This is a genomic window from Pseudomonas sp. MPB03, from assembly GCF_046605385.1.
Taxonomy (GTDB): Bacteria; Pseudomonadota; Gammaproteobacteria; order Pseudomonadales; family Pseudomonadaceae; genus Aquipseudomonas; species Aquipseudomonas zanjanensis.
Genome location: NZ_CP176770.1, coordinates 3,257,470 through 3,315,140, shown reverse-complemented (window position 1 = coordinate 3,315,140; position 57,671 = coordinate 3,257,470). Strand labels below are relative to the sequence as shown.

Sequence of the window (57,671 nt, the reverse complement as noted above, 5' to 3'; positions counted from 1 at the left end):
CCCACCACCGTGGCAATCTGGGCGTAGGTCACCTGGTTCTGTTCCAGCATGCGCTGGTGGGTGGACTGGGCCGAGCGCTCATCGCTGATATCACGCACCGCACCGATGACCCGCACCAGTTGGCCATGGGGGTCACGTACTGCCCGACCGCGCTCGCGGCACCAGATGTAATCCCGGCTCTTGTGACGCATGCGGTATTCGAAGACGTATTCGCCGCTGCCCTGGGAACCGAGAATCTCGCGGTCGAAAATGGCCATGATCTTCGGCAGGTCGTCCGGGTGGGTGATGCCGACCTGGGCATCCCAGCCGTCGGGCAGGTCGCCAGGACCGTACCCCAGCAGCGCACGGAACTGACTGGAAAAACGCATGCCACTGGCCGGGTGCTGGAGATCGCCATCGACCACGGTAATGTCCCAGCAGCCTTCCGTCAGGGTCGACTGCAGCAGTTCCCAGATCTGCGTGTCCTGCCGATGCTGATGCAACCGCTGGCAGTGTTCGTCCAGGCGAACTTCAAGCACCTGCTCCCGCTCGCGGGCTTGCTCCAGTTGCTGGCGAGCCAGGTTCAACTCATGCTCGCTTTGCTGCCAGCGCAAGGTTTGCGCTTGCACTTGTGCCTCGGCCTGGTGCAACTGCGCGGCAACGCTCGCCATTTGCCCCGCATACTGTTCAAGGACCATCCGCAGTGGCGGATACGCGTCGAGCATCGGCGTGGCCTCCGTTTCGCCGGCCAGCACACGCTGCACCTGTTCGATCAGCGCCAATTTCTGTTTGTTGGTCTGGAGAAACATCGCCCACCCCTTTGCCCATCAATTCGAAACCGAATCTGATCGCAAACCGGCCAGGCTGGCTTGTCCCTGGCTGCACAGGGCCTTGCTCCTGGCTGCCAATCGCTCGGGCTGGCAGCCACAGACATACCGCGCGGCAGGCACAGTCAAGCCGGGCGGTGGCGCCGGGATTACCCTCGGGCTTTCCCTTGTTCGCGATCAGGAAACCCTCATGAGCGATATTGCCCTGCTGCCTCAGGTCGAAGCCTTCCTCGCTAGACATCACGCCCTGTTCATCGACGGTGGCTACGTCGAAAGCCAGAGCCGCCAGACGTTGGACGTCGTCAACCCCGCCACCGGCCAAGTCATCGCCCAGGTCAGCGACGCCGCCCCCGGCGACATCGATGGGGCGGTGGAATCGTCCCGTCGCGGCTTCAAGCAGTGGTCGCAAACCGCGCCAGCGGTCCGCGGCCATGTGCTGCTCAAGTTGGCGGACCTGTTGGAGCGCAACCGTGAGGAACTGGCGCAGATCGAAACCTGCCAGTCGGGGAAGATCATCCACATCTCCCGGGCCTTCGAAGTCGACCAGGCCGCGCACTTCCTGCGTTACTACGCCGGCTGGGCGACCAAGATCGGTGGCGAGACGATCACCCCCTCGTTGCCGTCCTTCGCCGGCGAACGCTACACCGCGTTCACCTTGCGTGAACCGGTCGGGGTGGTGGTCGGTATCGTGCCGTGGAATTTTTCCACCATGATCGCCATCTGGAAACTGGCCTCGGCCCTGGTCACCGGCTGCAGCATCATTATCAAGCCCAGCGAGTTCACCCCACTGACCATCCTGCGCATCGCTGAACTGGCCATGGAAGCCGGGCTGCCGGCCGGTGCCCTGAACGTGTTGACCGGTGGCGGCCAGGTGGGCAAAGGACTGATCGAACATCCTGGGACCAATAAGGTGTCATTCACCGGTTCCGTGCCCACCGGCCTGGCGGTGGGCCAGGCGGCCATGGGCGCCGGGTTGACCCGTGCGACCTTGGAACTGGGCGGGAAGAATGCCGCGGGGTTCCTGCGTGATATCGACCCCGAGGTGGCGGTCAACGGCATCATCGAGGCGGGCTTCCTGCATTCGGGACAAATCTGCGCGGCGGCGGAACGGTTCTTTGTCCATCGCTCGCAGATCGAGTCGATCATGGACAAACTGGCCCAGCGCTTGAGTAAGCTCACCATTGGCTCGCCCCTGGACGAACGCACCGAATTCGGCCCGGTGACCAACCGCCAGCACCAGCACAAACTCGGGGATTTCTTCGCCAAGGCCCGCGCGCAGAACAACACCATCGTCCACGGCGGCAAGCTGATCGAGGGGCCGGGTTGCTACGTCGAGCCGACCATCATCCTCGCCAACCGCCGCGACGACAGCCTGCTCAACGAAGAAACCTTCGGCCCGATCGCCACGTTTTTCCCTTACGACACAGAGGAAGAACTGCTGGAACTGATGAACGACACGCCCTACGGCCTCAGCGCCAGCCTCTGGACCAATGACCTGGGCAAGGCCCTGCGCATGGTTCCCGCCATCGAAGCCGGCACCGTATGGGTAAACATGCACACCCTGCTCGACCCGGCCGTGCCCTTTGGCGGCAGCAAATCTTCCGGGATGGGCCGTGAATTTGGCAGTGCATTCATCGATGACTACACCGAACTGAAATCGGTGATGATCCGCTACTGAGCAACAAAAGGGCTCTGGAGCAACATCCCAGAGCCCAACCCACCCAAAGCCCCTTAGCGGACTGTGTACTGCTACTTACTTAAGAAAAATGATGGGCCCGTGGCGAGGGAGCTTGCTCCCGCTTGAGTGCGAAGCGCTCACAAAGGGGCCGCTGCGCAGCCCTGCGGGAGCAAGCTCCCTCGCCACAGGTTTGTCGGCGGCCTTAAACAAACAGTCCCCCTGTGGGAGCAAGCTCGGCTCCCACAGGGTAATGGGCTGCACAAATTCCGGGGTTCGCCACAAATCCCCCCTGTGGGAGCAAGCTTGCTCGCGATGGCGGAGGGTCAGTCAATGATGAGCCCTCTGCCCCAACGCCTTCGCAAGCAAGCCCACTCCCACCGTTTCACCGCCGGCAGGCGTTGACCGGCGGTACTCGGCCGCGCCAGGGTTGGGCGCGTTCCAGTTGGGCGGCCAGGGCCAGCAAGGTGTTTTCTTCACCAAAGCGCCCGGCGAAATGCGCGCCCATCGGCAAGCCATTGGCGTTCCAGGACAATGGCACCGACATCGCCGGCTGGCCGCTGGCATTGAACAGTGCAGTGAATGGCGAATAGCTGTGGTAGCGCTCGATCAGTTGGTCCAGGCTCATGCACACATCCTGCAGGTCCAGCTCGCCAATCCGCACCGGCTCGCGGGTCAGCACCGGGCTCAGGATCACGTCGTAATCCTGCATGAATACCGCCAACTGCCGACCGAGGGCATGAATCCATCCCACCGCCGCGGCATATTGGGCGCCGCTGACGTTGCCCTTGTCCCGCAAGATGATCCGGGTACGCACCTCCAGCTCTTCCGCCTGCACGGCAAACCCGCGCATCTGGCCCAACAGGTCGACATAGTGCCGAGAGCTGGCGCCAATGATGGTGAACACATAGTCGAAAAACTCCAGCAACCCCACCGGCAGGCTCACCGGTTCGACACGATGCCCCAACGCCTCGCACAACCGTGCCGCCTCGCCCACCGCCTGGAGGCTTTGCGGCGCGGTAGGCCAAGGGCCGAGCTGTTCGACCAGGGCAATGCGCAGCGGCTTGGGATCCGCCTGCACCGCCATCACATACGGCAACGCCTGGACCGGCGCGGCATAGGGCGCGCCCAGGTCCATCCCGGCGGTAGCATCCAGCAGTGCCGCACTGTCGCGTACTGACAGCGTGATCGCATGCGGCGTGCCCATCCCCGCCCAGCCCTCGCCCATTACCGGTCCCGACGGCATCAGCCCACGGCTGGGCTTGAACCCGAACACGCCACAACAGGACGCCGGCACGCGCAATGAACCGCCGCCGTCGTTGCCATGGGCGAACGGCACCACGCGGGCCGCCACCAACGCGGCGGCACCGCCGCTGGAGCCACCGGCACTGTGTGCAAGGCTCCAGGGGTTGCGGGTGGCACCGAAGCGCGCGGACTCGGTGGAATACGACGTGCCGAACTCAGGCGAGGTGCTGGTGCCCATCACCTGGCATCCGGCACGGCGCAGACGCGTCACGACTTCCGATTCGAAATCCGCCCGACAGTCGCCCAGCGCGCGCGAGCCGTTGGTCATCGCCGCGCCAAGCACCGGCGAGAACAGATCCTTGATCAAGGTCGGCACACCGGCCAGCAGGCCTTGGCCAACCTGTGGCGTGCGCGCCGCCTGCCGGGCCGAATCGTACAAGCGCTCGGCCACCGCATTGAGCTGTGGCTCGACCCGTTCCAGGCGCTCGATGGCGGTTTCCAGCAGTTCGCCGGGCTGGACTTCGCCACGCCTGACCCACTCGGCCAGCGCCGTGGCATCTTCACTGTCCATCAGTTGGTGAATGTCTTGCATACCCATGTTTCAGGTTCCTTATGTCACGACGATTGATGTGAGCCGACGGTGCTTGCTTGTCCCTGAGCCCTTCTCCGCAGGCCGACAACGACCCAGAGCAGCGCCAAGGCAAAACTGCTCAGGGCCAGCCACTGGATGGCGTGACGCAGGTCGCCGGCGAAGACAATGACCAAGGCCACCACCAGCGGACTGACGAATTGGCCGATGTACAGGCACGAGGTAAACCCGCCCATGCCCCGGCCGCGGGTGCTGGCGGTCAAGGCATTCATCACCGGCGCCATCACGTTGGGCACCAGCAACCCCGCCCCCAGGCCTTGGACGAACACCGCCACCAGCACGTCGTTGTAACTTTGCCCGCGCATCAGCAGCCACAGCCCCAGGCCCATCAGGCCGAGCAGCAGTGCGTTGCAACCGGCGATGCCGAAGCGGCGGCGCAGCAACGGCCACATCATCGAACCGCCCAAAGTCGCCAGCAGGCTCAGCCCGGCGGCCAGGCCGATCATGGTGCTAGAGGTGATGCCCAGGCTGACCAACAGCGTCGGCGCCTGGATCGGCATGACGAACGTCAGGACCATGCCGCCCAGGATCATCAGGTAGCCGGCCAGCAGTGGCAGCACGGCGACCTTGGCCGGCCCCGACTCGTCGACGCGTGGCTCGGTCAGGTGTGGCTTCGCCACCGGCGGTTCCCAGAGCACTTTCAGCATCGCCGGCACCAGCAGCAACGGCAGCAGATACAGCAGGAACGGCGCACGCCATGAATGCTCGCCGAGCACACCGCCCACCACGAAGAACAGCGCGCCCACCAGGCCGATAGTCACCACCTGGCGATTGACGTAGCGCAGCCGCTCCTCGCCCTGCCAATAGTCGGCGATCAGCGTCGCGCAGCAGGTCATCACCGCCGCCTCCGTGCAGCCGAATAACAGCCGCGCCCCCACAATCGAAGGCAGGCTATCGAGCAGTGCCGGCAACGCGCCGAGCAAGGCGTAGAGCACCGTGGCAATTACCAGCAAGGCCTTGCGTCCAACCTTGTCGGCCAACCAGCCCGCCAAAGGCGCGCACACGGCAATCGCCAGGGCCGGGCCGGTGATCGCCAACGGCACCAGCAGATCGGCCCGAGGTTCCAAGGGGCCGAATTCGGCGCCCAGCCTGGGCAGGATGGGCGTGACCATCACCGCGCCCATGATCGTCAGGCTGCTGCCCAACATCAGCACCCCGCCTTCGCGCCAACCGGCCTGGCGCGACGGGGTGGCCGCCGGTGAAACGGAATTTGATTGGTTCATGGCGAGCCTCTTTTAGAAACTGTGAGAAATACGCAGCGCCGTGGTGTAGCCCTCGGCGCGGTTTCGCGCATCGAGCTCCTTGTAGACATGCAGCCACACCGGGGGTATGCCGGGCTTGAAGTAGCTCACCGCCGGCCCGACCGCCAACACCCGGGCGCGATTGCCCGCTTCCAGGCCCGGCGCATCGTCGTCAGTGAATTGCCGGTAGTAAAAACCGCCCACGCCGACGGTCCATGGGCCGACGTGTTGGCCCACGGCGAATTCGTGACGGTACTCGACGCCATTCTTGTAGTCGGTGGCGTGGTTGCGCGTATTGATGTCGGCTTCGAAGCTCGAAGACACCTCGAAACCGCTGTCGGAGATGTACGTGGCGTTGAGGATCGGTGAGAAGGTCCAGTGGTTGAGACCCGGTGAGATCAAGCGATCCTTGTCGTAGTCGCCCGTGGGGGCCTGGATCTGGAACTGGGCGTTGACGAACAGGTTCGGCGACAAGGTCCACTGCAGGATCACCGGCAGCACCTGTATATCGGCCATGCGGAACAGATCGGCGTCCAGGTCCAGCGGCCCGACAGGGGTCTGCACCCGTACCGAGGCGTCCATCTGGAAGAACGGCACGACGGCGCCGAAGCCATACTTGGCGCCCAGCACGGTGTGATCGGTCATGTGCATGTAGGCGACGCCGAGGGACAAGATATCCAGGGACAAATTGTTGTCCACGGACTTGCCGTGACGATCCTTCTGCACGTTGGCCGAGTAGAACGCGGTGCGCAGGCCGACGGTGCCAAAGGGCGTGGCCGGCGGCATCATCCCCGCGCCGAAGTCGTAGACCCCGAACGCCGTGGTCGGCGCACCGTTTTCGGTGCCATGGGCAGCGCCACACGCACCGATCAGCCCCAAACTCAACCCAATACAGCGCCAGGCGTTTGCTTTTTTATTTTGATTCATCGAATGCCCCTCCAACCCTGTGGTGTTGGGGCCATCCTAGGGAGCCGGCCAGATCAGCCGTTATCCGTTTTCAGCACAGTTGGGTACGGCGCAGGGTTTGCGAAGGTGTCTCGCCGAACAGCACCCGATAATCGCTGGAAAACCGGCTCAAGTGCCAGAACCCCCAGCGTGCCGCCACCTCCTGCACACCTTGGGCATGGCCGCCGCTGCGCAGCTCACGGCGCACGGCATTGAGGCGCAACGCCCGCAGATAGGCCACGGGGTTGATACCCAGGGTCTCCTGGAAGCAATACTGCAGTTTGCGCCGGCTGGCACCAATGTGGTTGCACAGGTCGAGGATCGACAGCGGCTCATCGACATGGGCCAAGGCGTACTCCCGGGCGCGGTCGACCATGCGTTTGCGCGCCGTGGGGTTGAGCGGCGGCGCCTCGTCCGGCGCCACCAGTTCCAACAGGTGCAACATCACCGTGTCGCGCAGGCCACGGCGGATCGACTCGTAGCCGAGCAATGAGTCACGCCCCTGCTCGCCCCCTTCAAGCTCATCGAACAACGCCGCAAGCTCGGCGGGCAGCGTCGAGTCGCCGAGACGGTAACACTTGGGAAGATCGGTAATTCGAAAGCGACTGCCTTGGCGCTCCAGCACATGCTCCAACGCCTGCTCGTCGACGGCGACACCGAGCAGGTCCAGATGTTGGGGCGTGCGCAACTCAGGCAGGTTATGGCCACGAGCAACCAACAGGCTCGACTCGACAATCGGGTGTCCGGAGCAAAAGACCGGCCCGTCCGCACTCAGCGGCACGCTGAAAGTGATGGAGCCCTCCCAGGCCATGCCTTGCTTGGTCAGGGCCTGGTTAGAGCGGTCGCGCACCAGCTGCATCCACTCCGAGCGGAACTCGATCAATTCGCCGTCGAAGCGCCCGGGGGTCAACTGGTCATAGCAAACCTGCCAACCGCCCATGTTCCGGGCGTGCTCGTCGATGTCCGTGGTGCGAAACCGATTGATCGGCAGCATCGGAAACCCATCCGACGAGACCACGGGCTGCACCATGTTGTCATTGTTCATTGACCCGACCTTTGATGATTCCAGGGCATACGGGTCAAAGCTCAGGCAAGTTCCATTCCGCCCCGTGGGCCGGTGGTGCAATTGTGCCGAAAACGGATAAGCGGCCCGGGTTCAGCTGCCAGCGTCGGCATGGGCCTCTTCGAAGAAATAGTCCTTCCAGCTGTCGGCCTTGTTTTTCAGCACGCCCAGTTCATGCAGTTTCTCGGCATAGATGTAGGTGCGTTGCGGAACGACGGTGAAGTCGATTTCAGGGTCAGTGACGATTTTTTCCACCAGCGCCAGCGGCAACTTGGACTGCTCTACACGGATATAGGTCTGGGCCGCGGCCGGCTTGTCGGCCTTGATGATGCGTTGCGCCTCCACCAGGGCGTCGTAGAACGCCTTGTAGGTCTTGGGATTTTCGTCGTGGAATTTTTCCGTGGTGTAGAGCACGTTGAACGTCGCCGGCCCGCCCAGCACGTCATAAGAGCTGAGCACCTTGTGCACGTTGGGGCTTTGCAGTGCCTGGTACTGGAACGGTGGGCTGGAGAAGTGCGAATTGATTTCCGACTGACCGGCGATCAGCGCCGCCGTTGCATCGGGGTGCGGAAGGCTGACCGAGATATCATCGAACTTCTTGAAGTGATCGTTCCCGAACACCTTGGCGGTTTCGATCTGCAACGTGCGCGACTGGAACCCGACGCCCGCCGCCGGGACGGCGATCCGGTCCTTGTCGGTGAAGTCCTTGAGGCTCTTCACGTTCGGGTTGTTGGTCAACAGATAGTTGGGCATCGACCCCAGCGAGGCGATGGCCTTGACGTTCTGCTTGCCGCGGCTCCGATCCCAGATCGTCAGCATCGGCGGAACGCCCGCCGACACCACATCCAGGGCGCCGGTCAGCAAGGCTTCGTTCATCGCCGTCGCGCCGGAAATGCTGTTCCAGTCCACTTTGATATCCAGGCCTTGAGCCTTGCCGTGCTTCTCGATGAGCTGCTGGTCGCGGACCACATCGAGGATCAGGTAGCCGATACCGAATTGCTGGGCGATGCTGATCTTGCCTTCGGCGTGGGCCAAGGGGTTGAGCAGCGCCGTCGCCGCCAGGGAAACCAACAAGGTGAGCGCAGAACGCTTGAAAGCCATGGTCTGGTGAACCTCACAGTAAATAGACAAGACGATCACGACTTTAAAGCTATAAGAATATTAATTTAAATACCTAAATAGCATATCAATAGCACCTGAATGTTCGACATGCGGCCCCATGAATTCGCACTCACGAGCGCGATCCCTTGATAACCTTGCAGACCTCCCTGACGAACACCCGGCGCGAAGCGATCATGAACGAGATGAGCCTGGACATCGGCATCGCCGCCGAGTCCATTACCCAACCGCGCACCGTGGTATTCCTCGCTTACCCGCAGATGGGCCTGCTGGACCTGACCGGCGCCCAGACCGTGTTCTGGGCCGCCACCAAAGCCATGACCGAACGCGGCCTGCCCGGCTACGCCATGCACACCGCCAGCCTGGCAGGCGGGTTGATGCAAAGCGCCGAGGGCCTGGTCGTGGACACCCGTGCCCTGCATGAACTCGATGGGACGCTCATCGACACCCTGATCGTCCCCGGTGCACCGGACATACAGCAAGCGATGATCGACTGTGTCGACCTGGTGCAATGGCTGCACGATGCTTCGGCCCACGCCAGGCGCACCGCATCGGTGTGCAGCGGCACCTTCCTCATGGCCCAGGCCGGGTTGCTGGACGGACGCCGGGCCGCCACCCATTGGGCCATGTGCGAGATGCTCAAGAGTGGGTTCCCGTTGATCGAGGTGGACCTCGATGCGATCTTCATCCAGCAGGGCAACGTGTGGACCTCGGCCGGGGTCAGCGCCGGCATCGACATGGCCCTGGCATTGGTCGAAGCCGACTGCGGTCGCGACGTGGCCTTGCAGGTAGCCCGTGAGTTGGTGGTGTTTCTCAAGCGCCCCGGCGGGCAGGCGCAGTTCAGCCAGTTGTTGCAATCCCAGACGCAGGACAGTGCCGGGTTCGACGAGTTGCACGCCTGGATGACCGAACACCTGGACGACAATGACCTCACCGTCGAACGGTTGGCCCGCCAAGCCAGGATGAGCCCACGCAATTTTGCCCGAGTCTACAAACGCCATACCGGACGAACCCCGGCCAAAGCCGTGGAAATGTTCCGCCTTGAAGCCGCGCGTCGAATGCTCGAAGACTCCCAGCGCAACATCGACCAGATTGCCCGCGCCTGTGGCTTCGGGGACGAGGAACGAATGCGCCACACGTTCCAGCGCCACCTGTCGATTTCCCCCCGGGAGTATCGCAACCGGTTTTCCCGCTGAGCGCGAGCCCTGCGGCGTCGTCCTGTCAGGCCACTCGCCTGGATCCCTCCTGCGACTCGCCCTGCTCGGCCAGGAGCGCGCTGCAACGGGAACGCAACCAACGCTCCCCCGGGTCATTGTGCGAGGCACCGCGCCAGACCATGGAAAGCGCGTGCTGGGGCAAGCAGATCGGGGCCGCTTGCGCGCGCATGCCGGTCGTCACCGCCATGGCCTGGGCAACGTAATCCGGCACAATGGCGATCATATCGCTCTCGGCCAACAGCATGGGCAAGGCGCTGAACTGCGGCACGGTCAAGACCACCCGGCGCTGGCGGCCCATCAGGCATAACGCGCGGTCCGAATCATCGATGACATTGCCCATGGACGACACCACGGCATGGGGCCGACGGCAGAATTCGTCCAAGGTCAGTTCGCCGGGCTGCGAGTCGGCGCGCAACAGCACCGGCCGAATTGGCCGCAGTGTCTTGCGCCGGGCATTGGCCGGCAGTTCCAGGGTCGGGCTGATGCCCAGGGAAATCTCGCCGCTGGCCAACAGTTGGGATACCTGCCATTGATCGGCCCGACGCACCACCAAGGTGGTGCCAGGTGCCTCGACCCGCAGGCGGCGCAACAGCTCCGGCAGCAGCGCGTACTCGACGTCGTCGCAAAGGCCGACATGGAAGGTCGCCTCGCTGGTGGCCGGCTCGAATGCCTGGCAACGGCTCAAGGCAGCGGCGATGCCGTCCAGGGCCGGTGACAGATTGGAGAAGATTTCCCGCGCCCGGGAGGTCGGCTCCATCAACCGTCCGGAACGGATGAACAAGGGGTCATCGAACATCAACCGCAGCCGCGCCAGGGCGCTGCTGATCGTTGGCTGACCGAGAAACAGCTTTTCGCTGACGCGGGTCACGTTTCGCTCGTGCATCATGGTTTCGAAGACCACCAGCAGGTTGATGTCAGCACGACGCAGGTCATTTCTGTTCATCATAGTCGTCGCCCCAGGCACCAGGCCATTGAGTCAGGAGTGGACACGTTCATCGCCTGCGTCCTCCATCAAGGCCTACGGCGACGAGGTGTTGAAAGCGTAATCCCCGCGGCGCACCCGGTCTGTTGTACGTGGGGACACTCGCCTCACCCTTTGGGCCATGCCATCAATACTTCGGTATACACCCAGGCCCGGACAAACCCTGCCTTTGTGGCGAGGGAGCTTGCTCCCGCTGGGCTGCGCAGCGGCCCCAACACTGTCAACGCGGTGTGCCAGGTTGATCCAGTCCGTTTGGATTGGGGGTGCTTCGCACCCCAGCGGGAGCAAGCTCCCTCGCCACAGGTTTGTGTTTTGTTGGCCGATGGCGTGGATTGTTCAAATCCCATTATTTGCGCCCCCAACCTGTGGCGAACCCTGCCTTTGTGGCGAGGGAGCTTGCTCCCGCTGGGCCGCGCAGCGGCCCCCTCTTTGTCACGGCCTGGCGGAATTTCAGGGTTTTATGTCCTACCTCAAGCAAAGCGGCGCTTCGTAAGATACGAACCGATGCTCTGCCCCCGACATCCCAGAGCGAGACCACGTAATAACAGAAGGTCTGCCAGCGTGCCCCTACCCTCCGCGATGCTCAAGCATGTCTATGACAGCCTGCGATACACGCCAAGCCAGGGCGGGTCTCGGCCGTCGATGGGCATCAGCACCCACCCACTGCTCAACGCCCTGGGCTGGGCGGTGGGCCTGGTGGTGGCCTGCGGGATTGTCATCATCAATTCCGAAACCCATTCCGACCTGGCCCCGACCCTGCTGTACATCACCTTGTTGTTGATGGCGGCCAACCTGTTTTCCATCAACCTGGTGATCACCGTCGCGCTGATGTGCATGGGCTTGCTCACCGCGATGTTCTTGTACAACGGCGGCTATCATCGCTGGGAATCGACCACCGGTTTCTTCCGCTGCCTGACTGCATTGTCGGCCATCGCCTTCCTGGCGCTGCGCAGCAAGCGGGCTTGCGACAATCTACGGCACAACGAGGCCTACCTGATCGGCGCACAGCGCCTGAGCCAGACCGGCAGCGTGGGTTTTCACGGCGATCGGCAAGCGATGTCCTGGTCGGCAGAGTCGGCGCGGATCTTCGAATACCCACCCAGCAGAATCCCCACGGTGTCGATGCTGCTAGAGCGCACCCATCCCGAAGACCTGGAGCTGGCGCGCGGGGTTTTCCAACAGGCCGCCGCTGGCGAACCGCAGATCGAGGTCAAGCTACGGCTGCTGATGCCTGATGGACGCATCAAGCACATCCACATGATCGCCAGCCCGCTGCTGGTCCAGCATGGCCGTTGCCAGTACCTCGGCGCACTCATGGACATCACCGCCAGCAAACAGGCCGAAGAAGCCTTGTTCCGCACCCAGAGCCAACTGGCCCATGTCACTCGCTTGACCTCCCTGGGGGAAATGGCCGCATCCATCGCCCACGAGGTCAACCAGCCGCTGACGGCCATCACCAGCAGCGGCGAGGCCTGCCGCCGGTGGCTCGAACGTCCCGAGCCGGACCTTGGAGAAGCCTTGGATTGCCTCGATCGGATCGTCGCCAACGGCTGTCGCGCCAGCGAGGTCATCAGCGGTATCAGGGCGCTGTCGCGCAAGTGCGACCCGCTGCGCCAGCCCGAGCGACTGGACGACATCGTCCGCGAGACCCTGAACCTGGTCCAGCAGCAACTGGCGCATCATAAAGTCCGGGCGAAGGTGGACCTGGCAGCGACCGACGGCGAAGTCAGCGCAGACCGGGTGCAACTGCAGCAAGTGATCATCAACCTGATCATCAATGCCTGCCACGCCATGGACGGGGTCAAGGTCCACGAACGAACCCTGCTCATACGCACCTGGACGGAGAATGACGAAGTGCTCCTGGAGGTGACCGACCACGGAACCGGCATTGCGCCCGAGGTCTTGCCATCGTTGTTCAATGCGTTTTTCACTACCAAGGAAAACGGCCTGGGCATGGGCCTTTCCATCTGCCGGTCCATCATCGATTTCCATGACGGCAGGATCTGGGCGACCAGCGAGGCCGGCCAGGGCACCTCGTTCAGGTTCGCGTTGCCGCAACTCACTGGCAGCGCCCTGTCGGGGAGCGGGCAATGAGCGTCACACACGCCACAGACCCGGTCAGCGACAACGACCCCATCGTCTATATCGTTGACGACGACGAACCGCTGCGCCAATCCCTCGGCAGCCTGCTGCGCTCCATCGGCTTGCAGGTGCATCTGTTCGGTTCGGTCGCGCAGTTCATGAACCATCCCAGGCCCGAGCAGCCCAGTTGCCTGGTCCTGGATGTGCGGCTGCAAGGCGCCAGCGGCCTGGATTGCCAACGGGAGCTGGCCGCGACCAACGTCCAACTGCCGATCGTGTTCATGACCGGTCACGGTGACATCGCCATGACCGTGCGGGCGATGAAAGCCGGTGCCGTGGACTTCCTCGCCAAACCGTTCCGCGAACAAGACCTGATCGACGCCGTGACCGCCGCCCATCACCAGGACCGCCAGCGGCGCGAGTCCGAACGCAGCCATCAGCAAGTGCTTGACCGCCACGCCACCTTGACGTCCCGGGAACAGCAGGTCATGGCGCTGGCGGTGTCGGGCCTGATGAACAAGCAGATCGCCGGGGAACTGGGCTTGAGTGAAATTACCGTAAAAATTCACCGCGGCCAGGCCATGCGCAAGATGTGCGCGCGCTCGTTCGCCGATCTGGTGCGCATGGCCCAGGTGTTGGAACTGCGCGGCGAGCATTAGAAAGTTCATACCCACGTATACTTGGCGGAACCATCGGACGGCGTATCTTGCAGTGACACGGGCGCCTTTATGGCTACCTGATATCACCTCCAGGTATCGACATGTCCAACACGGCAATTATTTCAATCATTGATGACGATGAGTCAGTTCGAATTGCATTGGATGGCTTGTTACGCTCCCACGGTTACCAAGTTAAAACATACGCCAGCGCCTTGGATTTTCTATCGTTCGGTGAACTTGAAAGCACGGCGTGCCTGATATCGGATATTCAAATGCCTGGCATGACCGGTATTCAAATGTACGATCGATTGGCGACCCTGGGCATTCTTATCCCGATCATCTTCATCACTGGATATCCCGGCGTCCCCCCTCGTGTCAGCGTTGCCGCACCCAAGCCAGTCGCATTTTTGCCGAAACCCTTCGACTGCGCTGAGTTGATCGCCTGCATCGAATCGGTATTTGCCCGGTCTGCTTGACCACTGCGCCCCCTCATACCTTTGTATAGATCACCCCTACCCAGGCATAGCCCCGATGACCTTATGTAGAAGTGTTAAACACAGGTCCTGCCAATAAGCTTTCCCACAGCGAACCGAAACTGAATGTGCTCGATATCAATTCATTGAAGCCAGGCGTTTTTGGAGTACTTCGCGACACGGTCACGCTGAAACAGTTAAACAAATCAACGTATCGATTTTGTCTTCGGGAGCTCATCATGAAACACCATATTCTGGTTGTTGGCGCAGGTTTCGGCGGGGTCTGGAGCGCATTGAGCGCCGCCCGGCTGCTGGACCAACACGATCGCAATGACGTGCAGATCAGCGTCCTGGCCCCCCAGGCTGAACTGCGCATCCGACCTCGCTTCTACGAGCCAGACGTCCATACCATGGCCGCACCGTTGGGTGACCTGTTCGACGCGGTGGGCGTGAAATTCGTCCAAGGCTCGGCGAGCAGTATCGATGTCGACAATAAGCGGGTTGGCTACGTGGATGCGTTCGGCACCCAGGGCACCCTGGGCTACGACCGCCTGGTGCTCGCGGCGGGCAGCCAACTGGTTCGCCCTGACCTCGAAGGCATGATCGAGCATGCGTTCGACGTTGATGAAATCGAACAGGCGGCCCGTCTCGAGGCCCACCTCAAATCCCTGAAAAATCTACCAGACAGCCCGGCCCGCAACACGGTGGTGGTGGCCGGCGGCGGCTTTACCGGGATCGAAACCGCCACCGAAATGCCCGCACGCCTGCGCGCAGTCCTCGGCGAGGACACCGACATCCGCGTCATCGTGGTGGATCGCGGGCCGCAGATCGGCGCAGCGTTGGGCGACGGTATTCGTCCATCCATCGTCGAGGCGTCGGAGCACCTGGGTATCGAATGGGTCCTCAACGCCTCGGTCGAGTCGGTGGATGCCGGTGGCGTTACCCTGTCGAGCGGCCAGCGTATCGAGTCCCAGACCGTGATCTGGACCGTGGGGTTCCGCGCCAGTCCGCTGACCCAGCAGGTACCCGGCACCCGTGATCGCCAGGGTCGCCTGCACGTCGATGCCAACCTGAAAGTCTTGGGCCAGAACGACATATTTGCCAGCGGTGACGTGGCCTACGCCGCCACCGACACCCTGGGCAACTACGCGGCGATGTCCTGCCAACACGCCATCGCCCTGGGCCGCTATGCCGGCAATAACGTCGCGGCCGACTTGCTGGGCGTCGCGCCGATGGCCTACAGCCAACCCAAGTACGTGACCTGCCTGGACCTCGGTGCCTGGGGCGCGGTGTATACCGAAGGCTGGGATCGCCAACTCAAATTGGTCGGGCAAGAAGCCAAGGAGCTCAAGACCCAGATCAACACCGTGTGGATCTATCCGCCGGCGGCTGATCGCGCGACCGCCCTGGCCGCGGCCGATCCATCGATTCCGGTGGCCTGAGCCCCGTATCCGACCCCGGCCAGTCCCTCCTTTCTGCGCCGGTCTTTCCCGAACGCCTGCCAACGATGCTTGGGCAGGCGTTTTTTTTTGGCGCTCGTTCCCAAACCAGGTTGAATATCGTCACTGCCCAGCAAAATCCGTATCAATGCCCGCCCCTTACGCCTTGTGCACAAGGTAAGGTAGGCAGAAATCATTCGGATCGAGGTGTGCCGTGGCGTCCTATTCCTTGCGTCAGCTGAAGTACTTCGTCACCACCGTCGAATGTGGCAGCGTCGCTGAAGCGTCCCGCAAGCTGTACATCGCCCAACCGTCGATCGCCACCGCCATCAAGGGCTTGGAAGACAGTTTCGGCGTGCAACTGCTCATTCGTCATCACGCCCAGGGCGTATCGTTGACGCCTGGTGGCGCGCGTTTCTACCGCAAGGCCCAGGAGCTGTTGCGCATGGCCCGGGAGTTCGAGCAGAACGCGCTGGCCGACAACGACGTGATCAGCGGGCAGATCGACATCGGTTGCTTCGAAACCGTCGCCCCGCTCTACCTGCCACGGCTGATCGCCGGTTTCCGCGAGCGCTTTCCCGGGGTGGAGATTCGCGTACAGGATGGCGAGCAACAAGAGTTGGTACAGGGCCTGACGGGGGGGCGTTTCGACCTGGCGATTTTCTATGAACACGACCTCGACAGCACCATCGAGACCGAAGCGCTGACGGCACCGCAACGCCCCTATGCGCTGTTGCCGGCGGGCCATCGTTTTGCCGATCAGGCCCAGGTGTCGCTGCGCGACCTGGCCCTCGAACCGATGATCCTGCTGGACGTGCAGCCCAGTCGCACCTACTTCGTGAGCATCTTCGAAGAGCTGGGCCTGACGCCCAACATTGTGTTCAGCTCACCGTCCATCGAGATGGTGCGTGGCATGGTCGGCCAGTCCTTCGGCTTCGCCGTACTGGTGACCCGCCCGCACTCCACCAGCACCTACGACGGGCAGCACCTGGTGTGCGTCGACATCGCCGAAGACGTGACCGGTTCGGCGCTGGTGGCCGGCTGGCTCAAGCGCGCCCACCTGACCAAACCCGCCCAATTGTTTGTCGATTACTGCAAAGAACAGTTCAAGCAATGGCTGGCCTGACGCCCCGTCAAACACCAGCCCCTGTGGCGAGGGAGCTTGCTCCCGCTGGGGTGCGAAGCGCCCCCATAAACAGGTTGCCCCAATCAACCTGGCACACCGCAGTGAACGCGTTGGGGCTGCTGCGCAACCCAGCGGGAGCAAGCTCCCTCGCCACAAAAAAACGGGGCTCGCCACAGGTTGGTGGTCGCCAAGAATGGATTTGAATAATCCCCACCACCGCCCAGTCAAACACCAGACCCTGTGGCGAGGGAGCTTGCTCCCGCTGGGGTGAGAAGCGCTCCCAAAACAAGCTGACCCAATCAACCTGGCACACCGCAGTGAACGCGTTGGGGCTGCTGCGCAGCCCAGCGGGAGCAAGCTCCCTCGCCACAAAAAACCGATGATCGCCACAGGTTCGGTCTTTGCAAGTGAATGGGGCTTAATGCCCCACCCACTCTCCAGCCATACAAAAAGCGGTGTTCATCACGAGCGCGGTTCACTGTCTAGCGAGCCGCCCAGGCGTTGAACCGTTGTTCCAGTTCCTCGCCATGGTCGACCCAGAACTCCGCGTCCACGGCTTGGGCTTCAGCCAGGTTGGTCTCGGCGGTGGGCAATTGTTCCTGTACCGCCGTCGGCAACAACGCCAGTGTCTTGCGGTGCACCGGCCCATAAGGGATGTTTTCCGAAAACACCTTCTGGGTCTGCGGCTGGCTGGCAAAGGCAATGAACTGCTCGGCGAGAGCCTTGTTTGGCGTGCCCTTGACCACGGCCCAGTATTCCGGGTCGTACAGGCTCTGGGGCCAGACAATGCTCAACTTCATGCCTTCCTTCTGCGCCGACGCGATACGCCCGTTGTAGGCCGCACTCATCGCCACGTCCCCCGCCACCAGCCATTGCGCCGGTTGGGCGCCGGCCTCCCACCATTGGATGTTCGGCTTGATCTGGTCCAGTTTGGCGAAGGCCCGGGATACGCCTTGGGGAGTGTTCAACACCTTGTACAAGTCCTGCGCCTTGACCCCATCGGCCAGCAAGGCGATCTCCAGGGTGTACTTGGCCCCCTTGCGCAGGCCGCGCTTGCCCGGGTACTCGGCGACGTTCCAGAAATCCGCCCAGGACCTGGGTGCCTTGGCGAGCTTGGTCTGGTCATAGGCCAGGACCATCGACCACACGTAGGTAGCGACACCACACTCGTTGAGCGCACCCGGCACATAGTTCGCCGGGTCGCCAAGGCCTGTCAGGTCGAGCTTTTCGAACAAGCCTTCCTCACAGCCCCGCAGCAGCTCCGGGCTTTCCACTTCGACCACGTCCCAACTGGTGTGACCGGCCGCTACCATCGCCTTGATCTTCGACAGCTCACCGTTGTATTCGCCGGCCACGATGCTTCCTGCACCGCTGGCGTTGAAGGGTTGGAAGTAGGCCTTGTCCTGGGCCTGCTTGGTGGCACCGCCAAAGGAAATCACGGTCAAGCTCTGGGGCGCGGCCATGACGCTGGAACTCAACAACGCCAATGCACACGCAATATTGCAACGCAAGGATCTGGACATGGAGCGGTTCCTCGAAAATGCCGGCTCGCCCGCACGAGCCGGCGACGGGACTCAAGGGTGGCCGTAAGCGCGGGCGGTGTGGTCTACAGCAATAAGGCTCTGGTCGGCCCATTCGTTGATGGCGGCATGACGGGCCGCCGGCATTTTCCTGCAAAGGAAATCGTTCACTTTTGGCACCTCCTGCTCACGGACCATTGGGTTCACTGAGATAGCTCGCCAACCGATCCATCAAGCGATCGCAGGCCGCCATTTGTTCAACGCTCACGTACTCGTCGGGCTTGTGCCCCTGGTCCATGCTGCCGGGGCCACAGACCACCGTCGGCACGCCGGCCTGGTGAAACAGGCCGCCTTCGGTGCCAAAGGCGACGGTGCTGAAAGCGTCGCTGCCGCACAATCGCGCAACCAGTTGGGCGGCCGTGCTTTCAGGCGAAGTGGCCAGGCCCGGGTAGGCCGACAGCGGCTCGAAACGGATCGCCGTATCCCCCGCCACCGCCTGCATCGCCGGCAGCAGGGTCTGTTGCGCATAACCTTGCAACTGCTCGACCACCACGTGCGGATTGAAATCCGGCAAGGCGCGCACTTCGAAGTCGAAACGGCAATCGGCCGGGACAATGTTCAATGCCGTACCGCCCTGGATCATCCCGACCTGCACCGTGGAAAACGCCGGGTCGAAGCGCGGGTCGTGCCGTGACGGCTCGGCCAGCTCCGCGCCGATCTCGCCCAGTCGACCCATCAGGCGCGCGGCCTGCTCGATGGCGTTGACACCGTAAGGGGCATAGGCCGAATGGCAGGCCGCGCCTCGAACATGGCAACGCATCGCCAACTTGCCTTTGTGCCCCAACACCGGTTGGAGTTGGGTGGGTTCGCCGATCAGGCACAAGGCTGGTTGAGGGATGCGTTGTGGCAACACCTCCAACAGGCTGCGCACGCCCAGGCAACCGATCTCTTCGTCATAGGAAAACGCCAGGTGCACCGGCCGGCTCAGCGGGCTGGACAGAAACATCGGCACCGCCGCCAGCACCGAAGCCAGATACCCCTTCATGTCCGCCGTACCGCGCCCGAACCATTTGCCGTCTATCTCGGTCAGTCGGAACGGATCGACCGTCCAGGCCTGCCCATCCACCGGCACCACATCGGTGTGCCCGGACAACACCACGCCACCGGGCACCGACGGACCAATGCTCGCCAGCAAGTTGGCCTTGGTTCCCTCGGCGTTGTAGATCAGCTCGCTAACCACGCCCAGCCCTTGCAAGTAGTCGCGCACAAACTCGATCAAGGCCAGGTTCGAATCGCGGCTGACCGTGGCAAAGCCCACCAACCGTTCGAGCAACGCCCGGCTGCGCAGCTCACTCATCACCCGGCACTCCATAACTCGGCGCCAAGGTCGGGTTGAGCGCACGGGTCAGGTAATCCTGCAGTTGCGGCTGATAGGCGAGCCAGAGCTTTTCCAGCTCGCCTATGGGGTTTTCCTCGGCCCAGTCCACCCGCAAATCGACGATGGGCCACGTCAGGTCATCGACCACCGACAGCGCTGCCGAATGCACCGCCCCGGCCTCCCCGCCCGCCGCCTGCCCGGCCTGCAACGCGCTCATCAAGCGTGATGCAAGGCAGCCACCGCCCTGCTCGAAGGCGGTGACCATGGCCTCGATCACCGCAGCGTTGGCCAATAGATTGCCGGCGGCCACGCATTGCTCACCGGCCACGGCGTTGTGAGTGCCCAAGGTATGTTCGCCGCTGAACATCGCCGTGCGGCCCTCGGCATCGATTACCGCCACCTGGCGGTATTGGCTGTAGCCGTTGCGCCCCAGGGTCCGCTCCAGCGCCGCTTGCGCCACCTGGCCGCCGGCCAGTTCATCGAGCACCTGCGGCCCCAGGGCCGGCAGGGTAATGTTCTGGCTCGACACCGCGCCGACACCCGCCCGCAACCAGGGGCACCGGGCGCCGACGGCAATGCTCGAGGAACTGATGGCGATGCCCAACTGGCCGGTTTCGGCACAGCGTCCAACGATGGAAAAGGTCATGCTCCGCTCCTTATTCAGGGATTACCGCGATCACGTCGATTTCCATCAGCCACTGCGGCTGGCCCAAGGCGCTGACCACCAACCCGGTGGAAATCGGAAACACGCCCTTGAGCCACTTGCCGACCTCCTGGTACACCGGCTCGCGATAACGTGGGTCGATCAGGTACGTCGTGGTCTTGACGATGTGGCTCAGGTCGCTGCCGGCCTCTTCCAGCAATTGCTTGACGTTGCGCATGGCCTGCTCGGCCTGGGCGCGAGGATCGCCAAGGCCCACCAGTTGACCGTTGAAGTCGGTGCCAACCTGGCCGCGCACGTAGACGGTGTTGCCGGCGCGCACGGCCTGGCACAGGTCGTTGTCCAACGTCTGGTTCGGGTAGGTGTCCTTGGTGTTGAACATGCGAATACGTGTATGAGTAGGCATCAGCGGACTCCCGAGAGACTGGTTTTCGAACGGTGCGAATCGCTGTTCAGGGCCGGGGCCTGGCGCTGGGCGGCATCTTGGTAGGCGAGGTAAATGCGTTGCTTCACGATGTGGTCGGCAATGTGCCGGGCGTCATGCCAGACACCCCAGATGAACGCCGAGCCTCGACGTGACAGCCAGGGCAAGCCGACGAAATACAGGCCCGGCTCGCTGGAAACGCCGCGCTGATGGCGAGGCTTGCCATTGGCGCCGAGGGCGTCAACCTTCAGCCAGCTGTAATCCACCGAGTAGCCGGTGGCCCAGATGACGCTGGTCACGCCGGCGGCCACCAGGTCCAGTTCCAGGATCGGCTGGGTCATGCATTGCGGGTCGGGCAGCAAGTGACGGGCCTCAGGTTCGAGGGGCAGGTCCAGGCCGTTGCGGGCAATGTAGGCGTCGGCGGCATCCAACAGCGCCAGGTAGTTTTCGTCGCCACGGGCGATGTTTTCAGCGAGATTCGGTTCGAAGGTCACCACGCTGCCGTTGAACGATTGGGTCAGCCCCACCAGGGTGATGCCCTCGTGGGCCAACCGGCGAAAATCCACGGTATGGCCGCCACGGGCACCGCTCACCGCAATGGTGACGTGCTCCTTGCCCGGCTTGACCGCCTCCGCATCCCACTCGCCCAACACGCCCAGCCACCAGCAGAAATCGCGGTTGCGATAGGCCCGGGGCGGACGGTCATGGGCTCCCACCGAGAGATAGACTTGCTTGCCGGCGCGCTGCAGCTCATCGGCGATCTGCACACCGGACGACCCGGCACCCACCACCAACACGGCCCCTTCGGGCAATTGCCGAGGGTTGCGATACTGGGCCGAGTGAAGCTGGGTGACCGAGGTCAGATCCGGCGCAATCGGTGGAATCACCGGCCGTTGGAAAGGCCCGGTGGCGACCACCACATGGATCGCTTCGATCTGGCCTTCGGAGGTTTCGACAGTGAAGCCCGGCCGGCCGATATTGCGCTCGACGCCCCTGACCTCCACGCCGGTACGGATCGGTGCGTTGAACTTACGGGCATAGGCTTCGAAGTAATCGGCCACCTGGTCCTTGGTCGCGAACGCATCCGGGTCGAGCCCTTCGAATTCCAACCCTGGGAAGCGGTCATGCCAGGCCGGCCCGTTGGCCACCAGGGAATCCCAACGCGCCGTGCGCCAGGCCTCGGCAATGCGGCTTCGCTCCACGACGAGATGAGGCACGCCTTGACGGCTCAAGTGCTCACTCATGGCCACGCCGGCCTGGCCGGCGCCTATCACAAGCGTATCGATACGTAGGGTTTCATCGGGCATGTCTGTGCACTTCCGGCAGTAGGTTTGGTTCAGGCGGGCATGGCGCCGCCTCGGGTTTGGTTTTCTTGTTGTTCTGCGGTTGCGGTGATCGAGATGAGGTGTCGAGGCGATTGTGTTGGCAAGCGGGGATTTGCGAAACGAGGGTTTTTGTCGTTGCTGGGAAGGAAAAAAATGGGCTACTGCGCGGGAGCGATGGTCACGGCAACAAGGCGCGTCTCATTTGGACTTGATACCGGGCACCTGTGGCGAGGGAGCTTGCTCCCGCTGGGCTGCGCAGCGGCCCCAAACCCGTCACCGCGGCCAGTCAGACAGATAGCGTTCAGCTTTTTTAGGCTGCTGCGCAGCCAGCGGGAGCAAGCTCCCTCGCCACGGTATTCCGGTGCGGCAGACAATGGTTTATCCCGCCACGACGCCGGCCTGAGGGACTCACTCACTGCATCCGCGCCGGAAACGCCTTGAGCTCAAGCTTCTCCATCACCAACCCAATGAATGCCGAAACCGCCAGCGGCAACTGCCGCCGGCTCGGATAGAGCACATTCAGGCCGAAGCCGATGCGTTGGTATTGCGGCAGCACACGCACCAGCCTTCCGGCTTCCAGGTCGAGGCGGCTCAGCGCCCCTGGCAACACGGCGATGCCCAGGCCGGCGACGGTCGCCCGGCGCAACGCTTGGGCGGTGTTGGCGTGGAATCGGCTGGCGATCTGCACGTGCTGCTCGATGCCGCCCGGACCGACGAATCGCCAGTCGGTCAAGCCGCTGGGCTGGGCGAAGCTCACGCCGTCGTGGTGAGCCAGGTCCTGCAGCGAACGCGGTGCGCCACGTGCGGCAATGTAGGCGGGACTGGCAACCATGCCGTCGCCGTCATTGCTGAGCAGTTGGCGACCGACATACCCCGAGTCCTGCAACGGACCGCCGCGAAAGGCCACGTCGATGCGGTCGGCAATCAGGTCGACCCGGGCATCGCTGAGCACGAAATCAAGTTGCACTCGCGGATGCGCGGCTAAAAAGTCGGCCACCCACTCCATTGGGAAAAAGTCGAAGAAATCCGCCATCGCCGCAATGCGCACCAGGCCACCAGGCGCTTCGCCGCCCATCATCAGTTCCTGCCCTGCGTCCATCAAGCCGTCCACAGCGTCCACGCAACGCTCATAGAACGCCTGGCCCGCATGGGTCAACGTGAGCTTGCGGGTCGAGCGCTGCAGCAGGCGTGACGCCAACTGCGCCTCCAACTGCTGGACCCGTCGGCTGACCGTGTTCGAAGGCATGCCCAGCCGTCTGGCCGCTTCAGCGAAGCTGCCGCTGCGGACCACCTGGACGAACAGCGCAACATCGTTTAGATCGAGCATGGCGCCGACATTCCTTCGATTTATGGATGAGTTCAATCCGATTGTATCGACTAATCAAACCATTGGCAGGCCCTTATTCTTCGCCCATCGAGGCCCAACGCCCATGATTCGGAGGCAAGACCCATGAACAGCATCGTCGCAGCGCCACCCCGCGCCATCGTCCATCGCACTGCTGGCAGCAGTCATGGGCCAATCAACCGGCTCATGAGCCCCGGCGACCTGGGCCAACTCTGCAAGCCATTCGTGTTTCTCGATCACTTCGCCTTCAACGCCGATGCCCTGCAAAGAGGTTTCGGCATGCACCCGCATTCCGGGATCGCCACGCTGACCTACCTGATCGAAGGCCAAGTGATCTACGAAGACACCACCGGCCAGTCCGGCACCCTGCCCAGCGGCGGCATGGAGTGGATGCAAGCCGGCAACGGCGTATGGCACACCGCTCGACCGGTTGCGGGTTCGCCGATCCAAGGTTTCCAGCTCTGGGTTGCGCTGCCGGCGGCAGAAGAAAATGCCCCATCCCGCAGCGTCTACCTGGCCCCCTCCGAGATCCCCCGTGAAGGTCCGGCGCTGGTGTTGCTTGGCGAATACGGCGCAGCCCGCAGCAGCGTCGCCTCCCCGGCGGGCATGAATTACCTCGCCGTGCAGTTGCAGGACAACGAGCACTGGCGCTACACGCCGCCGGCCGGGCACACCGTCGCCTGGCTGGCGGTCAACAGTGGCAGCCTCAGCGCCAACGGCAACGTCAATGCCGGGGAAATGCTGGTGTTCGAAGAATCCGGCACGGCCATCGACATCGTTGCCCGGGGCGCGACCTCCTTCGTGCTCGGTTCGGCGGTCAAGCATCCCCATGACCTGGTGATGGGCTACTACTCGGTGCACACCAGCGAGGCCGCCCTGGAAAAAGGCGAGAAAGAAATCCAGCGCATCGGCGCCCTTTTGCAACAAGAGGGTCGGTTGGCCTGACCGACCCTCGACTCAATCCCTCATTCATACCCGATCCCTTAGAGGTGAATCATGACTGACACCGGTCTCGATCTTCTGTTGTCCCGTACTCAAGTCGGCAAGCTGTCCCTGAAAAACCGCATGGTCATGGCGCCGATGACCCGCAGCCGCGCAGGCGCGGGCGATGCCGCCACACCCTTGATGGCCGAGTACTACAGCCAACGGGCCAGCGCCGGCCTGATCATCAGCGAAGGCTCCCAGGTGTCGGCCCAGGGCAAGGGTTACCTGAGAACGCCGGGGATTTTTACTCCTGAGCAAGTCACCGGCTGGAAACAGGTGACCGATGCGGTCCATGGCGAGGGTGGGCAGATTTTTTTGCAGCTCTGGCATGTGGGTCGTCTTTCCCATCCTTTGGTGCAAGTCAACGGCGCCCAACCCGTCGCCCCTTCGGCGATCAAGGCCGATGGCGAGATCTATACCCCCGAAGGTCTCAAGCCCTACGAACTGCCACGGGCGCTGGCACTCGATGAAATCCCCGGCGTGGTCGCCGACTTCCGCCAGGCGGCCGTCAACGCGAAGGTCGCCGGTTTCGACGGCGTGGAGATCCACGGCGCCAATGGCTATTTGATCGATCAGTTCCTGCGTGACGGCACCAACCAACGCACTGATGCCTACGGTGGTTCGATCGAGCATCGCGCCCGTTTCCTCAAGGAAGTGGTCGAGTCGGTGATCGAGGTCTTCGGCGCCAGCCGTGTCGGCGTGCGCCTGTCGCCGATCTTCAGCTACTTCTCGATGAGCGACAGCAACCCGCAAGCAACATTTGACTACACGGCCAGGATGCTCAGCCGCTATGGCCTGGCTTACCTGCACATCGTGGAACTGGGCGAAGGCCCGTTCGACTTCCTGGAACTCAAGCGTCGCTTCGGCGGGACGTACATTGCCAATGGCGGCTACAGCGCCGAACGCGCCGCCACGGCCATCAGCCGTGGCGAAGCGGACCTGGTGGCGTTCGGCACGCCGTTCCTGGCGAACCCGGACCTGGTGGAACGGTTCAAACAGGGCCAGGCGCTGAACACCCCTGACGCCTCGACGTTCTATCAGGGCGACGAGCGTGGGTATACGGACTATCCGACTTTGGCCGGGGCTCAAGCAAGCCAAGAGGCGTAATGCCCGAGACCTATGGGAGCTTGCTCGCGAAAGCGGGATGTCAGTCAACGATGATGTTGAATTTGGAATTGCCTTCGCGAGCAGGCTCGCTCCCACAAGATCTCCGGTTGACCGCTATATCTGCATTCACCACCAATCCCCTGTGGGAGCGAGCCTGCTCGCGATAGCGGATTGTCAGTCGAGGATGATGTTGAATCTGATATTGCCTTCGCGAGCAGGCTCGCTCCCACAAGATCTCCGGTTGACCGCAAGACCTGCATTCACCACCAATCCCCTGTGGGAGCGAGCTTGCTCGCGAAAGCGGATTGTCAGTCAAGGATGATGTTGAATCTGATATTGCCTTCGCGAGCAAGCTCGCTCCCACAAGAGCTCCGGTTGACCGCAGAATTTACATTCACCACCAATCCCCTGTGGGAGCGAGCCTGCTCGCGAAAGCGGAATGTCAGTCAACGATGATGTTGAGATAGCGGTGGCTCAGAATGCAGCGGGCGCTCAAGTACTTTCCGACACATCAATCTGAAGCGGCACCACCCGTCTCGGCGCCGAGCCTGGTGGCGTGGCTGTCGCCGCCTCGACCAGTGCTTCGACCGCCTGTTCGGCCATTGCCCCGACGGGATGAGACAACACCGCCTGAACCAACCCCGTCTTCAACGCCTCGCGTGTCAACGGCGTCAGGTCGTGGCACACCACCACCGGCAGGCGAAGCTGCTGCTCCTGGAGACTGCGCAAGGCCCGCAACACCCCGGCGATGCCGCCACCAGCCACATACAGCCCGGCCAGGTCGGGCTCGGCCGTGAGCAAGTCCAGCGTATTGCCATACGCGAACTCATCGTCCTCCAGGGTCAGGCGCGAAGCGAGCAACTCCCATTCGTTGGAGTGCTCGGCCAGGTAACTGCGAAAGCTCAGTTCACAGAGTTCCTGGCACTGGAAACGCTGACTGCTGAGCATGACAGCCGCAGCGCCAGGTCGATCCGCCAGGCGGCTGATGAACCAGCCTGCCGTGCGACCGGTGAGTCGATTGTCCAACCCGACGTACCCCGTGCCGCTGGCGCTGGACAGCTCCGACAGCAACGCCACCACCGAAACGCCCGTCTCGCGCAATTGCGCAACCGCCTCCCGAACCCGTGGATGGTCCACTGCCACCACGCCCAGGCCATCCACCTGATCGCGCAGGGCCAGGATGCGTTGCGCGACGATGACCGGGTCGAGATCGTCCAGATAACCAATGACCACGCGGATCCGTGCTCGCGTGCAGGTCGCGGCGGCATTCGATAGCGCATGGGCGAGCCCCTGGTAAAAAGGCACGCCACTTTTCTGCAACAAGAAGCCAAGCCGCAAGGTCGGGCGGTCGTTGAGCACCCGTTGTTCGATCACGCCCTTGGCATGGAACCCCAACCGCGCAGCAGCCGCGGCGATGCGTTGGGCGGTATCGGCACGCACATCGGCGCGAAGGTTCAGCACCCGGTCGACGGTGGACAGGCTGACCCCCGCCTCCCGGGCGACATCGGCCATGGTGGGGCGCAGTTTACGGCGGCGTTCTTCTGACATGTTTTGACACCTCCATTCGGTATCATGAGGGGTTTTGACAGATTAAGCCATCGCCCCATGGCCCCCTTTCCGCCAACTCAATAGCATCAGGCCAAGCACATAAAAACAAACACAGCCGGAGTGCCCCATGACGATCCATATCTGCACCGCGCCCTGCTGCTGGGGCGTCGACGACGTCAAGAACCCTTTCCTGCCTCCGTGGCGGCGGGTGCTTGGGGAAGCGGCCGAGGCCGGCTATCGCGGGATCGAGCTGGGGCCGTACGGTTACCTGCCGCTAGACCCCGATACCATCAGTCCGGCCCTGTCCGAACAGGGTCTGCAGGTGGTCGCCGGGACGATCTTCGACGACCTCGTCAGCCCCGCCAACCTGCCCGAACTGCTGCGCCAGACCCATGAAATCTGCACGCTGCTCAAACAGCTGCCGCCCATGGAACAGCAAGCCGGCCAGCGCCATGCCGGGCCCTATCTGGTGATCATCGACTGGGGCCACGAAGTGCGCGACTACGCAGCCGGTCATTCGGACCGCGCCCCGCGCCTGGACGATGCACGCTGGAACGCAATGATGGCGCACATCCGCGCCATCGCCGACATCGCCTGGCATCAATACGGCATTCGCGCCGTCATCCACCCCCACGCGGGTGGATACATCGAGTTCGCCGACGAGTTGGCGCGCCTGGTGGAAGATATTCCCCATGAAGTCGCCGGGCTGTGCCTGGACACCGGGCATCTGTACTACGCCGGCATGGACCCGGTTGCGTCGCTGCGCACCTACGCCCATCGCCTGGATTACCTGCATTTCAAGGACATCGATCCGGTGGTGTTCGATCAGGTGCTGAATGAACACCTCCATTTTTTCGCGGCCTGCGCCCGGAGCGTGATGTGCCCTATCGGGCGCGGTGTCATCGACTACCCGGCGCTGTACGACCTCGTGCATGAACTCGGCTACGTCGGCTGCATCACCGTCGAACAGGAGCGCGACCCACGCAATGCGGGGAGCAGCCTCGACGACGTGGCCGCCAGTCGCGCCTACCTGGCCGGCATTGGTTTCTGATCACACAAGGACAACGACATGATCAACGGCAGCAAAACCCTCACGCGCCCCATCCGCTGGGCCATGGTCGGTGGCGGCGAACACAGCCAGATCGGCTACATCCATCGCTCGGCCGCCCTGCGCGACCGGAACTTCGAATTGGTCGCCGCGGCGTTGGATATCGACCCCACCCGGGGCCAAGTCTTTGGCCAACAACTGGGCATCGACCCCGAGCGCTGCTATCCGGATTACCTGAGTCTGTTCGAGCTGGAGGCGCAACGTCCCGATGGGATTGAAGCGGTGTCGATCGCCACGCCCAACGGCACCCACTACGCCATTACCCGCGCCGCCCTGGAAGCCGGGCTGCATGTGGTCTGCGAGAAACCGCTGTGCTTTACCCTCGAACAGGCCGAGACCCTGCGCAGCCTGGCGCACGTCAAGGGGCGCATCGTTGGCTTGACCTACGGCTACGCGGGGCACCAGTTGATCGAACAGGCCCGGGCGATGATCGCGGCCCAGGAACTGGGCGAGATCCGCATGGTGCACATGCAGTTCGCCCATGGTTTTCACAGCGCGCCGGTGGAGGCCCGGAACCAGGCGACCCAGTGGCGCGTCGACCCGCGCCAGGCCGGGCCCAGCTACGTATTGGGAGACGTCGGCACGCACCCGTTGTATTTGTCCAAGGTGATGCTGCCTGATCTGAAGATCAAACGCTTGATGTGCAGCCGGCAAAGCTTCGTCGCCAGCCGCGCGCCGTTGGAAGACAACGCCTACACCTTGATGGAATACGAAGGCGGCGCCATGGGCATGGTCTGGTCCAGCGCGGTGAATGCCGGTTCGATGCACGGGCAGAAGATCCGCGTGATCGGCGCCCGTGCCAGCCTGGAATGGTGGGACGAGCGGCCCAACCAACTGAGCGTCGAGATCCAGGGCCAACCCGCGCAGATCCTGGAGCGCGGCATGGGCTACCTGCACGCCGACGCGCTGCAAGACGACCGCATCGGTGGCGGCCATCCTGAAGGGCTGTTCGAAGCCTGGTCCAACCTCTATCGCCGCTTCGCCCTGGCCATGGATGCAGCCGACCGTGGCGACAGCCAAACGCTGGCCGCCCTGCGCTACCCCGACATCGATGCGGGTGTGGAAGGTGTGCGCTGGGTCGAGCGCTGCGTGGAGTCCGCTGACAACGATGCCGCCTGGGTCGCGTATTGATCCCGGTAATTCAGTCAACGCAATACCCCTGTGGCGAGGGAGCTTGCTCCCGCTGGACTGCGCAGCAGTCCCAAAAGGGGGCCGCTTCGCGCCCCAGCGGGAGCAAGCTCCCTCGCCACGGGCAATGAGTATTCCTCAATGGAGAACAACCATGAAAATCGCCCTCGACCCCTACATGCATCGCCACCTGAGCCTGCCGGACCTGTGCCGCAAGACCGCCGAGCTCGGCTTCGAGTACCTGGAGCTGTCGCCACGGGAGGACTTCCTGCCCTGGTGGGTACGCCCCCGCGCCCATAAGGAGCGCATCGCCGAGTTCAAGAAAGCCCTGCGCGACCACGACCTGCAACTGGCCTCGCTGCTGCCGATGTACCGCTGGGCCAGCCCCCATGAAGACGAACGCCGGGCAGCGGTGAACTACTGGAAGGAGGCGATCCAGGTCGCCGTGGACATGGGCTGCACGACGATGAACTCGGAGTTTGGCCGTGGGCCTTCGCCTGATCGTGGGCATACCGTCAGTTGCTGCGGTGGCGTGCACAGCCACGAGTCGAGCGAAGCGGCGTGGTGGCGCTCGATGGAGGAACTGGTGCCGATCCTGGAAAGCGAGGGGGTCACGCTGAACGTCGAGCCTCACCCGGAGGATTGGTGCGAGACCCTGCACCCGGCCCTCGACATGCTCAAGACTATCGGCTCGGATAACGTCAAGTTCCTGTACTGCACGCCGCACACCTTCTACTTCGGCGACGACATGCAGGCCATGATCGCCGAGGCCGGGTCGATGATCGCCCATGTCCACATCGCCGACACCTACAACCACAAGGCCTCGTCCGGCCTGCGCTACATCGTCAATCCCCCGGGCGCCAAGGTCACCGTCCACCAACACATGGACATGCACCAGGGCGAGATCGACTGGGACCTGTTCTTCAGCGAACTGGCCAAGACTGGCTTCGACGGCATCGTCACCGCATGCGTGTTCGGCTGGGAAGAACGGGCGGACGACTCCGGGCGTTTCATGCGCAAGGAAATCCAGGCCTACGTGGACAAGTATTTCAGGTAGATCGTCACGGGAGCAATGGCACGATCCGCGGCTCGATCGCCTGCTCGCTCACCTCCAGCAGCGCCAGCGTCACCGGCAACTTGAACCGTCGCCGGCCGGCGCTGCCTGGGTTGAGATAGAGCCGCTCGCCACGCCACTCGATCAGCGGCTTATGGGAGTGGCCGGTGATCACCAGCCGCACGCCTGGGTCGAGTGGCGCCGGCACGTCCGCGATGTCATGGACCAATAGGGCCTGCCATCCCATCAGGTCGAATTGCAGGCAATCGGCAAGGTACCCTGCCCATTCGGCGTCCAGATCGTTGTTCCCACGCACCACCTGCAGCTCGCCAATGGAAGCCAAGGCATCAAGGATTTCCGGGCTGCCGATATCACCCGCATGAATGATCCGCTCACAGCCTTGCAGCGCCGCAAGCGCTTCAGGGCGCAGCAGGCCGTGGGTATCCGAAATCACACCAATTTTCACGAAACCTTTCTCCTCAATCGTGTGTCGCCGGTTATACCTGCCTCGTCGCAGTTAGCTAACGTGCTGAAATCGAATAGGATAGGCTACGCCTGGAAAGGCGCAGACCCGTCGTGGAAAGGATATGTGAATGCTCGGACGCAAGCAGCCAGAGCCCAAGATCGAAAGCCCGGATGAAGCCTTCTCCCAGCAGGCTGTGCGGGCCGGAGCTGCATTTCGGCTGACCGTGAGTTTCATGCTGGTGGTGGTCATCGCCTTCCTGGCCGTCGAAGGCTGGCGAACCTGGCGCGATTACCGTGCCGCGTTTGCGTCTGCCCGGGACTCGGTGACGAACCTGGCACGGGCGACGGCCCAGCACGCCGAAGACACCATTCGACAAGTGGATGTGGTTACCGCCGCCCTCGCCGAACGGGTGGAGGGCGATGGCCTGCAGAACATGGACGTCCCGCGCATCCATAAGCTCTTGGTGCAACAGGCCGCGATCATGCCGCAGTTGCACGGGCTATTCATATACGGCCCGGACGGCCAATGGCTGGTGACGGACAAGGAAGTCATTCCGGAAATGGCGAACAACGCCGACCGCGACTACTTCCAATACCACCGCACCCATGAAGATCGAGGCGTGCGCATCGGTGACGTGGTCCAGAGCCGTTCCACCCACGACCTGATCATTCCCATTTCCCGCCGCCTGAACAACCCCGATGGCTCGTTTGCCGGCGTAATGCTGGGGACCGTGAAGGTCAGCTATTTCGTCGACTACTACGGCGACTTCAAAATCGATGGCAAAGGCGCGCTGGTCCTGGCCAAGCGCAGCGGAACGATCCTGGTCCGACGTCCCTTCGTCGCCTCGGTGATTGGCAAGAGCCTCGTCAACAGCGTGATCTTCAGGGAGCATTTACCCACCTCCAACCAAGGGGTTGCCGAAGCCAGGGCCGTCGTCGACGATACCGAGCGCCTGTATGGCTACCGGGCCTTGACCACGTATCCGCTGGTGGTGGAAACCGGCTTGTCCCGCGAGTCGATCATCGCGCCCTGGCGCCGGGACCTGCTCAAGACCGGCCTGGTGTTGATTTTCCTGATCGCGATACTGGTGGGCTTCGGGCTCATCGTGTTGAGCCAACTGCGCTACCGCATGACCATGGAAAAGCAGATTCGCAGCGCCCACCAGGCCATGCGCGACATGGCGCTGACCGACAGCCTGACCGGGCTGGGCAACCGCCGGCGGCTGGACATCACCCTGGCCGATGAGCTGCGCCTGGCCAGGCGCCAGGGCTCATCCCTGGCCCTGATCATGCTCGATGTGGATTACTTCAAGCGTTTCAACGACCGGTACGGCCATGCCGCCGGTGACGATTGCCTGCGGGCGATTGCGGGCGCGATCGGGCAGACCATCAAGCGGCCGGGCGACCTCGCGGTGCGCTACGGCGGTGAGGAGTTCACCGTGTTGTTGCCCAACACCGACAGTGCCGGGGCGGCCAGGGTCGCGCAGCAAATCCTCGAAGCCGTCAGGGCCTTGAACATTGAACATGGCGATCATCCCCTGGGCATCGTGACCATCAGCGCCGGCATCACCACCAGCCAGCCGAGCGACGAGGATGCAACCCCGGCGGTGCTGATCAAGGCCGCGGACGCCTTCTTGTACCTGGCGAAAAACACCGGGCGAAACCGTTGGTGCAGCGCTGGCGCAACGTCGGGGTGAACGCCGCGAGCGCGCCGCGCATCGGTCAGAATCGTGCAAACCCAAGTCCACAGGTGCCGGCGAGGCGCCTGGCGGCTACAATGCGCGCTTCGACCGTGACCAGCCTGACTAAAAACAAATGTCCTTGCCCAAACATCATCTGGAATTGCTCAGCCCCGCCCGCGACGTGACCATCGCCCGCGAGGCCATCCTGCATGGCGCCGACGCCGTGTACATCGGTGGCCCGAGTTTCGGCGCGCGTCACAACGCCTGCAACGAGGTGGGCGATATCGCCCGGCTGGTGGAATTCGCCCACCGCTACCACGCCCGTGTGTTCACGACCATCAACACCATCCTGCACGACAACGAGCTGGAGCCGGCCCGCCAGCTGATCCACCAGTTGTACGATGCCGGCGTAGACGCGTTGATCGTCCAGGACCTGGGGGTGATGGAGCTGGATATCCCGCCCATCGAGCTGCACGCCAGCACCCAGACCGACATCCGCACCCTGGCCCGGGCCAAGTTCCTCGACCAGGCCGGTTTCTCGCAACTGGTCCTGGCCCGTGAGCTGAACCTGCAGGAAATCCGCGCCATCGCCGACGAGACCGATGCGGCCATCGAGTTCTTCATCCACGGCGCGCTGTGCGTGGCCTTTTCCGGCCAGTGCAACATCTCCCACGCCCAGAACGGCCGCAGCGCCAACCGTGGCGACTGCTCCCAGGCCTGTCGCCTGCCCTACACCTTGAAGGACGACCAGGGCCGGGTGGTCGCCTATGAAAAACACCTGCTGTCGATGAAAGACAACAACCAGAGCGCCAACATCCGCGCCCTGGTGGAAGCCGGCGTGCGTTCGTTCAAGATCGAAGGGCGCTACAAGGACATGGGCTATGTGAAGAACATCACCGCCTATTACCGCCAGCGCCTGGACGATGTCCTTGAAGACCGCCCGGACCTGGCCCGCGCGTCCAGCGGCCGCACCGCACACTTCTTCGTTCCCGACCCGGACAAGACCTTCCACCGTGGCAGCACCGACTATTTCGTCAGCGAGCGCAAGATCGACATTGGCGCCTTCGACTCGCCAACCTTTACCGGCGTGCCGGTGGGCGTGGTGGAGAAAGTCGGCAAGCGCGACCTGCAAGTGGTGACCTTCGATCCGCTGTCCAACGGCGACGGCCTCAACGTGCTGGTCAAGCGCGAAGTCGTCGGTTTCCGCGCCAACATCGCCGAGCCCAAGGGTGAGTTCGAAGAGGACGGCCAGAAACGTTACCGCTACCGCGTCGAGCCTAACGAGATGCCGGCCGGTATGTACCAGTTGCGCCCCAACCACCCGTTGAGCCGCAACCTGGACCACAATTGGCAGCAAGCATTGCTCAAGACCTCTTCCGAGCGTCGGGTCGGCCTGGCCTGGGTGGCATGCCTGCGTGAAGAACGCCTGGAACTGACCGCCACCAGCGAAGAAGGCATCAGCGCCAGTGTTTCCCTGGATGGGCCGTTCGGCCTGGCGAACAAGCCGGAACAGGCCCTGGAGCAACTGCACGACCTGCTCGGCCAACTGGGCACCACCGAATACCACGCCACCGCTATCGAGCTGGATGCGCCCCAGGCGTTCTTCATCCCCAACTCGCAGCTCAAGGCGTTGCGCCGCGAAGCCATCGAAGCCCTGACCGCCGCCCGCATCAAGGCCCACCCACGCGGTGGCCGCAAGGCCGAGACCAGCCCGCCTCCGGTGTACCCGGAATCGCACCTGTCGTTCCTGGCCAACGTCTACAACCAGAAGGCCCGGGACTTCTACCATCGCCACGGGGTCAAGCTGATCGACGCGGCCTTCGAAGCCCACGAGGAAACCGGTGAAGTGCCGGTGATGATCACCAAGCACTGCCTGCGCTTCTCGTTCAACCTCTGCCCCAAGCAGGCCAAGGGCGTCACCGGCGTGCGCACCAAGGTCGCGCCGATGCAGCTGATCCACGGCGATGAAGTGCTGACGCTGAAGTTCGACTGCAAACCTTGCGAGATGCACGTGGTTGGCAAGATCAAGGGCCACATCCTCGACCTGCCATTGCCCGGCAGCACGGCGCAGCCCGTGGTAGGCCATATCAGCCCGGAAGACCTGCTCAAGACGATCCCGCGCGCACCGCATTAAGCAATAGCAAGCCCACATTGGGTTTCGGGCGTTCACAAAACATGCATCCACCACAGGTCCCTGTGGGAGCGGGCTTGCTCGCGAAGGCGGCATAACAGTCAACGATGATGTTGAATGTGCTGGCCTCTTCGCGAGCAAGCCCGCTCCCACACAGAGTATCGGGTGCTTGGAATGGATGTTTCATTTCTGCGTCGTTTTTGCTTTTCCGGGCGACAAATCCTGTTCGAGGGCTCCCCCGCCGCGCGCTCATGGTGTTAGGTTGTAAGTGATTGTTTCATCAAACGACACTTCTCCCCTGCAAAGGAATGCCTGCCACCATGAACTTCCCGTTCAAGCGTCTTGCCATTGCCACCCTCATACTGTCCAGCCTGTCGTCATTCGCGATGTCGGCCAGCGCCAACATCACCGCCCAACAGGGCTCAGCCATTGTCAAGACCTTCGCCGGAACATCGGTCAAGGATTTCAGGCAGTTCCTGGGAGAGGTCGCCAAGAGCGACCTGGCCAAAACCGCCAACCTCGGCCCGGCCATCAGCGCCTTCCAAGACAACAAGACGCTGTCCGCTGAACAACAGAACGAAATCCACCGTTTGCTGGGCCTTTACGCCCGGGTGAAATACGGCGAAGCCGCCACCGAGACGCTGAAGGAATTGGTCGCTATCCCGACCTATCGCAAGGACGGCGTTGCCCAGCACGAGAACCCGGAATTCCTCAAGATCGCCGACGAGATCAAGCGCCTCGCCGAATCCTTCAACCTGGACTTCCGCAACATCGACAACCGCGTCTATGAGATTTCCCTCGAAGGCAGCGGCGATGAAGTCGTTGGCATCCACGCCCATGCCGACGTGGTCCCGGTCACGCCGGAGAACTGGGTGTTGAAAGACGGTACACGCCTCGATCCGTTCAAGGTCACCCTGGTGGGCGACCGCATGTATGGCCGCGGTACCGAGGACGACAAGAACGGTATCGTCGTGACGCTCTACGCCATGAAAATCATCAAGGAAGAAAAACTGCCGCTGGCGCGCAACTTCAAGCTGCTGGTCGACACCACCGAAGAAACCACCGGCGACGCCATCCCCTATTATTTCGAACGCAACCCGACGCCCAACTACAACCTGGCGCTGGATGGTGGCTACCCCGTGGTGATCGCCGAGAAAGGCTACGGCACGGTCATGGCCAACTTCCCTCGCCGCGCGGCCCAGGGCAAGGGCGCCGAAATCATTGCGTTGACGGGGGGCATGGCGACCAACCAGATCCCGTCGACCTCGGTGGCGACCTTCGTGACCGACAAGCCCACAGATCTGGCAGCGAACCTGCTCAAGGCCGGCACCGAATTCGCCAAGGCCAATGGCGGCGACTTTGAGGTAAAAAGCGCAGTGGCCGACAACGCGGTCAAGCTGACCTTCACTGGCGTTTCGGCCCACTCCTCCGAGCCCGAGTCAGGCGTCAACCCGGTCGCCAGGATGCTGGTGTTCATCAACGGTCTCGACGGCAAGGTCGCCCTCAAGCACAACCACATCACCGACGCCGCCCGCTACGCCGCCGACAACTGGGGCCTGGACTACCTGGGCAACAAGCTGGGGATTGGCTTTTCCGATGCGTTCATGGGGCCGCTGACCGCGTCCCTGACCTACGTCGGCATGGATGAGCAAACCTTCAAGCTGGCGGTCAACCTGCGGGTGCCGGTGGGCAAGCCAACCGAAACGCTGAAGACTGAAATCAACGATAAGCTCTCCGCCTGGGCCAAGACGTCCCAGGTCGCCGTGGCCTTCGACAACACCATCGACGCACCGATGTACCGAAACCCCGAAGGTGAATGGGTCAAGGCGCTACTGGCCGTCGCCACGGAGAACCTGGGCATGGCACACACATTCGGCACTTCCGCCGGCGCCACCTCGGTCCATGACCTGCCCAACGGCGTGCAATTCGGCCTGGCGATGCCCAACGTCAAGTACACCGGGCACAACGACAACGAGTTCAAGACGGTGGAGCAGTTCCTGTTGGACTTGCAGATCGTGACCGAGATGATGGGGCGGATCGGGCAATTGCCGAAGCTCTGATCGGCCCTGCACGGGACAGTTCTTAAGGCTGTTGGTGTTCATTGTGGCGAGGGAGCTTGCTCCCGCTCGGTTGCGCAGCGACCGCAAGTTTTTTGGGACTGCTGCGCAGTCCAGCGGGAGCAAGCTCCCTCGCCACAGGTTTACCCTTATTCCTTCACCTTATTCCTTCAGGTGAGTGGCGCTTGGATCGATGACCTTAGCGGTAACGTCGACCAACTCCAGCCCCCAATCCCCATGCAGGTACCAGTCCTCGCCGATCATCTCGGCCGGGTGCATCGTGCGATCGGCACCGTTGCCGCAGGCCAGCGCGCTGGTCGGACAGTAACGATCACACCCCCAGCAAATGCGCTCGGGATGCTTGGGACTGATGGGAAACGGCTTTGCCATGAGGCCCCCGTATAACCAATGGGTGTACCCGTACCCTACCCCGGCGGGCCACTGCCGCCCTTGATCCTGATCAAGAACAGCCGCACGGGAACGAACTGACGTTCACCGCTCAAGAATTCACGCTGAAAATTGACAAGAATCATTATTATTCGCAGCGAAGCTTCCTAGACTCGGCGCCATCCTTTAGCCAACCAGGAAGTCATCATGCGTACCCTTGCTCCGTTGTCCCTCGCCCTGCTGTTGCTGCCACCATTGGCCCAGGCCAAGGAATACCCCATCGGCGAACCGCAACTGTGCCCGGGGCTGGAAGTCGGTGCGGTGTACCTGCAGCCGATCGAAATGGCCCCCGCCGGGATGATGCGCGCCACGGCCGAGTCCGACGTGCACCTGGAAGCCGACATCCGCGCCACTGCGGACAACCAGCAAGGCTTCCAGGAAGGCAGCTTCGTGCCTTATCTGAACGTGTCGTTCCAACTGAAGAAACAAGGCATCGACACCGCGCTCAAGGGCGACTTCCACGCCATGGTCGCCAACGACGGGCCGCACTACGGCGACAACGTCAAGCTGCTCGGCCCTGGCAAATATCAATTGACCTTCACCGTCCTGCCACCGGGCGGCCACGCCTCCCTCGGTCGTCATACCGACAAGGAAACCGGCGTGGCGCCGTGGTTCGAACGCTGCGAACTGCACTACGAATTCGTCTACGCCGGTATCGGTAAAAAAGGCGGGTACTGAACATGAGCCGCCGATCCTGGCCGTCCTGCCTGGCCCGGCTGACGTTGGCCGGTCTGCTGCTGCCATCCATCGCCCAGGCCGAACTGCCCACTTATGAATTGAGCATCCGCGACGGGCATTTCACGCCGCCACAGTTGGAAGTACCGGCCGGGCAACGCTTCAAGATCGTGCTCAAAAATATCGGCCAGGGCCCGGCGGAGTTCGAAAGCACGCCCTTGCGCGTCGAGAAAGTGCTCTCGCCCGGCGTTACGACGTTCGTGGTCATTCATCCGCTGCGTCCTGGGCACTACCCGTTTTTTGACGAATTCAATCCGCAACTGCCCGAGGGCGGGATTCTCGCCCGGTAATCGGCCAGCAGGAGGCGTTTGCATGACTCAATCGATGTTTATTGTCTGGCGCGAAAGCGTCGAAGCATTGTTGGTGATCGGGATTCTCCAGGCCTGGGTCAGCCAGCAGCAACAGGCCAGCCAACTGCGACGTTATGTCTGGGCCGGCGCGGCGTTGGGCTTGCTGCTTTCCGGCGTGCTGGCCGGCCTGATCCTGCTCGCCGGCGAGGCCATGAGCGGTACCAACAGTGAATGGTTCCAGGCGGCGTTGGCCTTGGTCGCCAGCTTGCTGATCGTGCAGATGGTCGGCTGGATGCACCGAAACGCACGGACGCTCAAGCATGACCTGACACGCCACGCCGACCAGCGCCTGGGCCGCCAGGGTGGCCTGGGCCTGTTGGTCCTGGCCTTGCTCGCCGTCAGCCGCGAAGGCAGTGAGACCGTGGTCTTCCTGTATGGCGCCGGTGCGCGCCTGCACGGGCCGCCACTGGGCTTGTTCGCCGTAGGCGCACTGGCCGGGCTGGTGTTGTCGCTGCTGACCGTCTCCCTGCTGCACAGCAGTCGCCGGTTCATCTCGTGGTCGCGTTTTTTTGCCATCAGCGAAGCGATCCTGCTGCTGTTGGGCGCGGCGCTGCTGGTCAGCGCTTTCGAGCGGGTCGGCGGGCAATTGCTGGCGATGGATTGGCCCGAGGCGGTGTATCGCGGCATTGGCGACGCGCTGTGGGACAGCAGTGCGCTCCTCGACGACGGCCACGGTTTGGGTGGGTTCCTGGCGGATTTCGCCGGGTATCGGGCCAGTCCGAGTGCGATGACGTTGCTGGTGTGGCTGGGCTATTGGGGCGTCGTCGCCGGCTGGCTGCGACCACGCAAGGCGGAAACCCTGCCATGCCCGACCTGAACCCCTGGCTCCAACGCCTGGGCGACGGCATGCGTCGCCATGGCTCGGCAATTCGTGCGATGCAATGGGCGGTGGTGCTGTTCTACGCGGTGCTGTTGGTGGTGCCGGCCATGTTGCCATTGCCCACTAGTCAGGCGCGGCTGTTGGACAACCTGACGCTGCTGGCGCAGTTCCTGTTCTGGGGCATCTGGTGGCCGTTCGTGTTGCTGTCGATCGTGCTGTTCGGTCGCCTCTGGTGTGGCGTGTTGTGCCCGGAAGGCGCTTTGAGCGAATGGGCCAGCCAGTACGGCAAGGGCCTCGGGGTGCCGCGCGGGGTGCGCTGGGCTGGCTGGCCGACTTTGGCGTTCTGCCTGACCACGGTCTACGGCCAGTTGATCAGCGTGTACGACTATGCCCAGGCAGCGCTGTTGATCCTCGGCGGCTCGACCGTCGCCGCGGTGATCGTCGGCCTGTTGTTCGCCCGGGGCAAGCGGGTGTGGTGCCGTTACCTGTGCCCGGTCAGCGGTGTGTTTGCCCTGCTCGCTCGCCTGGCGCCGGTGCACTTTCAGGTGGATGAACAACGCTGGCTGGACAACCCGCCGCCCCGGCGCCCGCCCCCCAACTGCGCACCGCTGCTGGACATCCGTCGCCTGCGCGGCGCCGCCGATTGCCACGCCTGTGGTCGTTGCAGCGGCCAGCGCGGCGCGGTACGGCTGATTGCCCGCTCCAGCAACGCGGAAATCCTCCAGGCGACGGCCAACACACTTTCGCCCTGGGATTCTCGCCTGCTGCTGTTCGGTGTCATCGGCCTGGCCATGGGCGCGTTCCAGTGGACCGTCAGCCCTTGGTTCATCGACCTCAAGCAAAGCCTGGCCCAATGGCTGGTGAATCACGATTGGCTCTGGGCACTCCAGGACAACGCGCCTTGGTGGCTGCTGACCCACTACCCGCAACTCAATGACAGTTTCAGTTGGCTCGATGGCTTTTGCATCGTCGCGTACCTGGGCCTGAGTGCGCTGCTGATGGGCACTTCGTTGCTGTTTCTCATGCGCCTGGCCGCATGGCTCTCAGGCCACACGGCAAACTACCAGCCCCTGGCCCTCACCCTGACGCCCCTTGGCGGTGCCGGCTTGTTCCTCGGTTTGTCGGCGACCACGGTCAAGTTGTTGCGCTATGAAGGCCTGTTGCTGGAGTGGGTACCGCCGGCCCGGGCCGCGCTTTTAACGGCCGGGATCGCCTGGAGCCTATGGCTGGGCTGGAAGCGCCTGCAGGCGAGCGTGGCATCGCCGATCCGACGCGTGCCCGCCATGGCCTGCCTGGTGCTGGCCAGCAGCTGGGTGGGGTATGGCTGGTGGTTGCAATTCTGGGGCTGGTGATCGAGGGATTGCGGGGGATCACAAAAGCCATCCCCACCACAATTCCCCTGTGGGGGCTTGCTCGCGAATGCGTCGGGTCAGCTACATATACATTGACTGACAAACCGCCTTCGCGAGCAAGCCCGCTCCCACAATGGTTTCGGGGTGATTGTTGAATTTGTATTCACCACAGATCCCTGTGGGAGCGAGCTTGCTCGCGAAGACGGTGGCACAGTCGCACACTATGCAAACTGACCCACCGCTATCCGCCACTCAACTGCGCAACACAAATGAAGGAAACAGCTCGCGCATCGACGCCCACAGCTCAGGCTGCAAGGCCTGCGCCGAGACGCTGGAAAGATGGGGATCAAGCATCCGGGCAGTGCGCACCAGTTGCACGGCAAAGCGGCTGACGCCACGCTCGTTCAGGCGCCGGGCCAGGGTCAGCAACCGTTCGGGGTCGAACAAATGCCAGTGCACGGTCGTGCGACATTCATAATCCACGCCGCTGTCCAGCAAATGATCAAGACTGCGCCAGTTGGCGGCGCCGCTGCCTTCGACCCGGGTCACGTCCAGGGCATCTTCGGGCAAGGCCTTGACGTCGAAGCCCACCCAATCGGCTTGCCCAACCACCTTGGCGAAGGCTGCCGGCTTGATGCCAGCGCTGTGCAGGCCGATGCGAAAACCCATCTGCCGCACTTCTTCCATGGCCGGCCCCAGGCCGTCCTGCAAAGTTGGCTCGCCGCCGCTGAACACCACGGCGTCGAGCAGATCCTGGCGGCGTTGCAGGAACGCCAACACCCGGCACCAATCCACCTCCTCGCTACCGCGGGGCGGGATCAGTTGCGGGTTATGGCAATAACGACAACGCCAGGCACACCCCTGGCAAAACAGCACGCAGGCCAGTTGGCCCGGGTAATCGAGGGTGGTCAGGGGCACCATGCCCCCGACCCGTAGTACTCGACTCATGGACGCCCGGCCGCGCGTTCGGTGAAGTGCACCCGCTCGCGGTGCTCGGACTGCTTGCCCGGGTTGAAGGCCGCCACCGGGCGGTGATAACCCATCACTCGGGTCCAGACTTCGCAACGTTGACGCTGTGCCTGTGGAATCGTTTGTACTGCGCTCATGGATAAAGCTCCTAACGGTCGATGGATCGGATCAGTGAACGCTGCCTGCCAACTGCTGTTGCAGCAGCAAGGCCTCGTCGCATTTCGGGCAGAACTCGTGTTCGCCAGCCAGGTAGCCGTGCACCGGGCAGATGGAAAAGGTCGGCGTGATGGTCAGGTACGGCAGGCGGAAACGTCCCAGGGCCTTGCGCACCAGTTGCTTGCAGGCCTGGGTGGAGGAAATCTGCTCGGCCATGTACAGGTGCAACACGGTGCCGCCGGTGTATTTGCATTGCAGTTCGTCTTGCAGCTCCAGGGCTTCGAACGGATCCTCGGTGAAGCCCACCGGCAGTTGCGAGGAGTTGGTGTAGTACGGCGCAACCGGGCTGCCGGCCTGCAAGATATCCGGGTAACGCTTGAGGTCTTCCTTGGCGAAGCGGTACGTGGTGCCTTCGGCGGGCGTGGCCTCGAGGTTGTAGAGGTGACCGGTTTCCTCCTGGAAACGCAGCAATGTGGCCCGCACGTGATCCAGCAGTTTCAGCGCGAAGGCCCGGCCCTGTTCGGTGTGCAGGCCCTCCTGGTCATCGGTGAAATTGCGCAGCATTTCGTGCAGGCCATTCACGCCGATGGTGGAAAAGTGATTGCGCAAGGTGCCGAGGTAACGCTTGGTGTAGGGATACAAACCAGCATCCATGTGATGCTGGATGACCTTGCGCTTGACCTCCAGGCTCTCTTTCGCCAGTTCCATCAGGGTATCGATGCGTTGCAGCAAACCACTGGTGTTGCCTTTGTACAGGTAGCCCAGGCGCGCGCAGTTGATCGTCACCACGCCCAGGGAGCCGGTCTGCTCCGCAGAGCCGAACAAGCCGCCACCGCGCTTGAGCAGCTCGCGCACGTCCAGTTGCAGGCGGCAGCACATCGAGCGCACCTGGTTGGGTTGCATGTCCGAGTTGAGGAAGTTCTGGAAATACGGCAAGCCGTAGCGGGCGGTCATTTCGAACAACCGGTCGGCGTTCTCGCTGTCCCACGGGAAGTCGTGAGTGATGTTGTAGGTCGGAATCGGGAAAGTGAAGACCCGGCCTTTCGCATCGCCGGCCTGCATCACTTCGATGTAGGCGCGGTTGATCAACTCCATTTCCGCTTGCAGGTCACCGTAGGCGAACGGCATTTCTTCGCCGCCGATGATCGGGATCTGCTCACGCAGGTCCTGGGGACAGACCCAGTCGAATGTCAGGTTGGTGAACGGGGTTTGCGTGCCCCAGCGCGACGGTACGTTGAGGTTGTAGATGAACTCCTGCAACGACTGGCGGACCTCGTCGTAGCTGAGCTGGTCCTTGCGCACATAGGGCGCCAGGTAGGTGTCGAACGAGCTGAACGCCTGGGCGCCGGCCCATTCGTTTTGCAGGGTGCCGAGGAAATTCACCATCTGGCCCAGGGCACTGCTCAAGTGCTTGGGCGGCCCAGCCTCGACCCGCCCTGGCACGCCGTTGAGGCCTTCGTGCAACAGGGTGCGCAAGGACCAGCCGGCACAGTAGCCAGCGAGCATGTCCAGGTCATGGATATGCAGGTCAGCCTCACGGTGCGCCTCGCCTATGGCCTGGCTGTAGACTTCGTCGAGCCAGTAGTTGGCGGTGACCTTGCCCGAAACGTTGAGAATCAGCCCGCCGAGGGAATACCCCTGGTTGGCGTTGGCCTGCACGCGCCAGTCTTCGCGATCCAGGTATTCGTTCATCGACGTGGCGACTTCCACCAGCGTGCGGCGATCCCGACGCAGGCGTCCGTGCTGCTCGCGGTAGACGATGTAGGCGCGCATGGACAGGAAGTACCCGGCGTCCATCAGCACACGTTCGACCCGGTCCTGGATCTGCTCGACGTTTAACCGCGTCTGCCCTTCCAACCGCGCCAATACCGCCTCAAGCAAGCCTTCGGCCTCGGCTTCGGCGTATTCGCCGGTGGCCTTGCCAGCGGCGATCAATGCCTGGCGGATCTTGTCCGCATCAAAGGCGACCACACTGCCATCGCGCTTGTGCAAGCGGTTACAGCCTACTGAGATCAACGTGCTCTGCATTTTGTCTCCAAATACTACATATAGGTTTTTTTAGATCTATAAACACAATATGCGGTGGAGAGTACGGACAAAAGGCAGAGTTGCAATTGATCGGCATCAAGAATCGGGAGCGACTGCCATCAGCCTTGAAAGGTCATTTTACGGGCACCAAAAATCTCCTGTGGGAGCGAGCTTGCTCGCGATAGCGGTGGATCAGTTGACATCAATGTTGGCTGGACCGCCGTCATCGCGAGCAAGCTCGCTCCCACATTGGTTTCGGAGTGACTGCAAATCCCCCTGTGGGAGCGGGCTTGCTCGCGAAGAGGCCAGCACATTCAACATCCATGCAAGCTGACCCACCGCCTTCGCGAGCAAGCCCGCTCCCACAGGAGTTTCGGGGTAACTGTGGGATTTCTATTCATAACAGCCCCCCTTCTGCTAACCACCGCTCATATTCATGAACCGCACGATCTGTACTTCCCCGCCAGGGCTGAAGTCATGCTGCAAGGGCTTGCCCTTGAGTGCCTGTTTGATCGACTGAATGATCGGCTGATCCTCCAGCGGATAACGTCGCAGCAAGCCCCGCAGGTCCAAGGAATCCTCTTGCCCGAGGCACAGCAGCAAGCGCCCTTCGACGGTCATGCGCACGCGATTGCAACTGGCGCAGAAGTTATGGGTGTTGGGCGAAATGAAACCGATGCGGGTCTGCGAATGATGCGCCAGGCGCACATAGCGCGCCGGCCCACCGCTGCTCTCGGCGCTGTCGAGCAGGCGATGATGGCGGGCGATCTCGGCCCGCACCTCATCGCTGGAACAGAACGACTCGCCTCGGGAACGGCCCACCTCGCCCAACGGCATTTCTTCGATGAGACTGATGTCGATGCGTTGATCGATGGCGTACTGCACCAACGCCGGGACTTCATCGAAGTTGCGCCCCTTCATCACCACGCAGTTGAGCTTGATCCGCTCGAACCCGGCGACCTTCGCCGCGTCGATACCGGCCAGCACCCGGTCCAGGTCACCGTTACGGGTGATCGCCCGAAAGCGCTCACCGTCCAGGCTGTCGAGGCTGATGTTCATGCGCTTGACCCCAGCGTCCACCAGGGGCTGGGCCAATCGTCCCAGCTGCGAGCCGTTGCTGGTCATCACCAGTTCCCGCAGGCCGGGCAATGCCGCGATGTCGCGACACAGCCCGACAATGCCCGGACGGATCAGCGGCTCGCCACCGGTCAGGCGGATTTTCTTTACCCCCAGGCCGACGAACAGCCGCGCCAGGCGCTGCAATTCCTCCAGGGTCAACACTTGCTGACGCGGCAGGAAGGTCATGTTTTTCGCCATGCAATACACACAACGAAAATCACAACGATCGGTCACCGACATCCGCAAATAATCGATCTGGCGCCCAAACCCGTCCTGCAACACCGCGTTCATGTAGATCTCCCGATTGAGCCCGTGCTCACTGCACCAGCGGCGAGTCGGCGCCCTGAAGGTGAATGCCGCGAATGTCCGCCGCACCGATCAGGGTTTGCAGGTACTGCACCAGCGCCTTTTGCCAAACGCCCTGCTGCAACTGGGTACGAATCGCCGTCGCCACCGCCTCATACGGCAATGGTTGGCCATCGATGCGCTGGTCGATGCTGACCACATGCCAGCCATAACGGCTTTCCAGCGGTTTGCTGGCCAGGCCCGCCGGCAGGGTGAACAACTGGCGCTCCAGCTCCGGCACGGTCTGGCCCTTGCTGATCTGCCCCAAGGAGCCGCCCTGCTCCTTGGACGGACACGCCGAATACTTCAGTGCCAGCTCGGCGAAGCTGCCCGGGAACTGGTCCAACCGCTCCAGCAGCAGCTCGGCCTGGACATGGGCCAGGCTGCGGGCCTCGGCATCGTCCGGCGCGCATTCGAGCAGGATGTGCCGCACCGCCAGCAACGGCGCGCTGTGGAAACGCGCGCGGTTGCTTTCGTAATAGCGCAGGCAGGTGGCCTCGTCGCACTGCGGCACCTGCACCTCGCGTTCCAGCAACAGCCGCGTCGCCGCTTCTTCTTCGTTCTCACCGGCACCGACCTGCAACGCCAAACCCAGTTCAGCAATGCGCTGCTGGAGCAATTCGCGAATCACCAGCGCCCGAGCGGACTGGTAGACCGCCTCTTCACGGCTTTCGGCCGGGTGATATTGAAGTTCCTGGGCCATCGCCTGCGGGGCGATCGACACCCCGTTGACGCTGATGATCGGCCACTCCTGCTCACTGCTGGCGATCAGCTGTGGCGCTTCATCCTCCACCACCGGCCCCACCTGGGCCGGCTCGAACTGCACCGCCCCAACCGGCTCCACATCCACCACCGGCGGCACTTTTGCCGAGGAACCGCAACCACCGCCCCCGCTACCACCGCCACATCCGCATCCACTCGCCATGATCTTCTCCTCAGAACTTCTGCCGAACGATTTGATAACGACGCCCCAGGTACCAGACCGGCGCACTGACGATGTGGACCAGACGGGTGAACGGGAACAACACGAACAGGGTCAGGCCCAGCACCACGTGGAGCTTGTAGACCAGGCCCACCGGCGCGATCGAGGTCGCGGCTTCAACCGGGCGCAACAGCACGGTGTTCTGGGCCCAGTCGGCCAGCATCACCATCACCGAGCCGTCCATATGGGCAGTGGACGCGACGATGGTCATCAGCCCCAACACCAGTTGCACCAGCAGCACCACCAGCACGAGGATGTCCGACACATTGGAGGTGGCGCGCACCCGAGGGTCGGTCAGGCGCCGGTTGAGCAGCATCAGCAAACCGATCAGGCCGAGCACACCGAAGAAACCGCCGGAAACCATCGCCAGCAATTGCTTGTTCTCGGTGCTCAGGAAGTGGTGATAGACCGCCGAAGGTGTCAGCAGGCCGACGAAATGCCCGGCCAGCACGAACAGCACACCGATGTGAAACAGGTTGCTGGCCACGCGCATGCCGCGCTTGTTCAGCATCTGGCTCGAACCGGCCTTCCAGGTGTACTGGGACAGATCAAAGCGTGCCCAACTGCCGAGCAGGCAAATCGCCAAAGCGACATAGGGGTAGACCCCGAACAACAACAGATCCCATTTAGACATTGCCCACCTCCCCGGCGGGCGCTGCGGCCCGCCCTTCATGCTGAAAATCCACCCAGTGCAGCGGCACTGCACTTTCGTCCCGCGCCTTGCCCGGCGCGCTTGGCATCGAACTGCAACGGTCCTGCTGCTCGGCCTTCATGAAATCCACGGCCTCTTCCTCCCAGACCTTGTCCAGGGCTTCGAGGGAGTCATCCCGATGCTCGGCCTTCACTTGTTCGAGCATCTCGGCCACCGCCGCCTGGGGTTCTGTCCCGGCGATCTGCAACAAGGCCCGGAAGCAACTGGCGTAGGCGCTTTCACGCTCCTCCAGGCGCGCCGCGAGCAAGGCCAGCAGGTGCGCCACATCGGCCAGGCCCTCGCGGGCCTCCAAGTCTTCGCGGGTGGAGAGAAACTCCAGGTACAGCGGGATGTAGTCGGGCAGTTCCTTGACGCCGATGGCGAACCCGGCTTCTTCGTACTGGGCCATCATGTCGACCATGGCCTGGCCCCGGTCACGGGACTCGCCATGGACGTGTTCGAACAGCAGCAGCGACAGTGAACGACCGCGGCCGAACAGCGCACCGTAGTGCTCCTGGCCGTCCATCAGGTCCTGGCCGCAGACCAGCTCCAGCAACTCGAACAACCCGGCACGCTGGGCGGGACTGATTTCCCGCGCCTGCACGATCGCCTGCTCCAGCTCGTCGCGACCGGCCACCAGGGTCTCGGTCGGGTAATCGAGCAGCAACGAAATCACCTTGAGAATGCGCATGCTCACTCCTCCCACAACTGTACGGTCTTGATCACGTCGCGGCGGTTGGCTTTCTTGCCACCGAACATGTTGGTGTCGGAGCTGCCGCTGCAACCGCTGCCAAAGCTGAAACCACAACCGGAGCGCTCGGCGAACGCGTCGCTCATGGCGTCTTCGCGGTGGGCACTCGGCACCACGAAACGGTCTTCGTAGTTGGCGATGGCCAGGTAGCGGTACATCTCTTCCACCTGGTTCACGCTCAGGCCGACGTCAGCCAGCACTTGCAGGTCCTGCACGCCGTCGACCTGCTCGGCCCGTTTGTAGGCGCGCATCGCCAGCAAGCGTTTCAGCGCATGCTTGACCGGTTTCTCGTCGCCAGCGGTGAGCATGTTGGCCAGGTAGCGCAGCGGGATCCGCAGGCTGTCGACGTCCGGGATCACCCCGTTCATGCCCACGGTGCCGGCGGCGGCCGCGTTCTGGATCGGCGACAGTGGCGGCACGTACCAGACCATCGGCAAGGTGCGGTATTCCGGGTGCAGCGGCAGTGCGAGTTTCCAGTCCACGGCCATTTTGTAGACCGGCGAACGTTGGGCCGAATCGATCACCGACTGCGGCACGCCATCGGCCAGGGCCTGGCGAATCACCGCCGGGTCGTTCGGGTCGAGGAAGATCTCCAGTTGCTTCTCGTACAGGTCCTGCTCGTTGGCGGTGCTCGCCACTTCGCTGATGCGGTCGGCGTCATACAGCAGCACACCGAGGTAGCGAATCCGGCCGACGCAGGTTTCGGCGCAAACGGTCGGCATCCCAGCTTCGATGCGCGGGTAGCAGAAGATGCATTTTTCCGACTTGCCGCTCTTCCAGTTGAAGTAGATCTTCTTGTACGGGCAGCCGCTGATGCACATGCGCCAGCCGCGGCATTTCTCCTGGTCGATGAGGACGATGCCGTCCTCCTCGCGCTTGTAGATCGCACCGCTCGGGCACGATGCCGCACACGCCGGGTTCAGGCAGTGCTCACACAGGCGCGGCAGGTACATCATGAAGGTGTTTTCGTACTCGCCGTAGATGTCCGCCTGGATCTTGTCGAAGTTCTTGTCCTTGCGCCGCTTGGCGAACTCGGTGCCGAGGATTTCCTCCCAGTTCGGGCCCCACTCGATCTTCTCCATGCGTTTGCCGGACACCACCGAGCGTGGGCGCGCGGTGGGTTGGTGCTCGCCCAGCGGTGCGGTGTGCAGGTGCTGGTAGTCGAAGTCGAACGGTTCGTAGTAATCGTCCAGGCTCGGCAGGTCCGGGTTGGCGAAGATGTTTGCCAACACGCGGAACTTGCCGCCGATGCGCGGGTTGATCGAGCCGTCGGCGTTGCGCACCCAGCCGCCCTTCCACTTGTCCTGGTTCTCCCATTCCTTGGGATAGCCGATGCCCGGCTTGGATTCGACGTTGTTGAACCAGGCGTATTCCATGCCTTCACGGCTGGTCCAGACGTTCTTGCAGGTAATCGAGCAAGTGTGGCAGCCGATGCATTTGTCCAGGTTCAGGACCATGCCGATTTGTGAGCGAATCTTCATCTCAGTTCTCCTCGATATCAGTCGGCAGTGGACGCGGCAAATCATCGCCACTGGAACCGTCGAGCCAATCGACCTTGACCATCTTGCGCACCACGACGAATTCGTCGCGGTTGCAACCGACCGTGCCGTAATAGTTGAAGCCGTAGGCCTGTTGGGCGTAGCCGCCGATCATGTGGGTGGGCTTGAGCACCACGCGGGTCACCGAGTTGTGGTGGCCGCCACGGGTCTTGGTGGTTTCCGAACCCGGCACGTTCACGATCCGTTCCTGGGCGTGATACATCATCACCATCCCTTCTTTGACCCGTTGGCTGACCACCGCCCGGGCGGTCAGCGCGCCGTTGGCGTTGAAGCATTCGATCCAGTCGTTGTCCTCGATCCCGGCGCGCTTGGCGTCGATCTCCGAGAGCCAGACAATCGGTCCGCCACGGCTCAAGGTGAGCATCAGCAGGTTGTCGCTGTAGGTGCTGTGGATGCCCCATTTCTGGTGCGGGGTGATCCAGTTCAGGACGATCTCGGTCTCGCCGTTGCTGCGCTTGCCCTTCACGCCTTCGATGGTGCGGGTGTTGACCGGCGGCCGATAACTCATCAGTTGCTCGCCGAACGCCTGCATCCACGGGTGATCCTGGTAGAACTGCTGGCGGCCGGTGATGGTGCGCCATGGGATCGACTCATGGACGTTGGTGTAGCCGGCGTTGTAGCTCACGTGATCGTCTTCCAGGCCGGACCAGGTCGGGCTGGAAATGATCTTGCGCGGCTGGGCCTGGATGTCACGGAAGCGAATCGCCTCGTGCTCCTTCGACACCGCCAGGTGGCTGTGGTCGATGCCGGTGAATTCCGACAGCGCCGCCCAGGCTTTCACCGCGACATGGCCGTTGGTTTCCGGGGCCAGGGACAGGATCACTTCGGCGGCGTCGATGGCGCTGTCGATTTTTGGCCGGCCTTGGCTGATGCCGGCGTCGACTTCCTTGTGGTTCAACTCACCGAGGAATTTCACTTCGGTGTCGGTGTTCCAGTTGATGCCCTTGCCGCCGTTGCCGAGTTTTTCCAGCATCGGGCCCAGGGAGGTGAACTGCTTGTAGATGTTCGGGTAGTCGCGCTCGACCACGTGCAGGTTTGGCGCATTCTTGCCCGGTTGCGGGGCCACGCCGGCGCTCTTCCAGTCGGTGCCGCCAAACGGCTGGGCCAGTTCGCCGACGCTGTCGTGCATCAACGGTACGGTGACCAGGTCTTTCTCGACGCCGAGGTGACCGACCGACATGGCCGAGAACGCCTTGGCGATGCCTTTGTAGATTTCCCAGTCCGAACGTGATTCCCAGGCCGGATCGATGGCTGCGGACAGCGGATGGATGAACGGGTGCATGTCCGAGGTGTTCATGTCGTCTTTTTCGTACCAGGTGGCGGTCGGCAAGACGATGTCGGAATACACGCAGGTCGAGGACATGCGGAAGTCCAGGGTGGTCACCAGGTCGAGCTTGCCAATGGCGCCCTCGTCGACCCATTCGGCTTCGGTGGGCTTGCACTCGGTGCTATGGCCGATGTCTTCGTTCATCACGCCGTTCTTGGTACCGAGCAGGTACTTGAGCATGTACTCGTGGCCCTTGCCCGAAGACCCGAGCAGGTTGGAACGCCAGATGAACATGTTGCGCGGGAAGTTCACCGGGCTGTCCGGTTGCTCGCAGGCAAAACGCAGGGAACCGTCCTGCAGCGACTTGACCACGTAGTCCTTCGGATCAAGGCCAGCGGCGGCGGCATCGCGGCAGATGTGCAGCGGGTTGGTGTTGAGCTGTGGCGCGCTGGGCAACCAACCAGCGCGTTCGGCGCGGATGTTGTAGTCCAGGGCGTGCTCGGGGAACTGCGACTTGTCCGCCAAGGGCGAGAGCACATCGTGCATGCTCATCTTCTCGTGGCGCCATTGCGAACTGTGGCCGTAGAAGAAGCTGGTGCCGTTCATCTGCCGTGGCGGGCGGTTCCAGTCCAGGCCAAAGGCCAGGGGCAGCCAGCCGCATTGCGGACGGAGTTTTTCCTGGCCGACGTAGTGGGCCCAGCCGCCGCCGGTCTGGCCGACGCAACCGCAGAGCATGAGCATGTTGATCAGCCCGCGGTAGTTCATGTCCATGTGGTACCAGTGGTTCATCGCCGCCCCGACGATGATCATCGAGCGTCCACGGGTCTTGTCGGCGTTATCGGCGAACTCACGGGCGATCTGGATCGCCTTCTCGCGGCTCACACCGGTGATCTGCTCCTGCCAGGCCGGGGTGCCGGGCACCGAGGCGTCGTCATAGTCCTTGGCAACGTTGGCGCCGCCCAGGCCACGGTCGATCGCCAGGTTGGCCGCCGACAGGTCGAACACCGTGGCGACTTTCGCCACGCTGCCATCGGCCAGCACCACGCTGTGCACCGGCACCCGCCGGAACTGCACCGCGTCGCCGGCCACGTGCTGGAAGTACTCCTGGGCTTCGCCAGCGAAGTACGGGAACGCCACCTCGGCGACATCGCCGCCGATCAAGCTCAGCTTGAGGTCGATCTCACGTCCCTCACCGCCTTCACGGGGCAGGATGTTCCACTTGCCCTTCTCACCCCAGCGATAACCGATGGAGCCTTGTGGCGACACCAGTTCGCCGGCGGCATCCAGGGCGATAGTTTTCCATTCCGGGTTGTTGTTCTGGCCGAGGTTGTCGGTCAGGTCGCTGGCCCGCAGGAAACGGTCCGGCTGGTAACCGGCGCCCGGCGCTGCGCCGAGCATCGGCTTGAGCATCACCAGCACCGGCAGGTCGGTGTAGCGCTTGGCGTATTCGGTGAAATAGGCGCTCGGCTTGTCCAGGTGGAATTCTTTGAAGATCACATGGTTAAAGGCCTGGGCCAGCGCGGCGTCGGTGCCCTGCTTGGGGTTGAGCCACAGGTCGGTGAGCTTGGCGACTTCCGAATAGTCCGGGGTGATCGCCACGGTCTTGGTGCCCTTGTAGCGCACCTCGGTGAAGAAGTGCGCGTCGGGGGTACGGGTCTGCGGGACGTTGGAGCCCCAGGCAATGATGTAGTTGGAGTTGTACCAGTCGGCCGATTCCGGCACGTCGGTCTGCTCGCCCCAGACCATCGGCGAGGCCGGTGGCAAGTCGCAGTACCAGTCGTAGAAGCTCAGGCACACGCCACCGATCAGCGACAGGTAGCGCGAGCCGGCGGCGTAGCTGACCATCGACATCGCCGGGATCGGCGAGAAGCCCACCACCCGGTCCGGGCCGTGTTCCTTGACGGTGTAGACGTTGGCCGCGGCAATGATCTCGTTGACTTCCTCCCAGTTGGAACGAATGAAGCCGCCCATGCCGCGCTTGCTCTTGTACGAGTCGGCCTTGGCCTTGTTCTCGACGATGCTGGCCCACGCCTCCACCGGCGGCAAGGTCTGCCGGGCTTCGCGCCACAGCTTGAGCAATGGCTTGCGGATCTTCGGGTACTTGAGCCGATTGGCACTGTAGATGTACCAGCTGTAGCTCGCGCCACGAGGGCAACCGCGTGGCTCGTGGTTAGGTAAGTCGTTGCGAGTGCGCGGGTAGTCGGTCTGCTGGGTTTCCCAGGTGATCAGGCCGTTCTTGACGTAGATTTTCCACGAGCACGAACCGGTGCAGTTCACCCCATGGGTGGAACGCACGATCTTGTCGTACTGCCAGCGGGAACGGTAGACGTTTTCCCAGTCGCGGGACTCCTTGCGGGTCTCGCCGTGGCCGTCTGAAAACTCGCCTTGCTTGCGGTTGAAGAACCGCAGTTGATCCAGTAAATGACTCACAATGTCTTCCTCTCAGGCTTGCTCCGCGGGGTCTGCGCCCCGCCCACGCAATAGTTGAATTCGTCTTAGCAGGGAGTCGCCGCGCCTTTGCGGGCGTACCACCACCAGGTCACCACGATGCAGCTCAGGTAGAAGCCGACGAACATGTAGAAGGCCATCTCCGGGCCGCCGGTCAGGGCCATCGAAGTGCCGAAGGATTTGGGGATGAAGAAGGCTCCGAAGGCGCCCATGGCCGAGCTGAAGCCCAGCACCGCGGCCGATTCCTTGCCGGCATTCTTCAGGGCCTGCTCGCGCTGCTCGGGCTTTTTGCCCAGGGCGGCTTTCTCATGCAGGGTGCGGAAGATCACCGGGATCATGCGGAAGGTCGAACCGTTGCCCACGCCGGTGGTGATGAACAGCAACATGAACATGCCCAGGAAGCCGTAGAAGCTGCCGCCCTCGCCGCCCTCAGGCAGAAAGTGCAAGACGCCGAACACCATCACGATCATCAACACGAAGTTCCACAGGGTGACTTTCGCACCGCCGAGCTTGTCCGCCAGCCAGCCGCCCAGCGGCCGCACCAAGGCACCTACCAGCGGGCCGAGGAAGGCGAATTTCAGGGCGATGACTTCTGGGAATGAGGTCTTGATCAGCAGCGGGAACGCGGCGGAGAAACCGATGAAGGAGCCGAAGGTCGCCAAGTACAGCCAGCACATCAGCCAGTTGTGCTTGCGCTTGAAGATCACCGCCTGTTCGCTGAACGAAGCCCGGGCGCTGGACAGGTCGTTCATGCCGAACCAGGCAATCAGGGTCACAGCGAGGATGAACGGCACCCAGATGAAACCGGCGTTCTGCAACCACAGCGAGCTGCCATCGGCCAGCACTTGGGGTTGGCCGCCCATGAAGCCGAACACACCGAAGGAAATCACCAGCGGCACGCTGAACTGCATCACCGACACACCCAGGTTACCCAGCCCGGCGTTCAGGCCCAGGGCGGTGCCCTGCTGGGACTTGGGGTAGAAGAAGCTGATGTTGGACATGCTCGAGGCGAAGTTGCCGCCACCAAAACCGCAGAGCAACGCAATCAGCACGAACACGCTATAAGGCGTGGCCGAATCCTGCACGGCGAAGCCCATCCACAAGGCCGGTATCAGCAACGACGCGGTGCTCAGCGCGGTCCAGCGACGGCCACCGAAGATCGGCACCATGAACGAGTAGAAGATGCGCAAGGTCGCGCCAGACAGCCCCGGCAACGCCGCCAGCCAGAACAGCTGGTCGGTGCTGAAGCTGAAGCCGATGGCGTTCAGGCGCACGATCACCGTGCTCCAGACCATCCACACGGCGAAGGCCAACAGCAGCGCAGGAATGGAGATCCACAGGTTGCGCCGGGCGGTCTGTTTGCCGCTGCGGCCCCAGAAGGCCGGGTCTTCCGGGCGCCAGTCATGAATGACCGGGCCCTTTTCAGGCGTTTGCAGAACGGACATGTTCTTCTCCTTGGGCAATGCTGGAAAACGGGGATTGGCTGGCCGGGGGTTGTTTACCCAGCAGCGGGCGCTTGCGCACTTCGCTCAGGTACATCCAGATCAACGAGACCCAGACCACGCCGTACAGCAACATGAAGCAGGACGAGCGCACACCGGTGAGGTCCACCAGGGCGCCAAACATGATCGGCAGCACGAAACCACCCAGGCCGCCGGCCAGGCCGACGATGCCGGACACCGCGCCCATGTTCTGCGGGTAGTCGTTGGCGATGTACTTGAAGACCGAGGCCTTGCCGAACGCGAAGGCGATGCCCATCACGAACAGCAGCACGGTGAACAGCGTGGCATTGAGGCCGATGTGAAAATCAACGATGCCGTTGACGGTCTGCACTTGCAGCTGGGTTTGCGGATAGGACAGCAGGAACAGGCAGATCCAGCTCACCCACAGCACCCACCAGGTCACGCTCTGGGCGCCCCAACGGTCGGACATCCAGCCGCCGACGGCCCGCAGCACGCCACCGGGCAGGGAGAAACACGCCGCCAGCAGCGCCGCGCTTTGCAGGCTGAAGCCGTATTCCTGCACGTAGTACTTGGTCATCCACAACGCCAGGGCCACGTAGCCGCCGAACACGATCGAGTAGTACTGGCAGTAGCGCCACACCGCAGGATCTTTTAGTGACTTGAGTTGCTCACGCAGCGTGGCGCCGCCGGCACTGCGATGTTCTTTCTTCTCGGCGGTGAGAAACCAGAACAGCAGCGCGGTGATGAACAGGATCGCGCTGAACACCTTCGGCACCAGGTGCCAGGTGCCGAAGGCGATCAGCGCCGGGGCGAGAAACTTGGTCACCGCCGCACCGGCATTGCCGGCGCCGAACACGCCCATGGCAAAACCCTGGTTCTGCTTATCGAACCATTTGGCGACGTAGGCGATGCCCACCGAGAACGAGCCGCCGGCCAGGCCGACGAACAGGCCCAGCACCAGGAACTGCCAATAGGCCGTGGCGAGGGTGATCAGGTACAGCGGCAACACACAGGCGAGCATCAGCAGGAAGAACACGATCCGTCCGCCAAAGCGGTCGGTCAGAAGCCCCAGGGGCAAACGTACCAGAGAACCGGTGAGTACCGGCGTCGCAGCCAACAGGCCAAATTGGGTTTCGTTGAGGGCCAGCAATTCCTTGATCGGAACGCCGAGCACGGCAAACATCATCCAGACCATGAAGCACACGGTGAAGGCCAGGGTACTCATCCCTAGTACCAGCCCTTGTTGCACTTGTGCTCGCATTACGAGGCACTCCGTCAGTTCGATGAGCGCAGCCTAGTGATACGAACCCTGCGAAAACTTGACCTGGGTCAACGTGCCCCGGGGCGGTACAGGCCTATGCTTGGCCCGTCTACCTCCAAGGAGGTAGTCCTGGATATCGATGAAACCCTTTGTTTATCAATATCTTGATGACGTTGGCCGAAGCTTTTATGGAAACGGAACGGCCGACAACTCTTTAGAGGTAGTGCGCCCAGGATCGGCTGCTACACCCCCAGGTCCAGGGCGCCCGCTATGCTCGCTTCAACGTTTTGCCCCGCAGGCCCGCGTCAATGATGCGTTGGCTGCGCAGTTCCCTGCCCGCTCGCGCCGGGCTGGCGGTGATCCTGATCGCCATCCTGGCCCTGGCCAGTTCCCTGAGCGCCGGCTTGATCGCCTGGTTCAGCCAGGGCGACGCTGCCGCCATCAACACCGCCGGTTCCGTGCGCATGGAAACCTACCACCTGAGCTGGAAACTGGCGGCTGGGGCCAACGACGACATCCCGGCGATCATCGCCAGCCTGCAACAACGCCTCGACAGCCCGGCCCTGCGCGCCGTGTTGGAAGACGGGCCGGAAACCTCCCTGCACAAGAGCTATCGCGACCTCATGCAGCGTTGGAACCAGACCTTGCGTCCGGCCATCGAACGTGGCGATTCAGCGTTTTTCCAAAGCAGCGCCAGCGCTTTCGTTGAGCAGCTGGACCAGTTCGTCACCCTGCTGCAACGCCAGAGCGAACACAAACAAGGCTGGCAGCAGGCGATCCAGGGCATCGCACTGTTCAGCACCATGATCATCCTGCTGATCGGCCTGTATGAGTTGCAGTACGGCGTGGTCACGCCCTTGCAGGAACTGGTGGACGCCACCCAGCGCTTTCGTCGTGGCGAATTCCAGGTGCGGGTCAACCATCAGTCCGAGGATGAACTGGGCCAGTTGGCGACCAGTTTCAACACCATGGCCGAGACCATCGAGCAGTCCCACCGCACCCTGGAAGCCCAGGTGCAACAAAAGACTTTGAACCTGCAACAGGCCAACGCCGCCCTCGAATTGCTCTATCAGAGCAGTCGCAGCCTGGCGACGCGCCAGGCCAATGCCGAAGGCCTGGATGAGTTGATCCGGCGCTTCCAGCAGCGCCTGCCCGGCCTGCGCCTGACGTTGTGCCTGCAAGGGCAATTGCAGGCCCCGGCCAAGCACCTGCTGGCCTTGCACGGCGCCGCCAGCCGCCAGGTTTGCGCCAGCAGCGATTGCGCCAGTTGCCACAAACACAACGCCGCGCGCCCACAGGCCTTCAGCATCAGCAACCAGGGCACCGAACTGGGTGAGCTCAAGGCGCATTTCGTCGATGGCCACGCGGCGCAACCCTGGGAAACCGCGTTGATCCAGGCCCTGGCCAACCTGATCGGCACCTCGCTGTCCCTCAAGCGCCAGCGCGAACAGGACCATCGCCTGCTGCTGCTCGACGAGCGCACGATCATCGCCCGGGAGCTGCACGACTCCCTGGCCCAGGCCTTGTCGTACATGAAGCTGCAAGTCAGCCGCATGCAGACCCTGATGCGTCGCGGCGAACCGGTGCAGACCCTGGAGACTGTCACCGGCGAGCTGCGCGAGGGGCTGAACAACGCTTATCGGCAATTGCGTGAGCTGCTCACCACCTTCCGCCTGCAGATCCGTGATGACGGCCTGGTCCAGGAACTCAAGGACACCGCCGAGGAATTCTCCAACCGCGGGGATTTCCAGGTGCACCTGTTCATCGACACCCTGGCCTTCGAGCTGTCGGCCAGCGAACAGATCCACATCCTGCAGATCACCCGCGAGGCCCTGTCCAACTGCCTGCGCCATGCCCATGCCGAAAACGCCTGGCTCGAACTGCGCCAGGAAGGCGAGACCGTGCGGTTGTCGGTCGAAGACGATGGCCGTGGTTTCAGTGGCGAGGTCGACCAGCGCGAGCACCATGGCCTGAACATCATGAACGAACGGGCCCGCAGCCTGCACGGCCAACTGCAGATTCATTCACGTACACCCCAGGGCACCCGTATCCAGGTGCATTTCCAACCGGAATTCCTGGGCCACCCCACCGAAGGCCTCGCAACATGAACGCCCCCCTGCGCCACACCCTGCTCCTGGTCGACGATCACCCGATGATGCGTCGCGGGATCCGCCAGATGCTTGAGCTCGAAGACGATTTGCAGATCGTCGGCGAAGCCAGCCACGGCGAAGAAGCCCTGAGCCTGATCGAACCGCTCCAGCCCGACCTGGTGCTGCTGGACAACAACATG

Annotated in this window: 47 protein-coding genes and 2 pseudogenes (2 of these 49 only partly in view); 21 read left to right on the top strand and 28 right to left on the bottom strand. The window is 62.7% G+C overall.

The features are described 5' to 3' along the window. Positions 1-20: pseudogene (locus ACLH0I_RS14650) on the bottom strand (methyl-accepting chemotaxis protein) (its annotated part extends 172 nt beyond the left edge of the window); the annotation flags it as partial. Positions 21-125: 105 nt separating this feature from the next. Next, positions 126-368, bottom strand: a pseudogene (locus tag ACLH0I_RS14645) (PAS domain-containing protein); the annotation flags it as partial. 628 nt (positions 369-996) lie between these two features. Here ACLH0I_RS14645 and ACLH0I_RS14640 point away from each other — a divergent pair. Continuing rightward, complete coding sequence (locus tag ACLH0I_RS14640) at positions 997-2,484, top strand: aldehyde dehydrogenase family protein (protein WP_411384559.1); 1,488 nt, start codon at positions 997-999, stop codon at positions 2,482-2,484. Between the two features lie 382 nt (positions 2,485-2,866). On the opposite strand, the gene ACLH0I_RS14635 is transcribed toward ACLH0I_RS14640, so the two are convergent. From ACLH0I_RS14635 to ACLH0I_RS14615, 5 genes are all read right to left on the bottom strand, one after another. Continuing rightward, positions 2,867-4,324, bottom strand: a complete 1,458-nt coding sequence (locus ACLH0I_RS14635; protein ID WP_411384558.1) for an amidase — start codon at positions 4,322-4,324, stop codon at positions 2,867-2,869. Positions 4,325-4,341: 17 nt separating this feature from the next. Further along, a complete protein-coding gene (locus ACLH0I_RS14630; protein ID WP_411384557.1) occupies positions 4,342-5,598 on the bottom strand; it encodes an MFS transporter in 1,257 nt (418 codons plus the stop codon). A 12-nt stretch (positions 5,599-5,610) separates the two neighbouring features. Further along, complete coding sequence (locus ACLH0I_RS14625) at positions 5,611-6,543, bottom strand: transporter (protein ID WP_411384556.1); 933 nt, start codon at positions 6,541-6,543, stop codon at positions 5,611-5,613. 70 nt (positions 6,544-6,613) lie between these two features. Then, positions 6,614-7,606 (bottom strand): helix-turn-helix domain-containing protein, encoded by a 993-nt coding sequence (locus ACLH0I_RS14620; RefSeq protein ID WP_411384555.1) that lies wholly within the window; start codon positions 7,604-7,606, stop codon positions 6,614-6,616. 111 nt (positions 7,607-7,717) lie between these two features. After that, positions 7,718-8,725 (bottom strand): ABC transporter substrate-binding protein, encoded by a 1,008-nt coding sequence (locus ACLH0I_RS14615; protein WP_411384554.1) that lies wholly within the window; start codon positions 8,723-8,725, stop codon positions 7,718-7,720. A 203-nt stretch (positions 8,726-8,928) separates the two neighbouring features. Between ACLH0I_RS14615 and ACLH0I_RS14610 the strand changes: the two genes are divergently transcribed. Next, entirely contained in the window at positions 8,929-9,939 is a 1,011-nt protein-coding gene (locus ACLH0I_RS14610; RefSeq protein ID WP_411387506.1) for a GlxA family transcriptional regulator, read from the top strand. A 25-nt stretch (positions 9,940-9,964) separates the two neighbouring features. On the opposite strand, the gene ACLH0I_RS14605 is transcribed toward ACLH0I_RS14610, so the two are convergent. After that, positions 9,965-10,906: a LysR family transcriptional regulator gene (locus ACLH0I_RS14605; RefSeq protein ID WP_411384553.1), complete on the bottom strand. Its 942-nt coding sequence runs from the start codon at positions 10,904-10,906 to the stop codon at positions 9,965-9,967. A 678-nt stretch (positions 10,907-11,584) separates the two neighbouring features. On the opposite strand from ACLH0I_RS14605, the gene ACLH0I_RS14600 reads away from it, so the two are divergent. From ACLH0I_RS14600 to ACLH0I_RS14580, 5 genes are all read left to right on the top strand, one after another. Next, positions 11,585-13,036, top strand: coding sequence for a sensor histidine kinase (locus tag ACLH0I_RS14600; RefSeq protein WP_411387505.1), 1,452 nt, complete (start codon positions 11,585-11,587; stop codon positions 13,034-13,036). Further along, entirely contained in the window at positions 13,033-13,683 is a 651-nt protein-coding gene (locus ACLH0I_RS14595) for a response regulator transcription factor (RefSeq protein WP_411384552.1), read from the top strand. The genes ACLH0I_RS14600 and ACLH0I_RS14595 overlap by 4 nt, the downstream gene beginning before the upstream one ends. Positions 13,684-13,784: 101 nt before the next feature. Further along, the gene (locus ACLH0I_RS14590; protein ID WP_411384551.1) at positions 13,785-14,159 is read left to right on the top strand and encodes a response regulator transcription factor; all 375 of its coding nucleotides are present in this window, start codon (positions 13,785-13,787) and stop codon (positions 14,157-14,159) included. Between the two features lie 236 nt (positions 14,160-14,395). Further along, a complete protein-coding gene (locus ACLH0I_RS14585) occupies positions 14,396-15,598 on the top strand; it encodes an NAD(P)/FAD-dependent oxidoreductase (RefSeq protein ID WP_411384550.1) in 1,203 nt (400 codons plus the stop codon). Positions 15,599-15,809: 211 nt separating this feature from the next. After that, entirely contained in the window at positions 15,810-16,721 is a 912-nt protein-coding gene (locus ACLH0I_RS14580) for a LysR substrate-binding domain-containing protein (RefSeq protein WP_411384549.1), read from the top strand. A 482-nt stretch (positions 16,722-17,203) separates the two neighbouring features. On the opposite strand, the gene ACLH0I_RS14575 is transcribed toward ACLH0I_RS14580, so the two are convergent. From ACLH0I_RS14575 to ACLH0I_RS14550, 6 genes are all read right to left on the bottom strand, one after another. After that, positions 17,204-18,184, bottom strand: a complete 981-nt coding sequence (locus tag ACLH0I_RS14575) for an ABC transporter substrate-binding protein (protein WP_411387504.1) — start codon at positions 18,182-18,184, stop codon at positions 17,204-17,206. Between the two features lie 244 nt (positions 18,185-18,428). Continuing rightward, entirely contained in the window at positions 18,429-19,598 is a 1,170-nt protein-coding gene (gene argE / locus ACLH0I_RS14570) for an acetylornithine deacetylase (protein WP_411384548.1), read from the bottom strand. After that, entirely contained in the window at positions 19,591-20,265 is a 675-nt protein-coding gene (locus ACLH0I_RS14565) for a DUF1028 domain-containing protein (protein WP_250964155.1), read from the bottom strand. The genes argE and ACLH0I_RS14565 overlap by 8 nt, the downstream gene beginning before the upstream one ends. Before the next feature lie 10 nt (positions 20,266-20,275). After that, positions 20,276-20,686 (bottom strand): RidA family protein, encoded by a 411-nt coding sequence (locus ACLH0I_RS14560; protein WP_003201555.1) that lies wholly within the window; start codon positions 20,684-20,686, stop codon positions 20,276-20,278. Continuing rightward, complete coding sequence (locus ACLH0I_RS14555) at positions 20,686-22,011, bottom strand: flavin-containing monooxygenase (protein WP_411384547.1); 1,326 nt, start codon at positions 22,009-22,011, stop codon at positions 20,686-20,688. The genes ACLH0I_RS14560 and ACLH0I_RS14555 overlap by 1 nt, the downstream gene beginning before the upstream one ends. A 430-nt stretch (positions 22,012-22,441) precedes the next feature. Next, positions 22,442-23,356, bottom strand: coding sequence for a LysR family transcriptional regulator (locus ACLH0I_RS14550; protein ID WP_411384546.1), 915 nt, complete (start codon positions 23,354-23,356; stop codon positions 22,442-22,444). A 123-nt stretch (positions 23,357-23,479) separates the two neighbouring features. On the opposite strand from ACLH0I_RS14550, the gene ACLH0I_RS14545 reads away from it, so the two are divergent. Together ACLH0I_RS14545 and ACLH0I_RS14540 are read left to right on the top strand one after the other, a co-directional pair. After that, positions 23,480-24,319, top strand: a complete 840-nt coding sequence (locus ACLH0I_RS14545; protein WP_411384545.1) for a pirin family protein — start codon at positions 23,480-23,482, stop codon at positions 24,317-24,319. A gap of 51 nt (positions 24,320-24,370) precedes the next feature. Continuing rightward, positions 24,371-25,465: an alkene reductase gene (locus tag ACLH0I_RS14540; protein ID WP_411384544.1), complete on the top strand. Its 1,095-nt coding sequence runs from the start codon at positions 24,371-24,373 to the stop codon at positions 25,463-25,465. Positions 25,466-25,957: 492 nt separating this feature from the next. On the opposite strand, the gene ACLH0I_RS14535 is transcribed toward ACLH0I_RS14540, so the two are convergent. Then, complete coding sequence (locus ACLH0I_RS14535) at positions 25,958-27,013, bottom strand: LacI family DNA-binding transcriptional regulator (RefSeq protein WP_411384543.1); 1,056 nt, start codon at positions 27,011-27,013, stop codon at positions 25,958-25,960. Positions 27,014-27,140: 127 nt separating this feature from the next. Here ACLH0I_RS14535 and ACLH0I_RS14530 point away from each other — a divergent pair, with 127 nt between their 5' ends. From ACLH0I_RS14530 to ACLH0I_RS14520, 3 genes are all read left to right on the top strand, one after another. Beyond that, the gene (locus ACLH0I_RS14530) at positions 27,141-28,064 is read left to right on the top strand and encodes a TIM barrel protein (RefSeq protein WP_250964162.1); all 924 of its coding nucleotides are present in this window, start codon (positions 27,141-27,143) and stop codon (positions 28,062-28,064) included. An 18-nt stretch (positions 28,065-28,082) separates the two neighbouring features. Continuing rightward, positions 28,083-29,252 carry a Gfo/Idh/MocA family protein gene (locus ACLH0I_RS14525; RefSeq protein WP_411384542.1) on the top strand — a complete coding sequence of 390 codons (1,170 nt, stop codon included), beginning with the start codon at positions 28,083-28,085 and terminating at the stop codon, positions 29,250-29,252. Positions 29,253-29,403: 151 nt separating this feature from the next. After that, complete coding sequence (locus ACLH0I_RS14520; RefSeq protein WP_411384541.1) at positions 29,404-30,306, top strand: sugar phosphate isomerase/epimerase family protein; 903 nt, start codon at positions 29,404-29,406, stop codon at positions 30,304-30,306. A 4-nt stretch (positions 30,307-30,310) separates the two neighbouring features. Here the strand turns inward: ACLH0I_RS14520 and ACLH0I_RS14515 are convergent, their stop codons facing one another. Further along, the gene (locus ACLH0I_RS14515) at positions 30,311-30,769 is read right to left on the bottom strand and encodes a metallophosphoesterase family protein (RefSeq protein ID WP_250964165.1); all 459 of its coding nucleotides are present in this window, start codon (positions 30,767-30,769) and stop codon (positions 30,311-30,313) included. Between the two features lie 127 nt (positions 30,770-30,896). Between ACLH0I_RS14515 and ACLH0I_RS14510 the strand changes: the two genes are divergently transcribed. The 3 genes from ACLH0I_RS14510 to ACLH0I_RS14500 all read left to right on the top strand — a co-directional run bounded on the left by ACLH0I_RS14510 (position 30,897) and on the right by ACLH0I_RS14500 (position 36,641). Beyond that, a complete protein-coding gene (locus ACLH0I_RS14510; protein WP_411384540.1) occupies positions 30,897-32,465 on the top strand; it encodes a diguanylate cyclase in 1,569 nt (522 codons plus the stop codon). A 118-nt stretch (positions 32,466-32,583) separates the two neighbouring features. Next, positions 32,584-34,584, top strand: coding sequence for a peptidase U32 family protein (locus tag ACLH0I_RS14505; RefSeq protein ID WP_411384539.1), 2,001 nt, complete (start codon positions 32,584-32,586; stop codon positions 34,582-34,584). 317 nt (positions 34,585-34,901) lie between these two features. Continuing rightward, the gene (locus ACLH0I_RS14500) at positions 34,902-36,641 is read left to right on the top strand and encodes a dipeptidase (protein ID WP_411384538.1); all 1,740 of its coding nucleotides are present in this window, start codon (positions 34,902-34,904) and stop codon (positions 36,639-36,641) included. Between the two features lie 159 nt (positions 36,642-36,800). Here ACLH0I_RS14500 and ACLH0I_RS14495 read toward each other — a convergent pair whose 3' ends face one another. Next, entirely contained in the window at positions 36,801-37,028 is a 228-nt protein-coding gene (locus tag ACLH0I_RS14495) for a DUF3079 domain-containing protein (protein ID WP_186705795.1), read from the bottom strand. Between the two features lie 204 nt (positions 37,029-37,232). Here ACLH0I_RS14495 and ACLH0I_RS14490 point away from each other — a divergent pair, with 204 nt between their 5' ends. Genes ACLH0I_RS14490 through ACLH0I_RS14475 form a run of 4 tightly spaced genes read left to right on the top strand, consistent with a single transcriptional unit; the run spans position 37,233 to position 40,342 of the window. Then, positions 37,233-37,763, top strand: coding sequence for an iron transporter (locus tag ACLH0I_RS14490; RefSeq protein ID WP_411384537.1), 531 nt, complete (start codon positions 37,233-37,235; stop codon positions 37,761-37,763). Positions 37,764-37,765: 2 nt separating this feature from the next. Next, positions 37,766-38,110, top strand: a complete 345-nt coding sequence (locus tag ACLH0I_RS14485; protein ID WP_250965392.1) for a cupredoxin domain-containing protein — start codon at positions 37,766-37,768, stop codon at positions 38,108-38,110. A gap of 22 nt (positions 38,111-38,132) precedes the next feature. Next, positions 38,133-38,987, top strand: a complete 855-nt coding sequence (locus ACLH0I_RS14480; RefSeq protein WP_411384536.1) for an FTR1 family protein — start codon at positions 38,133-38,135, stop codon at positions 38,985-38,987. Further along, a complete protein-coding gene (locus ACLH0I_RS14475) occupies positions 38,975-40,342 on the top strand; it encodes a 4Fe-4S binding protein (protein ID WP_411384535.1) in 1,368 nt (455 codons plus the stop codon). Before ACLH0I_RS14480 ends, ACLH0I_RS14475 begins: the two co-directional genes overlap by 13 nt. A 252-nt stretch (positions 40,343-40,594) precedes the next feature. Here ACLH0I_RS14475 and ACLH0I_RS14470 read toward each other — a convergent pair whose 3' ends face one another. The 11 genes from ACLH0I_RS14470 to ACLH0I_RS14420 all read right to left on the bottom strand — a co-directional run bounded on the left by ACLH0I_RS14470 (position 40,595) and on the right by ACLH0I_RS14420 (position 55,381). Continuing rightward, positions 40,595-41,290 (bottom strand): anaerobic ribonucleoside-triphosphate reductase activating protein, encoded by a 696-nt coding sequence (locus ACLH0I_RS14470; protein WP_250965389.1) that lies wholly within the window; start codon positions 41,288-41,290, stop codon positions 40,595-40,597. Then, entirely contained in the window at positions 41,287-41,448 is a 162-nt protein-coding gene (nrdD, locus tag ACLH0I_RS14465; RefSeq protein WP_030137643.1) for an anaerobic ribonucleoside-triphosphate reductase, read from the bottom strand. Before nrdD ends, ACLH0I_RS14470 begins: the two co-directional genes overlap by 4 nt. A 31-nt stretch (positions 41,449-41,479) precedes the next feature. Next, positions 41,480-43,495, bottom strand: coding sequence for a ribonucleoside triphosphate reductase (locus tag ACLH0I_RS14460; protein ID WP_411384534.1), 2,016 nt, complete (start codon positions 43,493-43,495; stop codon positions 41,480-41,482). Positions 43,496-43,912: 417 nt separating this feature from the next. Beyond that, on the bottom strand, positions 43,913-44,905 hold the full coding sequence (gene moaA, locus ACLH0I_RS14455; RefSeq protein ID WP_411384533.1) for a GTP 3',8-cyclase MoaA: 993 nt from the start codon (positions 44,903-44,905) through the stop codon (positions 43,913-43,915). A gap of 25 nt (positions 44,906-44,930) precedes the next feature. Next, positions 44,931-45,884 (bottom strand): peptidylprolyl isomerase, encoded by a 954-nt coding sequence (locus ACLH0I_RS14450; RefSeq protein ID WP_411384532.1) that lies wholly within the window; start codon positions 45,882-45,884, stop codon positions 44,931-44,933. Positions 45,885-45,894: 10 nt separating this feature from the next. Continuing rightward, positions 45,895-46,575 carry a respiratory nitrate reductase subunit gamma gene (narI, locus tag ACLH0I_RS14445; protein ID WP_186705787.1) on the bottom strand — a complete coding sequence of 227 codons (681 nt, stop codon included), beginning with the start codon at positions 46,573-46,575 and terminating at the stop codon, positions 45,895-45,897. After that, positions 46,568-47,323 carry a nitrate reductase molybdenum cofactor assembly chaperone gene (gene narJ / locus ACLH0I_RS14440; RefSeq protein ID WP_186705786.1) on the bottom strand — a complete coding sequence of 252 codons (756 nt, stop codon included), beginning with the start codon at positions 47,321-47,323 and terminating at the stop codon, positions 46,568-46,570. Before narJ ends, narI begins: the two co-directional genes overlap by 8 nt. Positions 47,324-47,325: 2 nt before the next feature. Then, positions 47,326-48,864, bottom strand: a complete 1,539-nt coding sequence (gene narH, locus ACLH0I_RS14435) for a nitrate reductase subunit beta (protein ID WP_045155823.1) — start codon at positions 48,862-48,864, stop codon at positions 47,326-47,328. Position 48,865: 1 nt separating this feature from the next. Further along, on the bottom strand, positions 48,866-52,639 hold the full coding sequence (locus ACLH0I_RS14430; RefSeq protein ID WP_411384531.1) for a nitrate reductase subunit alpha: 3,774 nt from the start codon (positions 52,637-52,639) through the stop codon (positions 48,866-48,868). 65 nt (positions 52,640-52,704) lie between these two features. Continuing rightward, positions 52,705-54,102, bottom strand: coding sequence for a NarK family nitrate/nitrite MFS transporter (locus ACLH0I_RS14425; RefSeq protein ID WP_411384530.1), 1,398 nt, complete (start codon positions 54,100-54,102; stop codon positions 52,705-52,707). Beyond that, the gene (locus ACLH0I_RS14420) at positions 54,080-55,381 is read right to left on the bottom strand and encodes an MFS transporter (RefSeq protein ID WP_186705782.1); all 1,302 of its coding nucleotides are present in this window, start codon (positions 55,379-55,381) and stop codon (positions 54,080-54,082) included. The genes ACLH0I_RS14425 and ACLH0I_RS14420 overlap by 23 nt, the downstream gene beginning before the upstream one ends. 308 nt (positions 55,382-55,689) lie before the next feature. Here ACLH0I_RS14420 and ACLH0I_RS14415 point away from each other — a divergent pair, with 308 nt between their 5' ends. Together ACLH0I_RS14415 and narL are read left to right on the top strand one after the other, a co-directional pair. Continuing rightward, entirely contained in the window at positions 55,690-57,489 is a 1,800-nt protein-coding gene (locus ACLH0I_RS14415) for a HAMP domain-containing protein (RefSeq protein ID WP_411384529.1), read from the top strand. Next, on the top strand, positions 57,486-57,671 hold the beginning of the coding sequence (narL, locus tag ACLH0I_RS14410) for a two-component system response regulator NarL (protein WP_060742094.1). Its footprint extends 462 nt past the window's final position; the window shows 186 of its 648 coding nt (coding positions 1-186); its start codon is at positions 57,486-57,488; its stop codon lies beyond the right edge, outside the window. The genes ACLH0I_RS14415 and narL overlap by 4 nt, the downstream gene beginning before the upstream one ends.

What these genes read in the sequence shown, in the direction of transcription:
- ACLH0I_RS14565 (WP_250964155.1), bottom strand. Translation starts at nt 20,265, where the DNA reads ATGACCTTTTCCATCGTTGGACGCTGTGCCGAAACCGGCCAGTTGGGC.
- ACLH0I_RS14520 (WP_411384541.1), top strand. Translation starts at nt 29,404, where the DNA reads ATGAAAATCGCCCTCGACCCCTACATGCATCGCCACCTGAGCCTGCCG.
- ACLH0I_RS14510 (WP_411384540.1), top strand. Translation starts at nt 30,897, where the DNA reads ATGCTCGGACGCAAGCAGCCAGAGCCCAAGATCGAAAGCCCGGATGAA.
- moaA (WP_411384533.1), bottom strand. Translation starts at nt 44,905, where the DNA reads ATGAACGCGGTGTTGCAGGACGGGTTTGGGCGCCAGATCGATTATTTG.
- ACLH0I_RS14625 (WP_411384556.1), bottom strand. Translation starts at nt 6,543, where the DNA reads ATGAATCAAAATAAAAAAGCAAACGCCTGGCGCTGTATTGGGTTGAGT.
- ACLH0I_RS14630 (WP_411384557.1), bottom strand. Translation starts at nt 5,598, where the DNA reads ATGAACCAATCAAATTCCGTTTCACCGGCGGCCACCCCGTCGCGCCAG.
- ACLH0I_RS14530 (WP_250964162.1), top strand. Translation starts at nt 27,141, where the DNA reads ATGACGATCCATATCTGCACCGCGCCCTGCTGCTGGGGCGTCGACGAC.
- argE (WP_411384548.1), bottom strand. Translation starts at nt 19,598, where the DNA reads ATGAGTGAGCTGCGCAGCCGGGCGTTGCTCGAACGGTTGGTGGGCTTT.
- ACLH0I_RS14495 (WP_186705795.1), bottom strand. Translation starts at nt 37,028, where the DNA reads ATGGCAAAGCCGTTTCCCATCAGTCCCAAGCATCCCGAGCGCATTTGC.
- ACLH0I_RS14555 (WP_411384547.1), bottom strand. Translation starts at nt 22,011, where the DNA reads ATGCCCGATGAAACCCTACGTATCGATACGCTTGTGATAGGCGCCGGC.
- ACLH0I_RS14585 (WP_411384550.1), top strand. Translation starts at nt 14,396, where the DNA reads ATGAAACACCATATTCTGGTTGTTGGCGCAGGTTTCGGCGGGGTCTGG.
- ACLH0I_RS14480 (WP_411384536.1), top strand. Translation starts at nt 38,133, where the DNA reads ATGACTCAATCGATGTTTATTGTCTGGCGCGAAAGCGTCGAAGCATTG.
- ACLH0I_RS14595 (WP_411384552.1), top strand. Translation starts at nt 13,033, where the DNA reads ATGAGCGTCACACACGCCACAGACCCGGTCAGCGACAACGACCCCATC.
- ACLH0I_RS14560 (WP_003201555.1), bottom strand. Translation starts at nt 20,686, where the DNA reads ATGCCTACTCATACACGTATTCGCATGTTCAACACCAAGGACACCTAC.
- ACLH0I_RS14605 (WP_411384553.1), bottom strand. Translation starts at nt 10,906, where the DNA reads ATGATGAACAGAAATGACCTGCGTCGTGCTGACATCAACCTGCTGGTG.
- ACLH0I_RS14425 (WP_411384530.1), bottom strand. Translation starts at nt 54,102, where the DNA reads ATGTCCGTTCTGCAAACGCCTGAAAAGGGCCCGGTCATTCATGACTGG.
- ACLH0I_RS14500 (WP_411384538.1), top strand. Translation starts at nt 34,902, where the DNA reads ATGAACTTCCCGTTCAAGCGTCTTGCCATTGCCACCCTCATACTGTCC.
- narJ (WP_186705786.1), bottom strand. Translation starts at nt 47,323, where the DNA reads ATGCGCATTCTCAAGGTGATTTCGTTGCTGCTCGATTACCCGACCGAG.
- ACLH0I_RS14590 (WP_411384551.1), top strand. Translation starts at nt 13,785, where the DNA reads ATGTCCAACACGGCAATTATTTCAATCATTGATGACGATGAGTCAGTT.
- ACLH0I_RS14535 (WP_411384543.1), bottom strand. Translation starts at nt 27,013, where the DNA reads ATGTCAGAAGAACGCCGCCGTAAACTGCGCCCCACCATGGCCGATGTC.
- nrdD (WP_030137643.1), bottom strand. Translation starts at nt 41,448, where the DNA reads ATGAGCGCAGTACAAACGATTCCACAGGCACAGCGTCAACGTTGCGAA.
- ACLH0I_RS14545 (WP_411384545.1), top strand. Translation starts at nt 23,480, where the DNA reads ATGAACAGCATCGTCGCAGCGCCACCCCGCGCCATCGTCCATCGCACT.
- ACLH0I_RS14460 (WP_411384534.1), bottom strand. Translation starts at nt 43,495, where the DNA reads ATGCAGAGCACGTTGATCTCAGTAGGCTGTAACCGCTTGCACAAGCGC.
- narI (WP_186705787.1), bottom strand. Translation starts at nt 46,575, where the DNA reads ATGTCTAAATGGGATCTGTTGTTGTTCGGGGTCTACCCCTATGTCGCT.
- ACLH0I_RS14420 (WP_186705782.1), bottom strand. Translation starts at nt 55,381, where the DNA reads ATGCGAGCACAAGTGCAACAAGGGCTGGTACTAGGGATGAGTACCCTG.
- ACLH0I_RS14525 (WP_411384542.1), top strand. Translation starts at nt 28,083, where the DNA reads ATGATCAACGGCAGCAAAACCCTCACGCGCCCCATCCGCTGGGCCATG.
- ACLH0I_RS14635 (WP_411384558.1), bottom strand. Translation starts at nt 4,324, where the DNA reads ATGGGTATGCAAGACATTCACCAACTGATGGACAGTGAAGATGCCACG.
- ACLH0I_RS14600 (WP_411387505.1), top strand. Translation starts at nt 11,585, where the DNA reads ATGGGCATCAGCACCCACCCACTGCTCAACGCCCTGGGCTGGGCGGTG.
- ACLH0I_RS14540 (WP_411384544.1), top strand. Translation starts at nt 24,371, where the DNA reads ATGACTGACACCGGTCTCGATCTTCTGTTGTCCCGTACTCAAGTCGGC.
- ACLH0I_RS14620 (WP_411384555.1), bottom strand. Translation starts at nt 7,606, where the DNA reads ATGAACAATGACAACATGGTGCAGCCCGTGGTCTCGTCGGATGGGTTT.
- ACLH0I_RS14485 (WP_250965392.1), top strand. Translation starts at nt 37,766, where the DNA reads ATGAGCCGCCGATCCTGGCCGTCCTGCCTGGCCCGGCTGACGTTGGCC.
- ACLH0I_RS14550 (WP_411384546.1), bottom strand. Translation starts at nt 23,356, where the DNA reads ATGCTCGATCTAAACGATGTTGCGCTGTTCGTCCAGGTGGTCCGCAGC.
- ACLH0I_RS14640 (WP_411384559.1), top strand. Translation starts at nt 997, where the DNA reads ATGAGCGATATTGCCCTGCTGCCTCAGGTCGAAGCCTTCCTCGCTAGA.
- ACLH0I_RS14610 (WP_411387506.1), top strand. Translation starts at nt 8,929, where the DNA reads ATGAGCCTGGACATCGGCATCGCCGCCGAGTCCATTACCCAACCGCGC.
- narH (WP_045155823.1), bottom strand. Translation starts at nt 48,864, where the DNA reads ATGAAGATTCGCTCACAAATCGGCATGGTCCTGAACCTGGACAAATGC.
- ACLH0I_RS14450 (WP_411384532.1), bottom strand. Translation starts at nt 45,884, where the DNA reads ATGGCGAGTGGATGCGGATGTGGCGGTGGTAGCGGGGGCGGTGGTTGC.
- ACLH0I_RS14415 (WP_411384529.1), top strand. Translation starts at nt 55,690, where the DNA reads ATGATGCGTTGGCTGCGCAGTTCCCTGCCCGCTCGCGCCGGGCTGGCG.
- ACLH0I_RS14470 (WP_250965389.1), bottom strand. Translation starts at nt 41,290, where the DNA reads ATGAGTCGAGTACTACGGGTCGGGGGCATGGTGCCCCTGACCACCCTC.
- ACLH0I_RS14575 (WP_411387504.1), bottom strand. Translation starts at nt 18,184, where the DNA reads ATGGCCGCGCCCCAGAGCTTGACCGTGATTTCCTTTGGCGGTGCCACC.
- ACLH0I_RS14475 (WP_411384535.1), top strand. Translation starts at nt 38,975, where the DNA reads ATGCCCGACCTGAACCCCTGGCTCCAACGCCTGGGCGACGGCATGCGT.
- ACLH0I_RS14490 (WP_411384537.1), top strand. Translation starts at nt 37,233, where the DNA reads ATGCGTACCCTTGCTCCGTTGTCCCTCGCCCTGCTGTTGCTGCCACCA.
- ACLH0I_RS14505 (WP_411384539.1), top strand. Translation starts at nt 32,584, where the DNA reads ATGTCCTTGCCCAAACATCATCTGGAATTGCTCAGCCCCGCCCGCGAC.
- ACLH0I_RS14615 (WP_411384554.1), bottom strand. Translation starts at nt 8,725, where the DNA reads ATGGCTTTCAAGCGTTCTGCGCTCACCTTGTTGGTTTCCCTGGCGGCG.